This is a genomic window from Paenibacillus taihuensis (genome assembly GCF_003386535.1).
Lineage (GTDB): Bacteria > Bacillota > Bacilli > Paenibacillales > Paenibacillaceae > Paenibacillus_Z > Paenibacillus_Z taihuensis.
The window spans coordinates 1-57,671 of record NZ_QTTN01000008.1; the positions used below are offsets into that span (position 1 = coordinate 1).

The 57,671-nt window shown below is 49.2% G+C and carries 50 protein-coding genes and 1 pseudogene (1 of these 51 running past the window's edge); 15 read left to right on the forward strand and 36 right to left on the reverse strand.

Annotation, left to right across the window (positions count from 1 at the left end):
- Positions 1–356 precede the first annotated feature (356 nt).
- Genes xylF through A8990_RS08650 form a run of 4 tightly spaced genes read right to left on the reverse strand, consistent with a single transcriptional unit; the run spans position 357 to position 5,495 of the window.
- Positions 357–1,439 (reverse strand): D-xylose ABC transporter substrate-binding protein, encoded by a 1,083-nt coding sequence (gene xylF, locus A8990_RS08635; protein ID WP_425463895.1) that lies wholly within the window; start codon positions 1,437–1,439, stop codon positions 357–359.
- A 46-nt stretch (positions 1,440–1,485) separates the two neighbouring features.
- On the reverse strand, positions 1,486–3,075 hold the full coding sequence (locus tag A8990_RS08640; protein ID WP_181909475.1) for a response regulator transcription factor: 1,590 nt from the start codon (positions 3,073–3,075) through the stop codon (positions 1,486–1,488).
- On the reverse strand, positions 3,072–4,511 hold the full coding sequence (locus tag A8990_RS08645; protein ID WP_116188625.1) for a sensor histidine kinase: 1,440 nt from the start codon (positions 4,509–4,511) through the stop codon (positions 3,072–3,074). Before A8990_RS08645 ends, A8990_RS08640 begins: the two co-directional genes overlap by 4 nt.
- Before the next feature lie 3 nt (positions 4,512–4,514).
- Positions 4,515–5,495, reverse strand: a complete 981-nt coding sequence (locus A8990_RS08650) for a substrate-binding domain-containing protein (RefSeq protein WP_116188626.1) — start codon at positions 5,493–5,495, stop codon at positions 4,515–4,517.
- Between the two features lie 193 nt (positions 5,496–5,688).
- On the opposite strand from A8990_RS08650, the gene A8990_RS08655 reads away from it, so the two are divergent.
- From A8990_RS08655 to A8990_RS08665, 3 genes are all read left to right on the forward strand, one after another.
- A complete protein-coding gene (locus A8990_RS08655; RefSeq protein WP_116188627.1) occupies positions 5,689–6,198 on the forward strand; it encodes a tetratricopeptide repeat protein in 510 nt (169 codons plus the stop codon).
- A 157-nt stretch (positions 6,199–6,355) separates the two neighbouring features.
- Entirely contained in the window at positions 6,356–6,769 is a 414-nt protein-coding gene (locus tag A8990_RS08660) for a VOC family protein (protein ID WP_116188628.1), read from the forward strand.
- Positions 6,770–6,889: 120 nt separating this feature from the next.
- Positions 6,890–7,168: a hypothetical protein gene (locus A8990_RS08665; protein ID WP_116188629.1), complete on the forward strand. Its 279-nt coding sequence runs from the start codon at positions 6,890–6,892 to the stop codon at positions 7,166–7,168.
- Between the two features lie 91 nt (positions 7,169–7,259).
- On the opposite strand, the gene A8990_RS08670 is transcribed toward A8990_RS08665, so the two are convergent.
- From A8990_RS08670 to A8990_RS08775, 22 genes are all read right to left on the reverse strand, one after another.
- Complete coding sequence (locus tag A8990_RS08670; RefSeq protein ID WP_116188630.1) at positions 7,260–7,793, reverse strand: nucleoside/nucleotide kinase family protein; 534 nt, start codon at positions 7,791–7,793, stop codon at positions 7,260–7,262.
- 26 nt (positions 7,794–7,819) lie between these two features.
- On the reverse strand, positions 7,820–9,154 hold the full coding sequence (locus A8990_RS08675) for a glycoside hydrolase family 5 protein (RefSeq protein WP_220376796.1): 1,335 nt from the start codon (positions 9,152–9,154) through the stop codon (positions 7,820–7,822).
- A gap of 25 nt (positions 9,155–9,179) precedes the next feature.
- A complete protein-coding gene (locus A8990_RS08680; RefSeq protein WP_116188631.1) occupies positions 9,180–9,716 on the reverse strand; it encodes a GNAT family N-acetyltransferase in 537 nt (178 codons plus the stop codon).
- The gene (locus A8990_RS08685) at positions 9,713–10,645 is read right to left on the reverse strand and encodes a phytanoyl-CoA dioxygenase family protein (protein WP_116188632.1); all 933 of its coding nucleotides are present in this window, start codon (positions 10,643–10,645) and stop codon (positions 9,713–9,715) included. Before A8990_RS08685 ends, A8990_RS08680 begins: the two co-directional genes overlap by 4 nt.
- Before the next feature lie 54 nt (positions 10,646–10,699).
- Positions 10,700–11,683, reverse strand: a complete 984-nt coding sequence (locus A8990_RS08690) for a glycoside hydrolase family 113 (RefSeq protein ID WP_425463891.1) — start codon at positions 11,681–11,683, stop codon at positions 10,700–10,702.
- A 42-nt stretch (positions 11,684–11,725) separates the two neighbouring features.
- Complete coding sequence (locus A8990_RS08695; protein WP_116188633.1) at positions 11,726–13,441, reverse strand: DUF5060 domain-containing protein; 1,716 nt, start codon at positions 13,439–13,441, stop codon at positions 11,726–11,728.
- Between the two features lie 27 nt (positions 13,442–13,468).
- Positions 13,469–14,425, reverse strand: a complete 957-nt coding sequence (locus A8990_RS08700) for a carbohydrate ABC transporter permease (protein WP_116188795.1) — start codon at positions 14,423–14,425, stop codon at positions 13,469–13,471.
- A 63-nt stretch (positions 14,426–14,488) separates the two neighbouring features.
- A complete protein-coding gene (locus tag A8990_RS08705; RefSeq protein ID WP_181909485.1) occupies positions 14,489–15,334 on the reverse strand; it encodes a carbohydrate ABC transporter permease in 846 nt (281 codons plus the stop codon).
- Between the two features lie 56 nt (positions 15,335–15,390).
- Positions 15,391–17,967, reverse strand: a complete 2,577-nt coding sequence (locus tag A8990_RS08710) for a DUF5696 domain-containing protein (RefSeq protein ID WP_116188634.1) — start codon at positions 17,965–17,967, stop codon at positions 15,391–15,393.
- A gap of 14 nt (positions 17,968–17,981) precedes the next feature.
- Positions 17,982–18,602 (reverse strand): Yip1 family protein, encoded by a 621-nt coding sequence (locus A8990_RS08715; RefSeq protein WP_116188635.1) that lies wholly within the window; start codon positions 18,600–18,602, stop codon positions 17,982–17,984.
- Positions 18,583–20,052, reverse strand: a complete 1,470-nt coding sequence (locus A8990_RS08720; RefSeq protein WP_116188636.1) for an NHL repeat-containing protein — start codon at positions 20,050–20,052, stop codon at positions 18,583–18,585. Before A8990_RS08720 ends, A8990_RS08715 begins: the two co-directional genes overlap by 20 nt.
- Positions 20,053–20,065: 13 nt before the next feature.
- The gene (locus A8990_RS08725; RefSeq protein ID WP_116188637.1) at positions 20,066–20,932 is read right to left on the reverse strand and encodes a carbohydrate ABC transporter permease; all 867 of its coding nucleotides are present in this window, start codon (positions 20,930–20,932) and stop codon (positions 20,066–20,068) included.
- Between the two features lie 3 nt (positions 20,933–20,935).
- On the reverse strand, positions 20,936–21,823 hold the full coding sequence (locus A8990_RS08730; RefSeq protein WP_245995922.1) for a carbohydrate ABC transporter permease: 888 nt from the start codon (positions 21,821–21,823) through the stop codon (positions 20,936–20,938).
- Positions 21,824–21,919: 96 nt separating this feature from the next.
- A complete protein-coding gene (locus A8990_RS08735; protein WP_116188798.1) occupies positions 21,920–24,823 on the reverse strand; it encodes an extracellular solute-binding protein in 2,904 nt (967 codons plus the stop codon).
- 277 nt (positions 24,824–25,100) lie between these two features.
- Complete coding sequence (locus A8990_RS08740; protein WP_116188638.1) at positions 25,101–26,519, reverse strand: ABC transporter substrate-binding protein; 1,419 nt, start codon at positions 26,517–26,519, stop codon at positions 25,101–25,103.
- Positions 26,520–27,049: 530 nt separating this feature from the next.
- Positions 27,050–28,102, reverse strand: a complete 1,053-nt coding sequence (locus A8990_RS08745; protein ID WP_342772808.1) for a LacI family DNA-binding transcriptional regulator — start codon at positions 28,100–28,102, stop codon at positions 27,050–27,052.
- 32 nt (positions 28,103–28,134) lie between these two features.
- Positions 28,135–29,067 (reverse strand): ATP-binding cassette domain-containing protein, encoded by a 933-nt coding sequence (locus A8990_RS08750; protein ID WP_116188640.1) that lies wholly within the window; start codon positions 29,065–29,067, stop codon positions 28,135–28,137.
- Positions 29,068–29,070: 3 nt separating this feature from the next.
- The gene (locus A8990_RS08755) at positions 29,071–31,956 is read right to left on the reverse strand and encodes an ABC transporter permease (RefSeq protein WP_116188641.1); all 2,886 of its coding nucleotides are present in this window, start codon (positions 31,954–31,956) and stop codon (positions 29,071–29,073) included.
- 25 nt (positions 31,957–31,981) lie between these two features.
- A complete protein-coding gene (locus tag A8990_RS08760; RefSeq protein ID WP_181909476.1) occupies positions 31,982–33,016 on the reverse strand; it encodes an efflux RND transporter periplasmic adaptor subunit in 1,035 nt (344 codons plus the stop codon).
- Positions 32,988–33,728, reverse strand: a complete 741-nt coding sequence (locus tag A8990_RS08765; protein WP_116188643.1) for an ABC transporter ATP-binding protein — start codon at positions 33,726–33,728, stop codon at positions 32,988–32,990. The genes A8990_RS08760 and A8990_RS08765 overlap by 29 nt, the downstream gene beginning before the upstream one ends.
- Before the next feature lie 331 nt (positions 33,729–34,059).
- Positions 34,060–35,160: a sensor histidine kinase gene (locus A8990_RS08770; RefSeq protein ID WP_342772809.1), complete on the reverse strand. Its 1,101-nt coding sequence runs from the start codon at positions 35,158–35,160 to the stop codon at positions 34,060–34,062.
- A 25-nt stretch (positions 35,161–35,185) separates the two neighbouring features.
- Positions 35,186–35,887, reverse strand: a complete 702-nt coding sequence (locus A8990_RS08775; protein WP_116188645.1) for a response regulator transcription factor — start codon at positions 35,885–35,887, stop codon at positions 35,186–35,188.
- Between the two features lie 197 nt (positions 35,888–36,084).
- Here A8990_RS08775 and A8990_RS08780 point away from each other — a divergent pair, with 197 nt between their 5' ends.
- The 4 genes from A8990_RS08780 to A8990_RS08795 are packed head-to-tail and all read left to right on the forward strand — an operon-like array spanning position 36,085 to position 40,187.
- Positions 36,085–37,161 (forward strand): D-alanine--D-alanine ligase family protein, encoded by a 1,077-nt coding sequence (locus A8990_RS08780; RefSeq protein ID WP_116188646.1) that lies wholly within the window; start codon positions 36,085–36,087, stop codon positions 37,159–37,161.
- Positions 37,162–37,175: 14 nt separating this feature from the next.
- Positions 37,176–38,348, forward strand: a complete 1,173-nt coding sequence (gene alr, locus A8990_RS08785) for an alanine racemase (RefSeq protein ID WP_116188647.1) — start codon at positions 37,176–37,178, stop codon at positions 38,346–38,348.
- Positions 38,300–39,148 (forward strand): D-alanyl-D-alanine carboxypeptidase family protein, encoded by an 849-nt coding sequence (locus tag A8990_RS08790; protein WP_245995911.1) that lies wholly within the window; start codon positions 38,300–38,302, stop codon positions 39,146–39,148. The genes alr and A8990_RS08790 overlap by 49 nt, the downstream gene beginning before the upstream one ends.
- Complete coding sequence (locus A8990_RS08795; protein ID WP_116188648.1) at positions 39,141–40,187, forward strand: acyltransferase; 1,047 nt, start codon at positions 39,141–39,143, stop codon at positions 40,185–40,187. The genes A8990_RS08790 and A8990_RS08795 overlap by 8 nt, the downstream gene beginning before the upstream one ends.
- Before the next feature lie 115 nt (positions 40,188–40,302).
- On the opposite strand, the gene A8990_RS08800 is transcribed toward A8990_RS08795, so the two are convergent.
- Positions 40,303–40,659, reverse strand: a complete 357-nt coding sequence (locus A8990_RS08800; RefSeq protein ID WP_116188649.1) for a DUF1304 domain-containing protein — start codon at positions 40,657–40,659, stop codon at positions 40,303–40,305.
- A 216-nt stretch (positions 40,660–40,875) separates the two neighbouring features.
- On the opposite strand from A8990_RS08800, the gene A8990_RS08805 reads away from it, so the two are divergent.
- Both A8990_RS08805 and A8990_RS08810 read left to right on the forward strand, forming a co-directional pair.
- A complete protein-coding gene (locus A8990_RS08805) occupies positions 40,876–41,757 on the forward strand; it encodes an ABC transporter substrate-binding protein (RefSeq protein ID WP_181909477.1) in 882 nt (293 codons plus the stop codon).
- Positions 41,754–42,059 (forward strand): hypothetical protein, encoded by a 306-nt coding sequence (locus A8990_RS08810; RefSeq protein ID WP_147306790.1) that lies wholly within the window; start codon positions 41,754–41,756, stop codon positions 42,057–42,059. The genes A8990_RS08805 and A8990_RS08810 overlap by 4 nt, the downstream gene beginning before the upstream one ends.
- A 113-nt stretch (positions 42,060–42,172) precedes the next feature.
- Here the strand turns inward: A8990_RS08810 and A8990_RS08815 are convergent, their stop codons facing one another.
- From A8990_RS08815 to A8990_RS08825, 3 genes are read right to left on the reverse strand one after another with little or no spacing between them, the layout of a single operon-like run.
- Positions 42,173–43,273 (reverse strand): GerAB/ArcD/ProY family transporter, encoded by a 1,101-nt coding sequence (locus tag A8990_RS08815; RefSeq protein WP_116188652.1) that lies wholly within the window; start codon positions 43,271–43,273, stop codon positions 42,173–42,175.
- 39 nt (positions 43,274–43,312) lie between these two features.
- A complete protein-coding gene (locus A8990_RS08820; RefSeq protein WP_116188653.1) occupies positions 43,313–44,398 on the reverse strand; it encodes a Ger(x)C family spore germination protein in 1,086 nt (361 codons plus the stop codon).
- A 19-nt stretch (positions 44,399–44,417) separates the two neighbouring features.
- Positions 44,418–45,902, reverse strand: a complete 1,485-nt coding sequence (locus tag A8990_RS08825) for a spore germination protein (RefSeq protein ID WP_116188654.1) — start codon at positions 45,900–45,902, stop codon at positions 44,418–44,420.
- 235 nt (positions 45,903–46,137) lie between these two features.
- Between A8990_RS08825 and A8990_RS08830 the strand changes: the two genes are divergently transcribed.
- A complete protein-coding gene (locus tag A8990_RS08830) occupies positions 46,138–46,821 on the forward strand; it encodes a Crp/Fnr family transcriptional regulator (protein ID WP_181909478.1) in 684 nt (227 codons plus the stop codon).
- A 225-nt stretch (positions 46,822–47,046) separates the two neighbouring features.
- Here the strand turns inward: A8990_RS08830 and A8990_RS08835 are convergent, their stop codons facing one another.
- Positions 47,047–47,655: a thioredoxin family protein gene (locus A8990_RS08835; RefSeq protein WP_116188656.1), complete on the reverse strand. Its 609-nt coding sequence runs from the start codon at positions 47,653–47,655 to the stop codon at positions 47,047–47,049.
- Between the two features lie 260 nt (positions 47,656–47,915).
- On the opposite strand from A8990_RS08835, the gene A8990_RS08840 reads away from it, so the two are divergent.
- The 4 genes from A8990_RS08840 to A8990_RS08855 all read left to right on the forward strand — a co-directional run bounded on the left by A8990_RS08840 (position 47,916) and on the right by A8990_RS08855 (position 52,710).
- A complete protein-coding gene (locus A8990_RS08840) occupies positions 47,916–48,635 on the forward strand; it encodes a peroxiredoxin-like family protein (RefSeq protein WP_116188657.1) in 720 nt (239 codons plus the stop codon).
- Positions 48,636–48,947: 312 nt separating this feature from the next.
- Entirely contained in the window at positions 48,948–50,375 is a 1,428-nt protein-coding gene (locus tag A8990_RS08845) for a spore germination protein (protein ID WP_245995912.1), read from the forward strand.
- An 18-nt stretch (positions 50,376–50,393) separates the two neighbouring features.
- Positions 50,394–51,545, forward strand: a complete 1,152-nt coding sequence (locus A8990_RS08850) for a Ger(x)C family spore germination protein (RefSeq protein ID WP_116188659.1) — start codon at positions 50,394–50,396, stop codon at positions 51,543–51,545.
- A gap of 55 nt (positions 51,546–51,600) precedes the next feature.
- Positions 51,601–52,710 carry a GerAB/ArcD/ProY family transporter gene (locus tag A8990_RS08855; RefSeq protein ID WP_116188660.1) on the forward strand — a complete coding sequence of 370 codons (1,110 nt, stop codon included), beginning with the start codon at positions 51,601–51,603 and terminating at the stop codon, positions 52,708–52,710.
- Between the two features lie 63 nt (positions 52,711–52,773).
- Here A8990_RS08855 and A8990_RS08860 read toward each other — a convergent pair whose 3' ends face one another.
- From A8990_RS08860 to A8990_RS08870, 3 genes are all read right to left on the reverse strand, one after another.
- Positions 52,774–53,289 (reverse strand): stalk domain-containing protein, encoded by a 516-nt coding sequence (locus tag A8990_RS08860; protein WP_181909479.1) that lies wholly within the window; start codon positions 53,287–53,289, stop codon positions 52,774–52,776.
- A 99-nt stretch (positions 53,290–53,388) separates the two neighbouring features.
- A complete protein-coding gene (locus A8990_RS08865) occupies positions 53,389–54,447 on the reverse strand; it encodes a sensor histidine kinase (protein ID WP_116188662.1) in 1,059 nt (352 codons plus the stop codon).
- A complete protein-coding gene (locus A8990_RS08870) occupies positions 54,444–55,163 on the reverse strand; it encodes a response regulator transcription factor (RefSeq protein ID WP_116188663.1) in 720 nt (239 codons plus the stop codon). The genes A8990_RS08865 and A8990_RS08870 overlap by 4 nt, the downstream gene beginning before the upstream one ends.
- 505 nt (positions 55,164–55,668) lie before the next feature.
- Between A8990_RS08870 and A8990_RS08875 the strand changes: the two genes are divergently transcribed.
- Positions 55,669–56,013 carry an MmcQ/YjbR family DNA-binding protein gene (locus A8990_RS08875; RefSeq protein ID WP_116188664.1) on the forward strand — a complete coding sequence of 115 codons (345 nt, stop codon included), beginning with the start codon at positions 55,669–55,671 and terminating at the stop codon, positions 56,011–56,013.
- Positions 56,014–56,474: 461 nt separating this feature from the next.
- Here the strand turns inward: A8990_RS08875 and trxB are convergent.
- A pseudogene (trxB, locus tag A8990_RS08880) lies at positions 56,475–57,449 on the reverse strand (thioredoxin-disulfide reductase).
- A 52-nt stretch (positions 57,450–57,501) separates the two neighbouring features.
- Positions 57,502–57,671, reverse strand: partial view of an MFS transporter gene (locus tag A8990_RS08885; RefSeq protein ID WP_116188665.1) — the end only. It continues 1,072 nt past the right edge of the window; the window shows 170 of its 1,242 coding nt (coding positions 1,073–1,242); its start codon lies beyond the right edge, outside the window; its stop codon occupies positions 57,502–57,504.

Consider the following 57,671-nt stretch of genomic DNA (forward strand, 5'->3'; position numbering starts at 1 on the left):
ACGGTTTCGAACAAGGGTTACCGCTTCTTAGCGGAGACGATGAGATCTCCTTGGGTCACGTCAACCGACTTTCCCCCGAAACCAGTCCTCCTAACTTCCAGAGCCACTGGTGGTATTGGACCTCCCCTTCTTTTGCAGGGTTATCCGGCTCTGTCAGCCAACTTGGTATGCCGCCTGTTCCGGGTTTTGCCTTCGCATCCTCCGCACCTCTCCTCGCGGACAAAGCACTATGCGTCAGCTATGCACTTCCGCCACCTCGCGGTGTGCTAGAGACTTTCACTCCTTAGTCGATTGCGCTGCCAAGCGCACAAAAGACGCTCCAGCAATTAAGCTGAAGCGCCTCGGGACGCAGAAGTTTACTTCACATTCCGATAGATATCCGTTTTCTTATGAAAGCCATCGGCAATGATCGTAGCATCGATATTGCTCTTATCGACGGCGATCGGCTCGAGGAGAATCGCAGGCACGTCGATTTTCTTGTTAAACACCTTCTTATCGGTGCTCACTTCCTCGCCCCTGGCCATCTTGACCGCGAGCTCAGCAGCCGCTTCCGCCAGCTTTGGGATCGGCTTGTAGACGGTCATCGTCTGCATCCCTTCCACGACCCGCTGTGCCGCGGCAAGCTCGGCATCCATGCCCGAGACCGGAATCTTGCCGGCCAGTTGATGATCCGTAAGTGCGCCGATTACACCGCCAGCGGTTCCGTCATTGGCTGCAATGACCGCGTCAACATGGCCTTGATTCGCTTTTAACGCAACTTCCATATTGGCCATTGCATTAGCCGGAATCCATTCCTTCGTGAACTGGTCGTATACGATCTTGATGTCGCCTTTGTCGACGAGCTGCTTAATGATGTTCATCTGGCCTTGCTTGAACATATGCGCGTTATTGTCCGTATCCGCGCCTTCAATCAACACATAATTGCCCTTCGGCACCTGCTTCACAATCGCCTGCGCCTGCAGCTCCCCCACCTTCTCATTGTCGAAGGAGATGTACAAGTCGACGTCGGAATTCAAGATGAGCCGGTCATAGGAGATGACCTTAATGCCGGCTTGATGCGCCTTCGCCACGATCGCCGCGCAAGCTTCCGCATTATGCGGCACGACGACGAGCACGTCGACGCCGTTTGAGATCATATTCTCCGCTTGGGCAATTTGCTTCGCATCATCGCCGTTCGCGGCTTGCACATCGATCTTCGCGCCTAGCCGCTCCACAGCATCCTTGAACAGATCGCGGTCCTTCACCCACCGCTCCTCTTTGAGCGTATCGATCGATAACCCGATCACAAGCTGGTCATCTCCGGGCGAGCGCTGCTCCTTTGCCTGCTCCTCTTGCTTAAGCGTCTCGCCAATCTTGGCTGTACCATTGCCGGAGCCCGAGTCTAGCATGCAGGATGAGGTAAGCATCAATGCCGCGATGATCGAAGCAGCGCGTAGCATCTTATGAAGTTTCAATTTAGGCTTCACATACACAGCTAATCTCTCCTTAGCTTTGTTTCTTCACGGCCGGCCGCAGCAGCTGCTTCCGGTAATCGGTCGGCGTGCTGCCGACGATCTTCCTGAACACGCGGCTGAAGTAATTCGGATCATTGTAGCCGATCTCGAACGTAATTTCTTTCAAGCTCTTATCGGGATCTTGCATGAGCTGCTTCGCAGTCTCTACACGGCATTCCGTCAAATAATCAATATAGTTCATGCCGAAATATTCCTTGAATAGCTTGCTCACATAGAATGGATTGCGATCCACATGTGCAGCGATTCGCTCCAGCGATAGATCCTCATGCGCGTGTTCTCTTATATAACGCTTGAGCGTCAGCAGGAGATCGGACTCCATCTCGCCTTCCAGTGCCGCTGCCGCCCCAGCTAATCGGTTGAAGATGCCCCGCGTGTCCCCTTTCAGCTGCACAAAGCTAGCCGCTTGGTTCGGGTAATACGGCTTATCAACCCCGACGCCCATCTCATGCAGCATCCGCGTTACGATGATCAGCACCTCGAAAATACGCTGCTGCGCCATGCCAATCTGCTCGCCTGCGCCTTCGTAGGCATCGATCATCTGCAGCGCTTGGTCAGAAGCCGCTTCCCAGCTGCCGCGACGCACCTCTTCGAGCACGTTCTTCTCCAGCTCCAGCGTCTCAATCCGTGCAGCGGCTCCTTCATGATGAGGCAAATCCTCGTACAAGCGGAATCGTGCAGGAACGTTAAGATCCACAGAAGCAAGAAGCGCCTCATGATACGACTTGCGCATCGCGCCGCCGATATCGATGCACAGTCCGCCAATTCCGGCGAACGGTTCATAGTCGCTATTCCGATGTACTAGCTGGACCAGCTTCTGTCCGATCCCAACCGCGTTATTGCGGTAGGACAGTTCACCGGAGATGAACACGATGATCGGCACTTGCTTGCCGGACAGCTTGCCAATCCAATAATGGATGGAAGCCTCATTAAGCTGCGCGATAATCGTATCGTACAGCTTCTCGAGGTCGCCGTGACTGCCTTCACTCTTCTTCGGCTCCGAGAGGAGCAGGTTGACGACGAAGCCGCCACGTGAGCCCGGCACGCCGAGAAGCTCAATATTTTCGCTCAAATGTACAGATTGTACATCATCGAATAACAGCTGTGACACGATGTCTGCTTCAACGATCGGCAGCATCTTCCGCAGCTTTTCCGACTCCAATCGTTGACGCTCCTGCTCTTTGCGCTCTGCAAGAATATCTTCAACGACTTTGCCGATCGTCTCCAGGATGACCGCTTTCTTGCTTGGCTTAAGCAGATAATCGCTCACGCCGAGCTGCAGCGCTTGTCTCGCAAATTCAAATGTATCAAACGCCGTCACCATAATAAACTTCGTGCGAATGCCTGCTGCCTTGATGCCTTGAATTGCTTCAAGACCGCTTAATCCTGGCATCTTGATATCCATCGTAATGAGGTCCGGAAGCAGCCGTTCAGCCTGTTCGATCGCTTCTCTGCCATTCGAAGCTTGTCCAACAACTTCGACTTCCGCGAGTCCCTCTGTAATAATCTTTTGCAGCGCGATGCGCTCAATCGGCTCATCGTCTACTATTAATACGCGTATCATCGCTTGTTCCCCCTCGGAAGCTTGAGCGTAATGCATGTTCCTTCACCGATTACCGACTCAATGGCAATAATATCGTCTACGCCATAGAACAATTGTAGCCGGTGCAGAACATTGCGAATGCCGATGCCTGTGGAATGGCCTTTGTAGGCAGAGGTGTCGGCATCTGACAACAGCTTCTCGATTTGCTCCTCGCTCATCCCTTGTCCCGTATCTTCCACCTGGACGATGACATTCTCCTCGTCCTGCATGATGCGAAGCGTGAGCGTGCCGCCATCCTCAGACGGCTCAATGGCATAAATAAATACGTTCTCCGCCAGCGGCTGCAGAATCAGAATCGGCACTTCAATGTTCAGCGCCGCCTCGTCAATCTCGCGTACGACGCGCAGCCTGTCATCGAACCGAGCCTTCTGAATCGTCAAATATTCTTCCAGCACGTTCACTTCATCGCGCAGCGACACACGGCTATCCATTCTGCGCAAGTTGTAACGCAGCATGCCCGCAACAGAGCTGATCAGTTCACTCGTCTTATCGGCACCGGCGAGAAAAGCTTCCTTCGAAAGCATATTCAGCGTGTTGAACAGAAAATGCGGGTTAATCTGGCTTTGCAAGCTCTTCAATTCACTTTCCTTCAGCATCAGCTTATGCTTGTGCAGATCATACTCCAGCTGCGCTTTGCTCTGAATTTCATCGAATAGATTCCCGATATTCAGCCGCATGTTATCGAGTGTTCTCGCAAGAAACGCCATATCATCGTTATTGCTGATCTCAATCGGCTTCTGGAAGTTGCCTCGCGACAGCTCTCTTGCCGACTGCGTCAGCTTCAGAATCGGCTGCGTAACGCTGTTGACGAACCGGAACGAGAACAGCAAGAGAAGGAGCGATACAAGGGCGAGCGTCCAGAATCCCATGCGGAACAACTCGTTGCTGCGCTTGATGATTATGCGATAAAAGGTGTCGTATGTCTTCTGTTCGCCGCTGATCAGCGCCAGCGTCGTCTCTGAAATGTACTTCGATATGTTCGATGCCTCGTCGAATTTCTTCGCTACAGAATCTTCGTCGTTATCCTTCTGGAACCGAACGACGAGGTCCATCGCTTCCGATTGGCTCTCAATCATATTCTGAAAATTGTCCAGCTGCATCTCGTTGTTCGGATTGCGCAGCCAACTCAGCTCAGATTTCGTGTGATGCAGCGTAATATTCGCATCCTCATAGAGCTTAAGGTTCGATTCCGTCGGCGTAATCCGATAGTTATTCAAGGAAGTCAGCGTCTGCTGGCTTTGCTGTGAAGCCTGATTCATGAGCAAGTAGCGCTGCAGGATTTGGTTGTACTGCTCAACCGTCTTCTGATTGAACGCGCTCATGGACAGCCAGATCAGCGCCATAATGATCCAGATGAGAATGGATAGAAGCATCATTTTACTACGAATCGTCTTCATGAGCTATTCGCCGCCTCCTTCATTCGCCGAATCCACGACGCTGATTGGAGTAAAATAGCTGTTATTGAGCGGCAGGTGATCGCTGTCCAGCCAACGCTGAACGAGATCGACGCTCATTTTGCCCATTTCCTCATAGTGCTGCGACAGACCGGATTCAACGATTCGGTCCTGAATCAGCTTCATGGTCTGCGGGGAATCGTCGAACATAAACACTTCATAATCGCTTGTCCGCGAACGGGTAACCCCAGCTTGAATGATACTTCTGCCGGACTCTGTCGGGAGTCCAATGAACGCCTTCGCATCCGGATAATGATTGAGGATATCGAAGGTTTGCGTATTCGCAGGCGCGTTCTCATTGTCCTTGGAAGCAGTCACGAGCTTAATGCCCGGATAACTCTTCAGCGCTTCGTGCAGACCTTGCTGCCGCAGCTTGTCCGTATCCGACGCCTCCATATTTGTAATAACGCCGATCGTACCTTGCCCGTTAAGCTTCAGCGCGATATGACGCCCCATCATAATGCCTTCTTGATAATGATCGGAGCCGACATATGACTTGCGCAGGCTGCCCGGCGAATCCGAATTGATGGTGACGACTGGAATGCCGCTGTACGTCGCCTTATTGACAATTTGGACAAAATCCGGCCGGTCAACGCCTTCAATGATGATGCCGTCGACTTTGGAAGCGATTGCAATATCGACCTGCTTAATGAGCTCTTCCACATTCGAGCGGTAAACGCCCCAGAATTCGATCGCCATGCCGTGCTTAGCGGCCGCATCCCGCGCACCGCGCTGAATCTCGTTCATCATATAACTGCCCTGCTCCTGCGATATGATCACGATGTGAGCTTTGGACGTGGTCATTACAGGCTCCGGATTGCTGGACATGCCAAGATCATTCGAATAGAGCGTAAACATGGAATATAGTGTTACGGCCAGTGCGGCCAAGCTTACGCCAATAATAGAAAAGAAAATAGACTTCTTCATGTAGGCTCCCTTTAGCAGCAGCTGATTTTTGGTCACGTTATTCTATCATGTTTATAGTCTTTCGAAAATGGTTATAAAATATGTTCGCATTTCGTCGCGCCGCACACTGGAAACATGTTCTAGCCGATACAGTTACTGTGTTAAAATAAGGACATCTTTGTTGACCTCGTGTCAATTTCAGGAAGGTGTATCGATGAGAAGAGAAGAAATAGCGGCACTGATTGAGAAGCGTGAAGAAGGCCGGGCCAAACAGGATCAGGCGATGTTAAGTGAAGTACGAGCGCAATTATTGGCCTTATTAGCTCATTATCCGGATGATGCAGAAATCAACTATCAAACCGGCATTGCACATGATAATACCGGCCTTGGCAAGGAAGCGATTCCTTTCTATGAGAAGGCGCTTAGCCTCGGCTTATCCGGCGCAGACCGAGAACGATGCTTAATGGGGCTAGGCAGTACATATCGGTATTGGGGACAATATGATAAAGCGGTAGCGACACTTCGTACAGGTCGAGAAGAGTTTCCTGAGAACCGGGCGATACAAGTGTTCCTCGCAATGGCGCTTTACAATAGTGATAGCTACAAAGAAAGCGTGCAGCTGCTCATACAGAATTTGATGGAGACCACCAGCGATGAGAAGCTCCATTATTTCAGACGCGGTATATTGGCTTACAATGAGGATTTGGATGAGACTGCACGTTAGTTCGAGCAGTTTCATCGCAGGCGTGCGACTCCTCTCGATTGGATTCGTTATTTACTTTAATTATAAACTACAAAATTTGCATTTACGATCGGACATGTTAAAATATTGGAGGTACTTCCGTACCAAAATCTACTAACCCTTTGGAGGCGTGATCGTTATGGCAATCAGTGCATACCTCAATTTCCCAGGCAACACACGCGAAGCAGTCGAGTACTACGCTGAAGTGTTCAATGTTGAAGTTACAAACCTGGCTACTTTCGACAGCGTGCCAGCGCATCCGGACTACCCGCTTCCTCCAGGAACTGAAAAACATATTATGCATGCTCGCATCCATGCTTATGGCAGCGACCTCATGTTCTCTGATACATTCCCTGGCATGCCGCTTACAATGGGCAACAACATTACGCTTGCACTCATCATCAACGATGCTGAAGAGCTTACGCGTGTATACAACCGCATCAGCGGAGATGGCACGGCAACAATGCCGCTGCAAGAAACGTTTTGGAGCAAGCTCTATGGACAAGCGACAGATAAATTCGGCATTCTGTGGCAGTTCAACATGGAAGTTTAAGCTAAGCTTTGTAACAGGACTAGCCAATTGGCTAGTCCTTTTTTATAATGCCGGACATGCGCACAAGTCTCTTCTCTCATAGATTCATATCGTAGAGCAAAGTGTTTAGGAGGATGAGAGATGGGCAGAAAACAACGGTGTTCCTGCAAAAAAGTAGTCAACATCTACAACATTTCGATTCACTACGGCAATAAAATCAATAATCGTATCAAAATCATTCAAAAGGCCGAAAGCGGCGGCATGATCAACCGTCACGTCGGATTCGCAGCTACCCAAGGCGGACAAAACGCGGCTTACCACAGCAGAAACGAACAAATAGGTGAGCGGAATCCACAACCGACCAGCAGCGTCTGGTTCAACAAACAGCTGACAAGGCGGGTGCGGACGAAGAAGCGTTAATATTAGAAAGATTCGTGAACAGCGCCCCGATTTGGGGCGCTTTTTTATCCCATAAATACAAAAAAAAGCCGCGATTTAACGCGGCAGATATCTATCCAACGATTCCCCATTTGCGGATAATTTCTAGGGCTATCTCGTTCGGCGACTTATTCTCCGTATCTACGACTACATGCTCCAATTTCTTGACGGCGAGCTCCTCAGCGAGCTGGGTTGAGCGTTGGAGGTGCCAATTCAACGAATCGATACTCTTCTCCCTGCCGCGAATCCGAGCATGATTGACGTCAAGTGATGCAACGAGACGAACGATAAATATATCAGCTCCAGGCACTGCTCTGCGAATCTTGTTCAGATCCTCATTGCTTTCCATAACACTAGGAATGATCAGACATTTCGCTCCAAACGAGCGATAGTTGCTCCAGACGCTAGCTAGATTTTGAAATCCAAGCTCCTTGTTGAACGGATCATCCTCTGGCGGAGGGAATCCACGCCTTACATGATCAAGATCGACTACCGCATGCAGATGAGCATGGTCATATTCCAGAACTTCCGATATGGCATTTGCGGTGCTCGACTTTCCGATGCCAACCGGGCCAATGATATTTAATACAGGAACTTGCGTGTTCATAGCATCCACTCCTGAAATCATCTTATCTATCCCTTATGAGGAATAAGCGCATCCAGCAATTCCTGCCTATACTGATTCGCTATTGGGTCATATACGCCGAAGCCCGAGCAAAATTCCCAATATGCCCAGCTGAAGCCGCGCTTCTCCGCTGCCTCTCGCACAAAGGTGGTCCAACGTGCTCTCGAAGGCATATCGGCCTTGCTGTATACGCCGAATTCACCAAGATAGATCGGTCGATTGTGCTCCTTGGACCAATTGGCCACCTTATCAAATGCTTCGTCAATCGAACGGGGACCTGCAGGATTCGTTTCTGCCGGATTCGCATTATAATCGCGGAACCAATCGGCCACCCACTGCACCTGCTCGGCTTCAGGGAGCGGCTCAACCTTCTGCGCCGGCGGACCTGGCCAAACGACGCCAACCGTTCCGATCTCCGGCCCTGCCCATTCCGCTCCCTGGTGAGTGAAGGGGAAAGGATCGTAATAATGAAACGTAACGATGACGTTGCGTTCAGTATCCGGAATATCGAGCGACACAAGTTCAGCATAGTTGCTCCAGCTGACGGAACCGATAATGACTGTATGCCATTGATCCTCGCTCCGAATGGTATCAAGGGCCTTCTTCAGCAATTTATTCCATTTCGACCAAGTCAGAGAACTGTTTGGTTCATTGAGCAGCTCAAAATACACATTGCCGGGAAGCTCCTTGTAACGTGCCGAGATTTGCTTCCATAACGCCAGAAAACGAGTCTCTTGCTCATCTGGATTCTGATGGATCTCATCGTAATTGTGCATGTCAAGAACGACGTTCAGCCCCTGCTTCAGCGCTTGGTCGATGACCCAATCAATGCGCTCGAAGAACGCAGCGTCAATCGCATAAGGAGCATTCGTGTCCGCGTGTGCCGACCACTTGATCGGAACGCGAACCGATTCGAAGCCAGCGTCCTTGATCGTCTTGAAGTAGCTCTCCTGTAAAGTGACTCCCCATTCCCCTTCAGTCGGCGCCTCAAGCGCATTGCCGAGATTGACGCCCCTCCCAAGCAGTTTGGCTTGCCCAAATACGTCAAGCGGCGCCGACTGCGGGTCGCGTTTGGGCAGCTTCGGGTCCGGCGTAGTCTCGGGCAATGCCGCCGGAGTCGGGTCCGGAGTCGGCGTTTTCTCTTCCTCTTTGCTCGCGGCTGGCGCAACATTCTCTGCCTTGTTCGATTCATTGTTTGATACCTTGTTTGATACCTTGTTCGATACCTTGTTCGATACCTTGTTCGATACCTTGTCAGCTTGATTTTGTGCGTCATCCTTGCAACCCGTTGCCAAAACGAACAAGAGCAGTGAGAGAACGAGCGCAATACTCCATCTATTCAATGTCGCGTCCCCCCTTGATGTAAATTCATTCTACATGTTTTTCTAAAATGAAAATGACTTCCTTTGGGTTGTATTTACGTCTTCGTTCTTCCCTTCGTGCAATCCCGCTTTCATAGTCATCCACTCGGATTCGCTCGATTTGCTCCGAATTAGCACCGATGACGACCAATTCCGTCGGGTTAAATCCATTTTTCAAATAGAAAGCTTCTACTTTGGGATCATCCGCCGAGCCTACACCAATAATTGAATAGCCTTTATTCTTCACCGCAGATTCAAAGCTCCTCAGCATGCCCGTTCCGAGCCCAACTCTAGCATAGTTTTTGGTATGATCCAGATTTACCGCGATCCCATTCAAATTCATGATGGACTCATTTTTCTTAGACGGACTTCCATAGCAAACGCCAACCACTTCACTGCCATCCACCGTTATGAAGTACAAGTCTGGAGCACTCTTTACTCGATTGAGAAAATCCTCAAAGGTCTCTCTGTCCAAATACTCGCACTGAAATGCATGCGCTTGTGCATAATCCATTTCCTCGATTAATCGTATTTCTCTTTTCACCTGGATCCCTCCGTGTTGATATTGACGGAAGCCCGGATGCTTCGCTCGAGCGGCGAATAGCCATCGGATCCTTCTCGCTGCAGCGATATTCTCTCCTTCAGCGGCGACGTCCGGTTGCACATGAATCGGACCTTCCCGCTATGATTCGGAGACGCGGCATGCACGAGGAATGGATGACACAGGATGACGTCACCCGCTTCCCCCGTCGTCTCCAGAACCCGCAGCTGCGTACCGTCTGCTTCGATATATGTCTGCTCCATGAAATAAGCATTTCGCTCCTCTGGGCTCAGCTGTTCGCCGTCCCGTCCCGTCAGCTTGGCGAAATACGGATGCTCGGCATGCAGAGATCGAATGCCTTCCCCAATCTCAACGCCATCCGGGAACTCGGTCAAGTGACGCGCGACCGTCTTGTGCGAGCCTTCGACGACCAATGTACCGCCTCCGTGAGGCGCAATATCCGAGAAGAGGCACAGGCAGAGCAGTCCTTGATCCGGCGAATCCACATAATGGCGGAAATGAATGCCATCCCAGTGCCAGCCGTTCGTCGGCACGAACCAAGGCTCGCCCTTGCCGACGAAGAAATTGACCGGCCACCAGCCCCAGCCAGGCAGCTTGTCGTCGGCCGTCTCGCCGGCGACGAAGCGGTGGATCGTGCGATCCACGCCAGTCAAATCCTCGACGGCATCGGCGAATTTCGGCGAATTGCAGACGTCGAAAGCGGCGCTGCGGTAATTTTCGCGGATGTTGACCATCGGCTCCCGCCACGTCGAGGGATCCTCGCGCACGACGCCGGCCTTCTCCTCCAGCTTGCTCCACAGGAACGACTGCGCTTCCAAAGCCGCTTCACGCGAGAAGGCGCCTTTAATATGCACATAGCCTTTGTCGATGAACTGTTCGATTTGTTCTTCCGTCAACACTCGCAAACTCATGCTCTATCAGCTCCTATGCTAGAATTGGAATCTCAACTTTTCAGTACGTCGGTCTCAGAGCGCTCCTTGCATGGTCTTCGGTTTCGCGTACCATTCCTTCACGATCCGTTCAGCTTTCTTGCCGTAGATATCGAAGCCGACGTTCGAGCCCGCAGCCTCTCGCTCGTAGAGCTTCACGCTCCAATCCCACCAGAAGAAGCCGGCGAACCAAGTCTCCTCCCAGAACACCTTCATGACCGAGCTGTAGAAGTTCGCTTGCTCTTCCTCGCTGAAGGGCAGCTCCGTATGCGTGAAATCCCACGGCATCGTCGCGCAGCCGTGGGCACTGCGGCAGCCGATTTCCATGAAGATGATCGGCTTTTTGAACTTGGCATGGAGTGCTGCCATCTTCTCCCGAACCGGCAGCCAATTCGCGATCATCGCTTCCTCGCCATCGCCTGGCTGCTTCGCGACGGGGTAATAAGCGCTCGTGCCGATATAGTCGACGCTGTCAAACCACTTGATCCGCTCTTCCGAGCCGTGATTGGCATTATAGACGATCGGACCGCTGTAGAGCTCTCGAACGCGATCGATCAAGGCGATCCAATGATCGGCCTTGGATTCGGTCTTCACCATCTCGCAGCCAATGCAGAACATGTCACAGGCAAGCTCCTCGGCAAGCTCCGCGTAATGAGCGAGAAAATTCGTATAAGAGCGGAACCACGCGTCCCAGTATGGTTCGGCTCCCGCTTCCTCCGGAAACCCGATATGCGCCCGCCATATCCCGTCCGCGGAATTGACGACGGGCTTGAGACATACTCTCAGCCCGAGCGCTTTCGCTTCCTTCACGGCGTGCTCGATGTCTCTATCGGTCATCGTGTACCCGTAATCGAAAGGGATATCCGTCGCATACACGTTCGCTTGATGCGTGTAGAAAGATAACGCGATCCATTCGCTTCCCGTCTCCTTGAGCTTGCGGAGCGACTCGGTTGCATACGGCTGCCTGTAAGCGCCGCGCCTGCTGTTCCAGCCGTACGTCATGCCTTTAACGAACATCATTGTCGGACTCTCCTTTGCGCTGTCTTAATCTTGTCGCCATCGTTATTTCCGCGTAATCGTAAACGATAGATCCGTCTCCTTCGATGCAGGCGCTTCCACGACGAGCGAACCGCCCGACGCTTCCGCATTCCCTTCAACGAGCGTCGTACCTGTCCACGGATCGTACCAAGAGACGATATAAGAACCGTCTGCGACGTTCGTCATCTTCAGCGATCTGCCGCCTGCCCCGCCCTTCTCAGCCAAGAGCCAGCCGAACGAAGTTCGCGCTCCCTGCATGACCCAAGCTTGCGATTTCGAGGCTTGATCAACACTGACATTGACGGGAACACGGGGTTCGCGAAAATCAATTTTCGAAGTGAACGCGGCCAAATGGTTCATCTGCACAAACATATCGTCGCTGACATGATCGAAATCCCACCAGACCGGAATCGACGCAAGACCGTTCGTCAGCGACACCCAGATCGCCTGATGGTATTTCTCTGTATCGGTGATATTGCCGGTCTCGCCAATCATCAGCGGTTTCTCATAACTGTCCCAACGTTTGCGAATGTCGCGAGCGTACGCGTCGTAGCCGAAATTATAGTAGTTTTCCCGGTCGGCAATATCGAGCGTGCGATAGGCATAATCCCAGTAGTCCTGCCTGTTCCCGGCCATTGAGCCCATCGTCGGATGACCGTACGGATCATGCGCCTTAAAGTAATCGTGTACTTTCTTTATCCAGGAATCCGTCACTTCGGTCGGATTTTGCGCCCATCCGTCCGTGCCGTTGATCTCGTCGACCAGATCCCAAATGCCGAGCGCGGGGCTATACCCCCAGCGTGCGATGATGTACCGGTAAAGCTGTTCCTGATAGTGCCACATCTTGTCGCTCGCATAGAAATCCTTCGCGGATCCAAGCGCGGAATAGCCGTTCTGCGACCATGTATTCGGCCAGCCCTCCAATAGCTCGGTCAGGGAGTCGTGCGGCCAGATGACGAAGCTCATATGCAGTCCGCGCTTCTCGAACGCCGCGAGCAGATCGTCCACCCGCTGGGCTTTCAGCGGATCGATCTTGTCGACGCCGGCTTCGAACGATTGCAGTTGATTTCTCCCGCCGCCGTTGCCTTCGCCGTCGTAATTGCCGTTCCAGTAGGTAATCAGATTGCCGCCGCTTGCCGCGATTTTGTCCAGGTTCGCGTCCGTGATATTCCACGGATACGCAAGACCGATGCCGTAGAAGGTCGAACCGTCGCGGTATTCCATGTACCGCTTGTTCGTCTGAGACAGCTGAATCCAGCCCCGGCTGTCTCCTGCGGCCACTTCGAATTCGCCTTCGACCTCGATGCTTTTATCCGCGCCGCCATGACCGGCGGCACGGAACCGGTAATGCCACTTCCCCGACTCATCGGGCGTGAATCGAAACTTCCATTTTGATTCGGTCGCGTCATAGAAACCGTTAATGGTCCACGTCTTGCCTGAAGGCGAGGCGAGCGCCATCGTTAAGTCGATCTGATCGGGATCGTACGGATTGTCGTACTCGCCGTCCACGTCGAAAGCAAGCTCGAATTTCTTGTAGAGACCGACATCCGCTGAATTCGCTTTCACGTTGCGGATGAGAGGCGCTTTTCCTGACGATGTTAAAGCCTCCCCGGCCCGAGCGTCTGGCGCAGACCGCGGAGATTCGTTATGGTCGTTGAAAGCCGGAATGAACAGCAGAAGTGCCGCTCCAACCAGCAGGAGTCCTCCAATGGAGACGAAGGCAACCATTCGTTTGCTCATGCCGCACTCCCTTCTGCCGCTGCGGCCTTAGCCGACGACGCCGGAACGCTCGACGCTCTCGACGAAGAAGCGCTGCACGAAGAGGTACATCGCGATCAACGGGGTGATCGCTAGCAGAATCCCCGTATCTACGATCATAGACACTTGGTTCGGGTCCACCTTCACGTTCGTTCCGCTGCCGATGCCCATGATGCCCGGTAAATACTGGTTCACATCGGCAGGCAGCGAGGATACCTTGATCGACATCAAGTCGCTCGCGCTATTGAACAGCGAAGCGTAGAAGATATCGTTATACTGCCAGACGAAAGCAAACAAGATGACGGTAATGAGCGGCGGAACGGCGTTCGGGAGCATGATCGCGAAGAAGGTGCGAATCCCGCCGGCGCCGTCGATGAGCGCCGCCTCTTCGATTTCTCCCGGCATGCCGCGGAAGAACTGCCGGAAAATATAAATGTACAAGCCGGATTTCAAACCATTGGCGAATGCGGCTGTAATCAGCGATGGGCCGTACGTATTTAGCATGTTGATGCCGTCCTTGCCGGTGGTTAGGTGGATGATACCGAGCAAGTCGAACGAGCGGAAATGAATATACATCGGCACCATTAGCGTGCTTGAAGGAATCAAGATGGTCAGCACGACCAGCGTGAACAGGATGTTCTTCCCCTTGAAATTAAACCGGGCGAAGCCATAGCCTGCCAGCGAGCAAGAAGCAGCCTGAAGAAGCGTCGTCGATGCCGCGAAGATGAGCGTGTTCTTGAGCAGCGGCCAGTAATCCAGTACGGCCATCGCATACCGCAGGTTCTCCATCGTGAAATGCACCGGAATCATGTAGATCGTCGGATTGTAGATATCCGTCTTATCCTTAAAGGCGACCGACAGCTGCTGCAGGATCGGATAAAGAATGACGAACGAAATCCCAATGATCAGAATGTAACGGAAAATGAGCCACAGCAGTGATGCCGTCTTGTTGCGCGCCTTTTGCATCCGTATGACGATCACTTCGTCTTGCAAATCGGGAAATTTCAATGCTTTCGCCCTCCTATCCCGTCAATTGTAGTAGAACACTTTCCTAGACACGAGAATGCCGACGATAATGAGCACGACGCTGATAACCGCAGTATAAATCCAGGACATTGCGGCGCTGAGCCCGAAGTTCTGCGCCTGGAACGCCGTGTTGTAGATCGTCGTCGTCACTTGGCTGTTCGTGAACGAGTCGATGATCGTATAAATGATGTTCGTCAGAATTAATGGGCTTACCATCGGAAACGTAATTTTCCAGAACGTCTCGTACGCCGTCGCGCCTTCCATCTTGGCTACCTCGTACATGGAAACGGGAACCGATTGGAGCGCGGCCAGGAAGATCAGAATCTGCACGCCGGAGCTCTTGATGATTTCATAGATCCGCTGCACGGCGCTGATGATGTATTCGATAAACCACATCGGAAGTCCCGCATCGGATAACATGAAGGCGAGCGACAACGGATCGAAGCCGTTCTGCTGCTGCCCCAGCTCCTTCGCCATCTCCGAGCTGCCGGTCAATTGAATGAGGCCTGACGTCTGAGCTGCGGCAATGGCGCCGGATGCCAGGATGACCGGCAGGAAGAAGATCGCGCGCGCGAACGGGCGTCCGACGAACTTGGTGTTGAGCAGCGTCGCCGTAAATAAGCTGAAGAAAAGGATCATCGGCACGTTCCAAGCCATCTCGCTCAAGGACTGCGTCAGAATGCGGTTGAAATTCGGATCGATCGACAACGCGTTCTTGAAGTTATCCCATCCGATGAAGTCGAGCGTATAGCCGCCTCCCGGCGCGATCTTCATGCTGCTGAAGCTGAAATGAACGGATTGTAACAGCGGCGTTGCGAACAAAAACACGAAGCCAAGCAGCCAAGGCATGATGAACAGGATGCCGAGCAGAGAGCGTTTCTGCGTCAAGGTTAATCGTTTGATGTTCACCGTTTGTCACCACCCACGATAAAATTTTTCGCGCCGACTTGAACATCTTGAACGTTCACAGGCTGATCCGTATAGTTCACATAAATCGATGTCCCGTTGCTGTAACTTACTTTGACGACGCCAGGCTTTACCTGTGCGTGCTCCGTGATCGTTTCACCCTGCAGACCTGCAAGCACTTTGTTCAGCTTGCCATACAATTCCGCCGCGCTCCCCAGCCAATCCGAGTAATGCGTCGAGAACAACGACTCGTAAGTGGTCAACTTCAGCTTGGACGATGACTCGTACGACCAGAAGAAATGCGGTGCGGCACCGTATTCCAGCGAATGGAGAAGATGATACGACAAGTCCTGTTCATCATCCAGGTTGATCGGCGCACCGGCGTAATTCTTGTAACCGTGGACGACCATCTCGTAGAACGGAACGACCTCATCCTCAATGCTGAATGCGCTGGAACCCATCGGAACATTCACCAGCTGATCGGCATACTTCAAGGCGTACTCGTTCCCCCCGGTCAGCATCACGTTCGGATAACTCTTTTCGATTTTGCCGAGCTGATCGGTCACGATATTTTTGGCGACGTCCCTGAACACGACGCGATTGACGCGATAATCGGCCGTAAGCGTATCGCCCATGTCGCGAAGCGCGACCGAATCCATCTTGTACTTCTTATAGCTGTCGACAAAATGGTCCACGAAGTAAGGCAGCTTCGCCGGCGACAATAGATAAAAGGAACCCCATTCGGTGTTCATCGCGTTAAGCGCGCGGTCGAATGGCTGCAGCAGGGCTTGCTCTCTCGTCACGAAGCGGGCTGCGTCCGAAGCCGGTTTGAAGTCATGGTTCTCGCGCAGCACATGCTGAAACGCGACGTCGGGATACAAGTTGCCGCCCATGTCCTTCAGTTGAGCCTCAAGATTGGAGAGCTCTGATTTACTTCCCAATTCGCTGTCGAGCTTGACGGTCTCCGGAATCTTATGGTCGATTCCTTCATTAAACCAGCCGACGTAGCGCATCTGAACGTTGGACACGCCGGCGTTCTTGATATCCTTGGCGATTTGGCTCGCTTGGTCGATCGTCGTCATCGGCATGAGACCTTTGTAAGGCACGCCGAGGAATGATTTGCGTTTGTCCACTGCGCCGAGCAGATCGACATAGAATGGCAGCTGATCTTGCGCTTTCAGTGGCTGCAGCACGCCTTCCTTCACCAGATTGTTCCGGTACAGCGCTGCCATGCCCGAGTAAGACGCTTGGTCGCCTGAAAGGAAGTTGTACCGGAGCTGGATGTCGCCCGCGAAGCGATCTTCGGTCAGCAGCTGGAATTCGTCTACTTTATTGCCTTTGTACAGCTCGAGCTCGTCTTCGCCGCGAATGGCGAAGCTGGCGTAGGCACTGTTGTAGGAATTTTTGCGTCCGCTGATGTCCGCGTTAATGCTGGCGATGCCCTCGCCTTTCTCGATCGTTGCAAACCACGCCTCATCGCCGGCTTTCATGCCGAACACCGGCAGCCGCGCGGCCTCGACGATCTGCCCGCGCCGCCTCGAATTATCGTTCTGGTCGTCGCCGTACACCCGCTGGACGTAGACCTCTTCGCCGACTTTGCCATTATTCAAGTTGATTAAGCTGCCGGAACCGTCGGGAACGAGCATGTAGCCTTGTTCATCCTGGCTTGCTGCCCCGAAGAAGTCGAGCAGCTCGACGGAACGGATCTGGTAGCCTTTGCTCTCCTGGATGTCCTTCACCGGAACATGCACGAGCAGCGAATCGCCGGAGAGCTGGTATTCGATCGGTATCGTGAAGTTCGGCTTCGTTTGCGCGCTGCCGCCGGACATGCCGTTCTCGTCGTTGTCTGCTTTCAAATCGTCCGCCGTGTACCCGGCTTTGGCGAAGGCATCGAGCACCCGCTTCAGCACGAGCGCTCTCGATACTTCCGTATCCAGCCGTTCCAGTACGTTCGGATCGCTGTCAAGCGGATAATACCTATTCGATACGTAAGCGGCCAACTTATCGTCTAATTTGCTCAGCACTTTCTCTTCGAACCGTTTCTTGCTGATCCGCTTCGGCAGCGCATCGATCCCGAGCGACGTATCCCCGATCGTATACGTAATCCGAACGCCGTTCTCAATCCCTTCCGCCTTGAACTGCTTCCGCTGGATGCTGTCCGTAAAATTGGTGATTGCATTAAGCGTTCCGATTGAATCGCGATAGTTGAGCGTTACTTGTGCGGCCAAGCGGTCCTTCTCGAATGGCGATGCCTTGGCATCCGAGCCGATATCCCCCGGATTGCTATGCCACGCCTTGCCGCTTGCCCGGTTAAGGACGGCGATTTCGGTCGTTTCCGGATTCATGTAGAGCGCAAGCGCATCCGTCTGTGCAACAAGCTTCATGCCAGGTACGGCTTTGCTGCTGTCCTTCATATATTTCAGTTCGGTCGTCGCAGCAGGCTTCATGTCCGATTGTGCGAAAGCAGCTATGTCGGCGGAAGGGGCGCCTCTCGTATACAAGCTATAGGCGAAAGCCCCAATGCCCACAATCCCGATACAGGCCAGCGCCGCATACCATTTTGTTCGTCTTTTCAAGGGTGCGGCCTCCTTTAGGTCCGGAATATGATTTCACGGTAAACGTCGTAGATGAACCAGTAAAGCTGCGAACCGAGACTGAACGCCAAGGTGGCGATAAAGACGACGAACCCCATGGCGACGACGGTCAGCACCATCGTCAGCACCGTCTTGGCCGGCGTATATTGGTGGACGGTCATAATCCCCACGAATAGCAGGACGAGAAACCATATGCTTGAAATGCTATTCAACAAATAATAGAAAGCCGTCTCCTCCTGCGTCATGAACCGGCTGATGAACGTCATCGGCAGATTGATGAGCACGATTGGCAGCAGCGCGTATCCGGCCGCCATCACGATTTCTTTGAACTTGCCTTCTCCTTCCATCAGCGTCGTGATCGACCAGTTGGCGATGCAGAACAACAAGAATGGGAGAATCGTGAATTCCAAATCGTCCAGGCTGTTCAACGAGCGCGGATCGACCATGTTGACGAGAAAGCCGGCAAATTGCTTTTGCAAAATTGTCGTCAGAATGAGCGCGAGTACGATCAGCAGCGCAACTTTCAATTTGCCCTTGCTCTCGTACTTCATGTCCCAGAATCCGTCGAATGGACGCACGATAAGATGGAGCGGAAATTTAAGAAAGTCCTGCTTCATGTTTCACAGCCCTCCTTCTGATGACTAGTCTTGCAACGCGATAAGCGATAAACGCGATGATGAGGGCTAGCACGACGGTCATGAACGTGCCGAATTGTTCCTTCAGCACTTCCCGGCGATAGCGCTTGTAAGCGACGGAAAAGTTTTTGCGGCTCATGCCCAGCTTGAAATATTCCATCGCCTTCTCGTTGTTCTTCTGCATCAGAAGCGATTTGCCGATGCCGAGGTAAGCGATTTCATAGTTTGTGTTCAAGCGAAGCACATCGCTCCATATGGTGACGGCGACATCGTCGTTGCCGTTATAGTGCTCCGTCGTAGCCTGCCCAACGAGGGTTCCGAACTTCGTCGGACGGAAGATGACGATGTTCTTCTTGCCGCTGTCCAGCACCGCAAGCTTATCGCCGATCTTCTCGACAGCGACCGGTGTATTGAAAACCCCGAGCTGGTTGCCCCGGCCGCCGAAGGCGTACAGCAAATCGCCTTCATCGTTGTACGTGAACAGACGCGCGCGGTTGGAATCGAGTGCTACATACATGCCGCCGCCCAGCACCTTGATGTCGGTGAACTTGGACGGACCTGAATTGTTCCCGAACATCCGGAAGCGGATATCGCCCTTGACATCCCAGTAGCCGAGACGCTTCAGAACGTCGTCGCCGGACGGATTCAGACGCTTGATCGGCGTGCTGGATGTGATGTCAACCGCGGTCGCATACACGAAACCTTTGCTGTCGATGTCGACATTCGAGAATTCGGTCGGGATGAACAGCTGCATCTGCGCCTTCTGTGCCTTGGTGGACAACGACTTCCATAACCGATCCCATACGGTGGGCGACACATTGATCGTGCCGACATAGCCCATGAAATTGTTCTTGTCATCGAATTGCATAATGCCTTCAAATACGCCGCGAGCGATGACGAACACGCGATCTGCCGAATCGACCGTCACTTTAAGCGGCACGAACTTGAAACCCGCGGGTAAAATATCCGATTTCGGATTCGCGATAATGCGAATCAAATCGCCCTTCTCCGATAGCACCACGACGCGGCCATTGTCGGTGTCCGCCACGTACAATTCATTCTTGTCGGAGACGAACAGCCCCTGCGGTGCCGCGAATCCGTCCTCTTTGCCATTATTCGTGAACGTCTTGATGATGTGGTTAACATGCATATCTGCATCCAACACAATGATCCGTGCGTTGCCGCTGTCCAGGATATACGTGGTATTGTTCGGCGTGACATACATGTCGCTCGGTTCTTTGAAGTCGCCGACCCCCAAGCTTGCGCCCGTAATCGCGGTATCCGGCACGTACGGAGCTGGCAGCGGCGATGAATCGCCGTAATAATCGTACGTGTAAGCTTCATATGGCGTAGCTGCCGATGCAGCCGGAATGCCGATCGAAGCGACCAGCGATATGATGGCGACCAGCAGCAAAACTCTCTTCAATTGCACGCTTCCACCTCCCCTAGTCCTTCATGCCGGATGTCGTCATCGTTTCGATAATGCGACTTTGCGAGACGACGAACAAGGCAATCGGCACGCTCATCAGAATGAGCGCAACGGCCGAGCCGACACCTGCGCGCGCAATGCCGCCGAATATAATCTGGTTCGAAGCATAATGAAGCGTCTTCAGCTGCTCGCTATAGATGAAGCCATTGCCGTCCGTTCCCCAGAGCATCTGGAAGAGAAGGATGACCAAGGTCAGCCATGCAGGCTTCACGTTCGGCATGACGATTTGCCAGAAGATCCGGTATTCGTTAGCGCCGTCGATCTTGGCCGACTCCAGCAGCGCGTCTGGAATTTGCTCCATGAATTGTTTCATGAGATACAGTCCCAGAGAGAATGCGAATGCCGGAACGATAACAGCCCAGTACGTATCGATGAGCCCAATCCAGGACATCACCATGTAGTTCGGAATCGCCGTTACTTGAGGCGTGAACATCAGAGAGAGTACGACGACGGTGAAGATGAGCTTCGATCCGGGAAACTTGTGTTTCGCGAGCGGATATGCCGCTGCCGAAGCCAGCAGAACGTGACCGACCACGCCCATCCCGGTAATGAAGAAGGTGTTGAAAATATAACGGGAGAACGGAACCCACGATTGTCCGAGCAACGTCATCAGATCGATGAAATTGCTCGTCGTCGGATGCCTAACGAAGAGCGTAGGCGGGAAAAGGAAGATTTCGTCGAGCGGCTTGAACGCCGCGTTGATCGCATAGACGAGCGGCAGTGCCATGAAAGCGGCGACGGCAGCCAGAAACACGAACATCCAGAACGTTCCGGCAAACGAACGGTTCACTCGTTTCTTGCGAATGGGAATCGCTACCCTCATCGTTTATTCCCCCACCCTCCTGAGAAGTCGCTGCACGACCAGGTTCGTTCCTACCATCAAGGTGAACAACACGGTCGCGATCGCGGAAGCGTAGCCCATCTCGAATCGGATCGTTCCGAAGTCGATCAAGTGCGTTACAATGGTTTCGGCCGCGTAGTTGACGCTCGGGAAACCGGCCAAGTAGATAGACACGTCCGCGATAGCCAAGGATGAGGTGATCTGGATGACGGCGCCGAACATCAGCTGCGGCTTCATCGAAGGAAGCGTAATGTACCATAGCTCCTGCCAGCGGTTCTTGATGCCGTCGACCGCGCCTGCTTCATACAGCGTTTTGTCTACGGTTTGGAGACCTGCGATGAAGGCGAGGAAGCCTGTTCCAAGACTGAGCCAGAGCTGAACAAGGATGATGATCGGCATAATGTATTGCTCTGTCTTCAGCCACTGAATCGGGTCCAGCAGGACGCCCATCTTGATCAGGAAACCGTTCGCGATGCCGTAGCGGTCTCCCGAGAAGATCATCTGCCAGAGGAAGTAAACGTTCCCCGAGATGGAAGGCGCGTAGAAGATCAGCGTCATGACCGCGCGCAGCTTCGGACGAAGATCGTTGATGATCCAGGCGAAGACGAAGCAAGCCATATAGCTGAGCGGTCCGGTAATGACCGCGAACAGGATGGTGTTCTTGATGGCGATCAAGAACACGTCGTCTTCCAAGAAAAGCCGGGAGTAGTTCTGCCACCCGATGAAGCGCGGGAATTCAAGCATGTTGAAGTAGGTAAAGCTGATGATGACAGACATGACTACGGGCAGCACGGTGAAGACGGCAAACAGCAGCATGTAAGGCGACATGAGGATATAAGAATGCTTCTGCGCCTTGATTTCCTTCCATTTGATTTCCCACCAACTTGTCGTTTTTACGGCTGGCTTCCCGGCGGCTACCGTCACTGATGTTTGACTCGGTGTATCGATCGTTGACACGTGGATCCCTCCTTATTCCGGCAGGCCGAATTCTTTGCGCTTCGCTTTGATTTCGTCTTGAATGTACCCGGTATAATCCATAATCGATTCGCGCGCTTCCGTATTCTTCTCGACGACCACTTTCAAGAACGCATTCTGCAGATGACGTCCGGTGAAGTAGCCGCCAGGCACTTCGGGAACGCCTCTGACGTATTCGAACTGTGCTTTGAGGTTATCGTAATCGGCTACTGGCCAAGGTAAGCTGTCTAGCGCTTTGATGTTCGCCGTCGGATACCGCGCGGAAGCTCCCATCAGCGCTTCCATCTCCCGGCCGAAATTGGTTTGGGTCTTCTCGCTCGTCCACCATTTCATGAATTGCCAAGACGAATCTTTGTCCTTCGCGCTGCTCAGCATCAGTGTGCCGTTACCCGTGCTCGGCGTATCTCTGCGTATGGTGCCGTCTTGCTGCTTCGTGCCCGGAATCGGCGCGAAGCCCCACATGCCGCGAATTTCCGGCGCGAATACGGTGAGCTGATTGTACGTGGTGTAATCCACGATGCCGATCGGCATTTCGCCGGTGCGGAACCGGTTCGCGAAGTCGAATTCGCGCTCCAGCTTGTAGTCGCTGTACAGATCCGTCCACGTTTTGAACGTTTCGACGCCAATTTTCGAATCCAGATCGGACTCTTTGCCGCCATTGCGGTAAAATTGACCGCCGTTCTGCATGAGCAGCGAGCCGTAGATCGAGTTCGGCGGGATGTTCTGGCCAGGGACCGGCACCGATGTCTGCGGTACCGTAATTGGCATGCCGAATTGCATCCGGTTCTTGCTCAGGACGGTGAGCAGCTTATAAACGTCGTCCCAGGTTTGCGGGACTTCTAGCCCCAGCTCCGCCAGCACGTCCTTGCGGTAGAAGAGCATATTGAAGGTTTGCGTCTCGGGCAGCGCGTATACGCCCTTCTCGTACGTGTAGGGAACAAGCGCGCTGTCGCGGAACCGCTTCGCCACTTCTTGATAATCGGGGAACTGCGACAAGTCGGCAGCCGCACCGCGCATCGCGTAGTTGACCGGAATGTCGTTGCTGATCTGCATCGCGATGTCAGGGCCGCGGCCGGCTAATGTTGCCGGAAGCAAAGTGTTCATCTGCACAAGCTTCAAACTCACATTGATCCCCGTCTGCGGCGTGAACGTTTCGTCAATCATCGCCTTCAGCGTGTTCGCTTGGTCGCGGCCGCTGCCAATCCAGACGGTTATCGACTTCTGGTTCTTCGCATCCGAATCGTTGCCGATTTGGTTATAATCGATTACGAAGGAGTACGCGAACGTCGACAGCTCATGCTTCAGCTTGGAGAAGAAGCCTTCTCCGGACGAAGGGAATTTCTTGTCCGGCGAAGCGATGTAAATCGCATCGAGCTGAAGCGGCATCTCGATCGCCTTCTGCAGCCATGTTCCGAGTCCGCCGGTGTTGCTCTTGAATGCGGCAAGGCGACGCGGAATTGTATCGGGATTCTTGACCAATTCTTTCAGCTGCAGCGACATCGTCTTCAGCAAGGCTTCGGAATCGCTGCTTCCGCCCGACAGCCGCTTCAGTTCAATGCTGACGGCCGTAAGTCGGTCGCTCTCCGATTGGAACGTTTCCAGCATCTTCGGCACTTGTTTGTCCAAACGGTAGTCGCGGTATTTATCCGGTGATGCGCCTGTAATCATGATGATCTTGCGATACATGGCATTGAGATTGTACAGGCTCTCTTTCACTTCGCGAATTAACGGAGCGAATTCGCCGAGCGTATCTTCCACGCGAATGATATTCTTGCCCTTCTCGAGCTTGAACAGGTACGGCTCGTCGCCGCCCATAACGTCGATGCGGTAACCGTTCTTGTAGCGGAACGGTATTTGCTCGGCTTCTTTGAATGGAACCTCGCCGTTAATCAGGAGGCGGCGCGTCGAGTATAAGCCGCGTACGAATTCCTGCTTGGATTTCATGGCGATTTTATAAAGCCCCGTTTCCGGCACATCGACTTCCCACTCGATCCACTGCCCCGGCAGACGCCAGTTATAGCCGCCGATGGTATTGACCCGAATGAGCTTTGGACTGTAAGGCGTAACCGAGGAGGTGGAACGCTCCGTCTGCGGATACAGCGTCGGCGACGACTTCGCGACGGCCGCTTCGCCTTCAACGGTAACTAGCTGACTGTCCGCCTTCTTCAGTCCGGCTTTCTCGTACTGCTTGAGCGTTGCTTCATAAGGCGCAGGCTGTTGCTGCTGATACAGCTTCAGCTGATGGATGACCATCGGCTCTCGCTGCGAGACGAACGTAAGCGTGTGATGGCCGGCGCTTAGGTAGAACTTGAACGGATCGGCGTAGTAGCCGTCCGAATCTTCGAGCAGCGCTTCGCGCCATGCCGGCTTCTCGATTTGCTCCGGACGCAGGTCGTTGCCCAAATTATCCTGCTTCACATGATCCAGCTCGTTGTCCCACACGCGATCGAATTGCAGGTATGATGCTTCCGTGAACGGAACGACGCCGTCAATTTGCAGCGAACGCTCGATGCTCGAGCTCTTGCCCGCAATCGGGTAATATTGAAGCGCAATGTTGAAAAAGCCCTCTTGTGCCACGTCGACGTCCCAGGATACGCTGCCTTGCTCGCCGGTTTTGAGCGACGTGCCCGTCTTGCCTTCATAATCATTAAGCTTCTCGAAGCCATTGCCTTCCGTCTTGGTAAAGCTTGCGGCATCCAAGACAATCTCCTGATTGGCGAATCCGGTGTTCTCATGCTTCGTCAGATACTCGGCATAATCACCGCGGCCATTCTGAAGAGTTGACCAGGTGCCTTCGGCAAACGCCGATTGGCCTCCTGCGGCTGCCGTGCCGTCATTGCCGGATCGGGTCCATACGACGAGCAGTACAACCGCGATGACGACGTATGCCGCCGTCATTCCCCATTTCTTAAGCAGTTTTCTACCTTTCAATGTTAGCCCTCCTATGCGGCGGCTTGTTCTGCGGATTACGCATCCCGCTGACGAAAGCGCACTCGCGTACCATCGTCCAAATGCAACATAACGAACCTATTTATATACCAAACAGATTATCCTAATGTTTGATATTTGTTATCCGATTTATTTGCTGATTGTTATGCTTAATTTGCATAAAAAAGGAGGGTTGTACCGGCACATCCGGTCTCCCCTCCCTTCAATACCAGCAAGTGTCAATAAATTATTTCAATTTATCAAGTGCGGCTTGTGCAGGTGCTTTATACTTCTCTACCGTTGCGGTAACGGATTGGTTCTTCTTGATGATATCATCCAAGACCGAGAACCAAGGGTAGTCGGCAACGCCTTCTTCAAGCGAGATACGGCCGGTATTGTTGATGTGCTGAAGCGCCATATCGATGTCCGCTTGGTTTTTGAAGAGGGCTTCCAGACCGTTTTGGCCGAGGTACTCTTCCGTTGAAGGCACGTCTTGCAGTTCTTCATAAATTTGATAAACCGTTTGCGGATCTTTTACGCCTTTCGGAATGACCCAGCCATTCTGAGCCGTGTTCGCGTAGGTGTATTTGCCATCGCCGCTTGGACCTTGAGGATTCGGTACGACGCCGACTTCGAACGGCAGACCGCCGACGTTCCAGTCGAAGTTCGAGGACATCGCGACGTCGCCGTCTTTGAACGTGGACGTTTCGTCCCAGCTGTTTTTGTCGCCTTTTTTCACTTTCACGACGTTTTCTTTGTTGTACAGCCGGTTGATGAATTCCAAGGTTTCGATCATTTTCGGATCTGTGAAGCCGACGGTCAGGTCGTCGTTGACGAACAGCGCACCGTTCGTTGCGCCGAAGTCGCGAGCCGCGCCTGGCGCCCAGTCCGAGAAGCCCCATGTATCCGGCTTGCCATCGTTATTCGTATCCGTCGTCGCTTGCTTCGCGACTTCAAGGAATTTATCCCAGTTCCATTCTCCGTTAGCATAAAGCTCTTGCGGATCAGGCAAGCCTAGTTTCTTGAACAGATCGCGGTTGTAGAACATGCCTACTGTCGATACGCCTTTGCCGCCGAAGAAGTATTCGTCGCCAAGAAGCTGCGGAAGCTTGACGGTATGTTCTTGTTCGTTGTTGATATCGCTGGTTGCTTGTGTGTATTCGCTGAGAGGAAGGATTAAGCCTTGTTTGATTGGGGCAAGCGCGCGCTTGAACTCAAGGATGGAGATGTCGGCCATTGGGGTTCCGGAGAGTGCGGCCGTCGTGAACTTATCCATGTATTTATCGAACGGGATGTTGTCGTATTTGATTTTGACGTTGTATTTCTTCTCGACTTCGTGGAGCTTATCGAGCGATTTCTTGGAATCGGCCGTGTCGCCCTTTGGCGTTCCGTCCCACCATGCGGAGATATGAATTTCTCGCCCGCCAAGATCGACTGGAGCAGGTGCGGCATCGTTTGTCGCTGCCGCGTTATTGCCGGAAGCGTCGTTGCCGGTCGTTGCATTGTTTGCTGCCGCGTCATTGCCGGTTGTCGCATTCGTGGACGCGTTGTTGGCAGGTTGATTGCCCGCCGTGTTACCGCCTGAGTTGTTACTGCTGCTTCCACAAGCCGTTAACGTAAGCATCGTTGCCGCAAGTAAAATTGTAAGTGCTTTCATATTTTTCATTTGCAAAACAACCTCCCGCTTTTTAGTGAGCAATACTTGTTTGCTCCGGCAAGGTCCACCGGTTTCCGAGATGTTTTTATTCGCTTCTCTTCTTCGTAACCGTTTTCATTCTTTGCTTTAACGTACCCCCATCACCACCGGTTTGCGAAGTGTTAGTTGATTACATGCCAATAATAGCATCGACAGCCAAAATCAGTCAATTTATTTTTTTGCAAGTTTCACAACATTTTTGCAACTTTATTTCTCTTTTGTTTTCGTTTTGTTATTTTTTTAGGTCTATTGGAGCCTTGTCTACGCACAAAAAAAAAGAGCCCTGCATCTCATCGTTGGCATTTGCAGCTTTATCTACAAACGAAACGAGAAGGCCGAGACTCCTGGAACAATCCGTGTTTTATCCAATAGGATGGTCAAGTATGGACTGAGAGAGGGAAAAGTGAGTGTAATTCAGTCATATGATGAAGAAAACCGAAAACAAAAAGAAGCAATAACAACAAAATTTTAACAAAACTTTAGGCTGGCACCTCAAGCTATCAAGCTTCCGCATCGGCTTCCTCTCGCTCAACTTCGCCGTTCAACAGGTAGGCATAGTTCTCCCGGAGGATAACGTCCGCATAAATCAGTTTTTTCTCATGCGCGGTTTCCGGATTCTGGATGCGCCATAGCATCTGATCCACTGCACGCATGCCGAGCAGCTCCTTATTCACGTTCACTGTCGCGAGAATCGGATGGGAATGGCAGGTGTTGTCGAAGCCGGTTACCGCGACCTGAGCAGGCACTTCGATCCCCAGCCCGTACAGATGATCGATGAAGAACTGCGCATGGACGTCATGCACGCATACATAAACTTCCGGCAGGTCAACCGGTCGGTATTGCTTGAACAAGAGGAAGATATCCTGCGCTTCGGGGCCGATCAGCACTGGATCCTGCTGCAGTTCGATCTGGCAGCTCTCCAGCGTGGAACGGAACGCAAGCCAACGGTCAAAATAGCTTTGGGCATCCTTGATGTTACCGACAAACTGAAATTTGCGGTAGCCTTTGCTGATTAGCTTCATCATCATCTGCTGTATGCTGTTGAAATTATCCGTGAAGATCGTATCGCATGCAAACACGGGATCGCTATGGTCGACCATGACGACCGGAATGTCCATTTGCTTGATTTTGAGCAAAATTTGCGTCGAGACGGTTCCGATCGTAATAATGCCTTGGATCGCTTCCGGATTGAGCAGCTTGAAGACATTATCGTCGGAAGGCTCCGTTATGGTAATGATATCAAGGCCGCGCTGACGAAGGCGCGAGGATACTCCTTCGAATACTGGCCCCCAATAGATATGCTCCCGATTCTGATACCGCAAGTTCGGAAACATGACCACGATCGTGCCGTCCCACTTGATCTCTTCGATTTCTTGCAGCTCGCTCGTGAAGCGCTGCTGAGGTTGTTCGTTGTTCTTGAAGTAACCCAATTGGCCGGCGACACGCAAAATTTTCTCCCTCGTTTGGGCGCTCACGCCACTCTTCCCTGACAATGCACGAGAAACAGCGAACTTGGATACACCTGCTAAATCGGCGATTTCTTGAATTCTCACTTTTCCTCTCATGATGACCCGTCCGTTTCTCTTTATATTTTTCGTTTAGTCGTCATGCTGTTCGATCGCTCCGACTCCCCAGTTGTGCCTGCAGGCACAACTGGACGCAGAACGATATGATCCTCTTCCAGCCGCAGCAGTACCTTGTCCGCGTCTTTGGCGCCTACGGCTTCCAAGTAATGCTCGGGCACTTGAATCCGGCCGGAACGATCCATGACGGCATATTCAATATGGGTATCAAGACCTGTCTCTTCTCCTGCCTCGTCCTCTGACTCATGCTCTTCCGTTCGCCGAATCATCTCCGACGAAGTCCGGCCGTCCCTAATGAGCACGACTCGCTGCACTTGTTTGGCCAAATCCAAATCATGCGTCACGATAACGATGGTCAAGCCCATCTCGGCATTCAGTTTGCGGAGCAGCGCCATGATCTGATCCGATGTCCGCGTATCCAGCGCGCCCGTCGGCTCATCGGCGAGCAGCAGCTTCGGCCGGTTAGCCAGTGCGATTGCGATGGCCACGCGCTGCTGTTCGCCGCCCGAGAGTTGTTGAAGCTTGTGGCCGCTCCGAGAACCTAGCCCGACTGCTTCGAGCAGCTCCATCGCCCGAAGCCGTTTCTTCTTCCGGTCATGGAGCAGCATCGGAATTTCAACATTCTCTCTCGCTGTCAAGTAGGGGACGAGATTTCGAGCTTTATTTTGCCAAATAAATCCGACTGTTTCACGTTTATAGACGTTCTGCTCGTTGTCGGTCAGCTTCAGCATATCCTTGCCAGCAATCGTCAAGCGGCCAGCCGAAGGGCGGTCCAGACCCCCTAGCATGTTCAGCAAGGTTGATTTGCCGCTGCCTGAATTACCGATGACAGCGACCATTTCGCCTTGGTTTACCTGCAAGTTCAATCCTTGCAGCGCAACGACCTCGATTTCGGCAGTTTTATAGATTTTAACTAGATTCTCGCATGTAATCAATAGCTAATCCTCCCCGAGCTTGACCGCTTGGTGAATATTCATTCGCTTGAGCAGCCAGGTCAGTATGACGAGCGCGGCAGCAAGCATGAAACAGGTCGAGATGCCGAGCCTGAAGATGTCCGTATGATCCGAAATGACTTGGAACGGCGGCACAATTCGGCCAGGATCGAACGAGAGCTGGAACAACGGCACGTAAATTTGCCCAGCGGCGAATCCGGTCGCGATGCCGATGAAGAAACCGGCCCCCGTCGTCAGCAGCTGCTCCAGCGTTATCATGCCAAGAAGCTGCTTGAAGGAAATGCCCATGGCTCGGTATATGCCGAACTGCAGCATGCGTCCCTGGAGCGAGAGCAGCCAGAAGAGCATGAAACCAAGGAAACTAATCGCAAGCGAAATGATGAACCCCAGCGTCATGACGCCGTTGATCGCCATCCGGAACGGATCCATGCGGCTCTCGGAAATTTGGCCGATCGTATCCTCGAACTTCTCAAGCTTGATCTGGCGTTTGTCCATCTCGTCTAGCATTGCCTGTCTGTTCGCGCCTGGCTTCAGCTTCAACCAGACGTCGTACGGCTCCATGCCGAGCTCGTTCTGGATGGTATCCAAATGTCCGACGATCAGCATCGGATTCCGCGGCTTCCCATCATCACCTTCCTTAGCTCCGGCGACCGGATTGGGGTTGAATGCCGGAAAATAAGGAATGATGCCGTATACGACGAGACGCGTCGGCCTGATCCCTTCCCAGCCGACATCCAGCGTATCGCCTACTTTGGCGCCGTAATAATCGGCGGCGGTTTTCGAAAGCAGCACCGCATGCGTATCCGAGGCAATTAAATTCATATATTCATAGAACGGGTACGGCGTCAGACTGTCCTTCATCCACGCGGCATTGCCGAAGGCATCCGTATCGATGCCCACCAGCTTGACCTTGCCGCTCTTCGTGCCCAGCCAGGCTTCCCCTTCTTCCTTCGTAAACACCTTCGCGGCCGTATCTACGCCCGGCAGCGATTCGATCAATTCGAACGGCGGCTCCAAGTAGTGGATGATGTCCGGCGGCGGCGCTGACTGCACCGGCTGTGTCGACTGCGGAATCGGCGAGGCGGCAGGCGGCTTATCGTTCTCCCAGTGCTGGCGAAGCACGATGTCGCTGCCGGCGGCGTACCAGATTTGGTCTTCCATATTCGTGTTCAGCGTTCGTGCCGTATTTGCATTGTAGATACCCGTGCCGACAGTCAGAATCAGAAACAGCATGAGCCCGTGATAGATGCGATTCCGGCGGATAACCAGCAGCAGCGTCGTGTAATATTGCGGCGCCCACAGCTTCCTGCCAACCCGGTAGAAGAGCGCCACGAACAGTGGATACAGCCGAATCATCAGAAGGCCGAAGCCGAGTATGAACAACGTCGGGATCGTATAGAGCAGCGGATCGGCGGACAGCGATTTACCGTCGAGCCCCAGCTTGACGAGGTCCGACATTCGCTGACGGAACACATATTGTCCATACAATGCGACTGCAATCAGCACGATGTCGACACCGAAAAGCTGCCAAATTGGCCTTTTTCCTTCGCGAGCCTTCGCACGTTTCTGGTCGACGATCGAATTTTTCGTCGCGATGAAGACCGGAATCAGATTGAGCACCCAGGCGGCGATTACCGCGCCGGCTGCATATTTCCAGCTCTCCGCGTTCATTTCCACCTTCATCGATCCTCGGTCAACGAAATTCAGGAATGTGCTCGTCGATCCGAGTACTCGGGTAAAAGCGACGCCAAGCCATGGACCAATCGCGAAGGCCGCGATGGCGAGGAGCCCGAATTCGGCCGCATACATCAATACGAGATGAAATCTCGACGCTCCGCGGCTGCGAAGCACGGAGATTTCCGATTGCTGGCGCTCGACGAGCATGCTCGTAACCATGTAAAAGTAGAACGTGATGAGAATGAACAATGGCACGTTAAGCGACCAAAGCAGCGTACGCAAAGTCTTCTCACGCTCGCTGTATGCGATCATTGCCTCGCTTCCCGGCACAGAGACGGCGGAGCTGACAGAATAGTTGTACGCCCCCATCATGTCCGGCGCCAGGTTCGACTTCAGCTGCAGGACATAAGCGGCCGTATCGAGATCGAATTGCGAATAATCGCCGATCGCCGTCCCGCCTAGCTTGCCGATGATGATCGGACGCTTCGCAATGAAATCCTGTTCGAACAACCGAGCCGGCAGGAAGAGCGTGTTCTGATCGTTCTTCAAATCCTGCATGCCCCAGAACGGATCGCTCAGATCCTTCTCCACGATGACGGCGACCGGCTTGATGCGGATCGTTTGCCCTTTCACCTTCGGATCCTTGATATCGTACTCCTGCCCGAGCAGCATCCCGAGTTGTCCGAGCGCGCTGTCTGTGACCATGACCTCGTAAACGCCGCTTACCTTCGATGTCGAAGGCAGCTTGCCGTCAATTAATCGAACATGATCTTCGATGCCGGAGCGCATGGCAAGTTTGGCGCTGCGTTTTACTTTAGGATCAATGCGCGTAGGATCGGCAGGCGTAAGACCGAATCGAACCGTCTCGACTAACCTCTGATCCTGCGTGACATGGAGCAGCGGGCTGCCGGTGATATGCGAAGACCAATAAGCATCAAATCTGTTCAACACGTTTGCCTGCACCTTTGCGTTGTCGGTCTGCATGGTGAACTGCGCTGCGATCATCCCTGGGTGATCCCCTGTCTGTTCGTAGCTACGTTCCAAGTCCTGCACGAGCATATGATGCAGAACGGCATTTTTGTAGATCGGCATACTGGACGTTAGCGCGATACATAAGAGCATGCCGCTGAATAAGCAGATGACGAGCCAGTAGTTTCTGGCCATCTTTCGAAGAAGCATGATGAGAACGGACATAATCTCCTCGATTCCCCCCGGTGGCTTACGGAAGAATAATCTTCATTCCTTCCTGAACGCCTTTCACAATCTCGTATTCCGTCGCGGTTGTGAGACCGGTCTCGATATCGATCTCCTTGCGCCGCTCTCCTTCCAGCACTTGAACGAACGTACGGCCGAAATATGCGCGGATCGCGCTCTTCGGAAGCACGATGACGTTATCGCGGCGGGCGGCAATGATCCGAGCTTCCGCATGCGCGCCGAACGAGGCGCCTTCGGGTTGCTTGGCCAGCTCGATGTACACGGTTTTACTGTATTCATCGCGCAGCCGTTCGTCAGCCGTCTCCGGAGCGGAAGCTGGCGTTTGCGTCACCTTGCCCTTGTACGTTTTGTCCTTATAAATGACATCCGCATCCATTCCGATCTTTATATCGGCAAGCGCCGAATTGGCGGTTACCTCGAGAGAGAGCCGCATGCCGCTAGGCTGAGCGACTGCCACCAGCACCCGCTCTGCGTCGAAATGATCACCTGGCTGCAGATCGGTCGAATAGGAGACGACGCCATCCGTTTTGGCACGTATGACGCTGCTGTCCGCCTTCGACTTCGCCTTGTTATACAGCAGCTCTGCCAGCTCTAAATCCAGCTTCGCAATATGCGTGTTCTCCTTGTCCCCGGCTTTAATGGCATCGCCTAGCGTCTTCTTCTTGCGTTCGTAATCAATTTGACGTTCAAGCAGTTCGATGTCGGACCCGCTATTCTCAAGCGTTACGAGCACGTCGCCTTTCTTCACGGCACTCCCCGCCCTAACGTCCACGGAATGAATGACGCCGGCGTCCTGCAGTTGGTAGTATTCGATCATTGTTGGCACAAAGGTCGCTGAGCCCGCAACCTGCTTGACGATGCTGCCGTTCTTGGCGTCAATCGTCCGGACTTCAGCCTGCGCCGGCTTGACGAGCGGAGGCTTTAAGGGCGTTTGCTCATTCGGCAGCAGACTGCAGCCTGCCGAAGCGGAGCTCGCGAGGAGCAGTACTCCGAGCGCAAACGCCCGGGTTTTATGCACGCTTGATGCTTTCCGAACCAATTCGTCCATCCTCCAATGCATGAACCTGATCGACAAGATCCATGATGTGCGGGTCGTGGGTTGTGAGCACGACGCTTACGCCTAAGGTGCCAACCAGTTCACGGAATACTTCAATGATTTGTTTGCCCATGCGGGAATCCAATTCGGCTGTCGGTTCGTCCGCCAAGATCAGCTTCGGCTTGTGGGCGATAGCCCGTGCGATCGCGGTCCGCTGCTGCTCGCCGCCCGACAGTTCCTGCGGGCGATGGTGCATGCGCTGCGCCAGCCCGACAAAGGCAAGTGCCTCCTCGGCTAACTGTTTGCGTCCTGCAGCAGGCAATCCGGCAATCCGAAGTCCTAATTCGACGTTCTCAAACGCGCTCAAGTACGGCACCAAAGCAAACGATTGGAAAATCAACCCGATTTCTTTTTTTCTCATCTCGTTCTTCTGCTGTTCACTCATTCGGCTTCCGTCTCTGTCGCCGTAGAAGATCGAGCCTTCGCTCGGCGAATCCAGCGCGCCCATAATATTAAGCAAGGTCGTCTTGCCCGAGCCGGACCGCCCCTTCAATGCAATCAAAGAACCCGTGCCGACGCTCAGCGAAGCGCCTCTTAATGCGAAAACCTGCGTTTCTCCTCTTCCGAAAACGCGCGTCACATTGCGGACATCCAATATCGGAGCTCTTGAAGCATTTAATCCACTCAAAATCAATCCCCCTTCGTCAAGCGGCATTGTTTCAGTAAGCGATTACATTTCTACACCACTACTATAGCAAACAGTAAAAATTTAGTATATCTGTTTTGCAAACTTTAGTTATTTTGTTATTCATATTTTTAGGGAAACCCTAAAATTTCGTTCGGATCATTATCTGAATAACCGAGCCCGTCTTCTGCGCAGATGCAAAAAGCCCAGGAATCTCATCCTGGGCTTTCGCATTTAGGCTACATTAATTCTGAGCAAAACAAAAGGATAACCAATCATACATACCTGCAAAATCAATTCAAGATTGTATTGGTACAAGATCTTCGGTTAGATATTCTGGTATTTATGTCAACAGTAAGAACTACCTTGGCTGCAATAGGCTTCCCTCATTGGCATTATCCTCGTTACTGCTTGCGAGTGGAATCTTAACCACAAAAGAAGTTTTACCCTCATTACTCGCAGCGGAAATTGAGCCATGATGAAGCTCCACGATGTTCTTGGCGATTGCGAGACCTAGCCCAGAGCCGCCGGTATTCCGTGAACGAGACTGCTCGCCGCGATAAAACCGTTGGAACAACAATGGAATGATCGCCGCTGGCAGAGGCTCGCCATAGTTGGCTACCTCAACGACTGCCTGAACTCCTTCGCTCTTGACCTCGATATCGATCCTTCTGCCATCTTTGCCATATTGAATGGCATTGGCGATTAAATTCTCAAATACCCGTACAAGCTTGTCCCCGTCTGCATCGATTATGATGGAATGTTCCGGTAGTGCCAAGCAGCATTTCATCCCGGCCTGCTCAAATTGGAGACGGAATTGTGCCGCCAATTGGCCTACCATCTCTACAAGATTTATTGGTGATGGATGAAGTATCAATCCCCCGCTGGTCCTCGTATATTCGAACAAATCGTCGATCATCGTTTTCAGTCTGATTGATTTCTCGTAGGCGATCTGTGCGAAATGCCGAAGCTCCACTTCGTCTCGGTAACGGTCCGCTTCGATCAACCTCAAATACCCGACAATAGACGTTAAAGGTGTCCGCAAATCATGGTTAACGTTAGTAACGAGCTCGACTTTGGTCCGCTCCGCACGCCGCTCTTCCTCAATCGAGAGCTTAAGTTGAACAGTCATCCTATTAATGTTTTCTGCCAATCCCCCAAGCTCGTCATTTCCTTGTACCGGTAACCGCGTATCGAAATCCCCGCCGGCGATCTGTTCGATTCCTTGCGAAATGCGCAACAAATACCGGATTGCCGAGCGGCTGAATATGTAGAAATACATAAAAAAGAAACAAAGGCATGCAATAATAAACGTGGCCAAGAGGCCGAGCTGTCTCAGAGCCTCACTCAATATAGGAGGGAGATCGAGATATTCATTACTATACGCGCTGGCCGCAGCCAGGTATATCAAACCGACTGTCAAGACGGAGGCTAGTATGCTGATGCCGAATAAATATAACATCTTGAAACGAAGGCTCTTCCACGGACTAAGAATCAATTTTGTACCCTACTCCCCATACGGTCTGTATCAGCTTCACGCCGCCCAGCTCGCTATCCAATTTATCCCTAAGCTTGCTAATATGAACCATTACGGTGTTCGTGGAATCCAGAAACTTGTCCTTCCATACCGCTTCGAATATCGCCTCCGCACTAAACACCTGACCAGCATGGCTCGCCAGAAAATAGAGAATATCGAACTCCGTCGACGTCAAATTAATGCCGCGGTCCTCCACAGTTACGGTGTGCGATTTCTTGCTTATTTTCAGAGGATGAATCTGAATGATGTCTTGCTCCTGTGCAGCATGAAGCTGTGTATTTAAGTAATTGGACCTGCGCAGCAGAGACTTCACCCTTGCAATCAGCTCAAGCGCATTAAACGGCTTCACCATATAGTCGTCAGCGCCTGTCGTCAACCCCATAATCTTGTCCATGTCCTCCGCTTTTGCGCTCAGCATCAAGATCGGAATGCCATACTGCGCACGTACGGCCCGGACAACCTCCAAGCCGTCCATCTCCGGCATCATCACATCGAGGATCATCAACTGGACATCCTCCTTGGCGATCACCTCCATTGCCTCACGGCCGTTGCCAGCTATCAAGACTTGATAGCCTTCGTTTGTCAAATAGATTTTGATCAGCTCCGCGATCTCAATGTCGTCATCCGTAATCAAAATTTGAATGGTATTCATAAAAAACCCCCATCTATATTCCGGTTAATGAATGTGGCTATAGTCTATCAGAAATCTTCTCCATAGCGGATCACTCCGAAACACAAATAAGAAATTCTTAAGGTTTCCTTCAGGTTGTATTACGAACTGCTGCGGGCTCGTAAGTTATCCTTGGTTATAGAACAACGGACAAGAATAATACCCGGAGGCATGAACATATGAGAACAAAGCTATACGTGCTATACGGCGGAAAATCCGTCGAACATGAAATATCGCTCAAAACGGCCGTTACGGTTCTTGGTTCCATTGACGAAAGCCGCTTCGAGATTTATCCCGTTTATATTACCCGAGAAGGCTTGTGGTGCACGCCGGAACAACTTACCCAGAAAGAATTGACGGCCGAACATTTGATTGCAGAGCCCAAGTTTCACGATCCTGCCAGGTCCATCGGCGAAATCCTATCCGGCGTGATGGCAATGTCTGGTGCCAAGGTCGTATTGCCGCTATTGCATGGCCCAAACGGAGAAGATGGTACCGTACAAGGCCTGCTTGAACTGCTGAATGTCCCGTATGTCGGGAATGGAGTGCTGGCTTCCGCATTAACTTTGGATAAGGCGATGTCGAAGCATGTGCTTGCACAAGCCGGCATTCATCAGACGGAGTACCTGGCATGCCGTTACGAGGAATGGAGAACGGATGAGAACATGCTGCTGCTCAAAGCGGAAGAATCCATTGGGTATCCATGCTATGTCAAACCTGCCTCCCTCGGTTCCAGTATCGGTATTAGCAGATGCACGAACCGCGTGGAGTTGATCGCCGGTATCCATGAGGCTTTCTCCTATGATCAGAAGCTCGTTATCGAGCGCGAGGTGATCGGCCGGGAAATCCAAGTAGCTGTTATGGGCAATGGCAAGCCTGTTGCCTCATTGCCCGGCGAATTCATACATGATCACATCTTCTTTAATTACGAATCCAAGTACATGGACAAACGGCTTACCATGTCAATTCCCGCTGAGCTGCCCGAGGATCTAACCCAGGGAATCCGCACGTTGGCTATACAAGCCTATCAAGCGCATGGTTGCGAAGGTCTTGCGCGCGTCGACTTCTTCCTTGACGGAGAAGGTCGATTGTATCTCAACGAAATTAATGCGTTGCCCGGATTCACGAATTTCAGTATGTATCCCGTTATGTGGGAACGCACTGACGGAACCTCCTACTCCGAGCTGATTGAACATTTAATTGGACACGCGATCTCTAGGCACGAAGATAAACAAACCATTCAATATAAGAAATAAGCGAGGTGTACGGGATGTTACGAAACACTTGGGCTGAAATTAGTTTGAACCGTATTCGTGAGAATATGCTGAACATCCGCCGATCTCTTCCAAAAAAAGTGAAGCTGATGGCAGTCGTAAAGGCAAACGGCTATGGGCATGGCGATATAGAGTCGGCTATGGCCGCGATTAGGGGCGGTGCTGATTACTTAGCAGTTGCCTATCTCGAAGAAGGGATCAAGCTGCGCGACGCCGGGTTGAAGTGTCCTATTCTCGTGTTGACGCCTATCCAGGCTGAGCATGTGCAATTGGCGCTTGAGCACGACTTAGCCTTAACCGTTACAAGTGCCAAATGGTTTTCCGAGATGCGTGCCTTTAAGCCGTATGGCTCCGAGAGCAAGCTTCGGGTTCATGTCAAAATGGATACAGGCCTTGGGCGAATCGGCATTCGCACGAAACAAGAATGGGATGAGCTTGTTCCGTTGCTGCGGTCCGAAGATATCGAAGTAGATGGTTTTTATACGCATTTTGCAACGGCCGGCCAGGCCGATACCAGCTTCTTGAATCAGCAGGCTTCCCGCTTTATCGAGATGAAAGCTTGGGGTTCTTCATCCGGTCTGGACATCCGTCATTATCACTGCGCTGGCAGTATTGCCGCGTTAAGGTTTCCAGAACTGGCGATGGATATGGTCCGAATCGGCGCGGCGATGTACGGATTCTATCCTTTGAATCTTTCTTGTCCTGTTAAGCTCAAGCCGGCCATGAGCCTGCATAGTCAACTCATCCAGGTGAAGAAGCTGGCAAAAGGCGAAGTGCTCGGTTACGACAATTCCTACCGAGCCGAAAAGGATGAATGGATCGGAACAGTTCCGATCGGATATGCAGATGGCTGGACGCAGCGGATGCAAGGCACGGATGTATTGGTCGGTGGGCGGCGTGCTCCTATTGTGGGCAAAATCTGCATGGATCAGCTAATGATTAAGCTTCCAGGGCCTTGTGAGGAAGGGACACCTGTTACTTTAATCGGTTCTCAAGACGAGCAGTGTATTACTTTCGCGGAGCTTGCTGTCCATATCGGAAGCGTGCCGCAAGAAGTATCCACTTCGCTTGGAGTTAGAATTGCAAGAACTTACAACGATTGCGAGGAGGCGCGCGCAGGATGGGACAACCAAACTTGGCCAAGCAAAATCTATCGGGCCGTCATATAACGAGTCGTACGATTCAGGCTGCTAATTTCGGAATTCACCAAGGACATCTGGTTCTGATCAATCCCGGGAACCCTATTCAACAGACGATTTCTCCCGATCGTTTAATCCCGCTATGCTCGATTCCGGCTATCCATACAATGAAAGAAGATATACTGCTGGAGCAGACCTGTTTAGGTCATTTGACTGCCCTTCTCGAGGCATCCCAAGGAATAGACCATATTATTGCTGTAAGCGGCTATAGGTCCAAGCAAGATCAGGAGCAAATTTATAACGATTCATTGGCCGAGAACGGCGCAGATTACACCGCACGCTATGTCGCATTGCCTGATCGGAGCGAGCATCAAACAGGCCTGGCCATTGACGTTGGCATGTTGCGCGAGGATGTCGATTTCATCGCGCCAGCTTTTCCGGACTCCGGCGTATATATGTCCTTCAAGCAGCTAGCTGCACGCTTTGGTTTCATACAGCGCTATAAGCAAGGAAAAGAAGCTCTCACGCAAATCTCATGCGAGCCATGGCATTTCCGATATATCGGTTATCCGCATGCCGAGATTATGGAGCGGCAAAATTGGTGCTTAGAGGAATATATTGATGTACTCAGAAGCTACATCTACGACAACGACCATCTTCTCTATGAGGATGACCAATCCTTCGTTGAGATTTATTACTTTCCGGCTGACATTGGAGCTTATACAACAATTCCTCTTGTATTATGCGATCGATACCTCTTATCGGGGAATAATGTAGACGGGTTTATTGTGACAGCATTTCTTGATAAAAGCAGGCGCGCTTATGGCTAGATCGAATTACGGCGGGCTCGATTGGCTTAAATTCATTGCTGCTCTCCTGGTTGTTGCCAATCACACGAGCCCGCTTAAATCTTTCAGCGCTACTGCAGATTTTCTCGTGAGCAATCTGCTTACCCGCATTGCCGTTCCCATCTTCTTCATGACTGCCGGATTCTTATTGTTCCGCAGGCTGACAGGAGACCCGTCAACGGATCGGATGGCTCTGCGCAGCTACCTGTTGAAAATCTTAAAGTTATATACAATCGCAATTGTGCTCTATCTTCCGCTGAATTTGTATATGGGTTATTTTCACGATTCCTGGTCTCCGTATTCATTCTTGAAGGACATCGTATTCGACGGTACCTTCTATCATTTATGGTATTTGCCTGCATTACTTATTGGCCTCATCCTCACTTTTATGATGTACAGGATCATGTCGTTCAAAGCCATGCTTGCTTCGGCAGGCTTCTTATATATCATCGGACTGCTTGGAGACAGCTACTATGGCATCATGCACAATAGCAAAGGGCTCAACCAAATCTATGAGGGCATGTTTACGGGATTTGATTACACCCGCAATGGACTGTTCTATGCCCCAGTTTATTTGTTTCTTGGCGCTTGGGCCTCCAAGAAGAACACACCGGCGAGACCGGGAATCGTCAATGCATCCTTATTCGCTATATCGCTCGGATTGATGTTCGCAGAAGGGATGCTCCTGCATTCGGCAGACATACCTCGGCATGACAGCATGTATGTGTTCGCGCTGCCTGCAACTTATTATTTATTTCGTTGGGCTTTGCAGTGGAAGGTGCCGGCAAGCAGAAGGTTTCGGGAGTGGCGGACATGGGTGTATATTCTACATCCGTTAGCCATCGTTCTTGTTCGGGGAGCAGCTAGAGCGACGCATTTGAAACGGCTGTTTATTACGAACAGCTTGCTACATTTCATCGCTGTATGTGTATTCTCGATCGGCATTTCCGTAGTTTCAGTTTGGTTGTTATCCGTTATCCGGAAACGCCGCCTTTGGCGAATATCTAACGCTATAGGTTAGCCAGCCATGAATGGTTCTTTATAAAAAACAAGCGATTGAGCAGTTCTGCTCAATCGCTTGTTGCCATATTTAGGAATGACCGCAGATAGCGCATTACCTATTCTTCATACCTATCTTACAGAGCCAATACGATCACGAGTGCAATCAAGGCAGGCATCCCTTGAACAAACCAGATTGAACGCTTCGCTGTCGCTCCACCGTAAAGCGCTGCAACTAGAATGCAAATCAAGAAAAAGATTTCGATCGATTCCCCGGTCTGATCGTTCGGATGTACCATTCCCCACACCAAGCCAGCTGCAAGAAACCCGTTATATAAGCCTTGGTTCGCGGCAAGCGTTTTCGTGGCCACCGCCTCTTCCTTCGTCATTCCGAATGACTTCATCGCACGCGGTGTCGTCCACAGAAACATCTCCAATACAAGAATATAGAGATGCTCCAAAGCTACAAGTCCAACCAGCAGTGTTCCAACCATGTATCGTTCCTCCCCAAAGGCTTACTATTCTAGCGTAGTCTATTAATGATTCTGTTATCCAATCGCCATCATAACATCCGAATGTTATGTCAGTGTCTATAAATTGTCAATGATAACATTTTCGCTGCGTTCCTGTCACAAGTTGGCCATATCTATCCTTTATTCTGAACTTCGGACAAATACAATTTTCTGAGCGATCAGATGAAGACGGCCGTAATGAAATATGAATCCATGCATCCCAACGTACATATACAGCTCCAAGCAACACCCTCTTATGGGAAAGATTTGGACGAAGCAGCTGCTTACAGGGAGAAGTTCTTGACCACCACGAATACTGCAATTTTGGCGGATAAAGGTCCCGATCTAGTGGAATTGGACATCTTGCCTTTAGAAGCTTATGCGGATCGTCATCTGCTCGTTGATTTGCAAGACATGATCTCAGGAGATGCATCGTTTCGTTCGCAAGATTACTTCACCAACATCTTGGACAATGCGAGAATGAATAATGGTCTGTGGGGCATACCTCTGTACTTCTATCTTGACGGTTTGCTTGGCAATGCAGAGGTAATCGGCAAAACCGGGATATCGATTAACGACAGCGAATGGACGTGGGACGATTTCATAGATACAGCTGAGCAATTGCAGCAGAAAGGCGAGTATAAAACCGCGCTAATTAGCGAGCCTTCCATCCTGCTGAGCGAGATGGTCGCTGATAATTTCACTCAGCTCGTCAAGGAGGAGAGCGGAGAGCGAAAGTTTGATTCGGATTCGTTTGTCGATCTTATGCATCAAGTGAAGGCTATGATCGATGACGGCCTGCTGTTCGACATGGTCGCGGATGGCGGCGGAAGAGGCAGCGCGATCACCTTAAGCACGAAGGCTTACTTCAACGCATGGCCGATCGATTCGTTTGAAAGTTATTTAATGAACGGTTTTGCCGATCAAACGAAACTATATACGAAGCCGCATCCGCATGAATTAGGCGCTGGAGGTTACTATTCCACTAAGGGCACGATAGGCATTAACGCAAGTTCCACCCACAAGCGGGAGGGTGGACTTTCCTTAAATTTCTCATGGACGACGAAGCGGAGTCGTTGACCGATTATTCCAAAGAAAGCTACGGTTTTCCAATCAACAAGCTTGCATACGATTTGCAAGTCAAGAAATTGGAAGATGCGGGTACCTTGCAATCAGAATTGCACGCTGAGGTGACCGTTGACACCGAAATACTCGATCCGTTAAAAGAAGCTTTGACGGGAGCCGTCCATTGGGTGCGGGCACCTTCAAAAATAGAAGAAACGATTCGGAATGAATCCAAAGTGTATTTCAGCGGCCAGAAAACCGCCGAAGCCGTCGCAAAGCTTGTTCGGAGCAAAATCAATCTCATACTTAATGAATGATCGTCATGCCGTGTGATACGAAGGAAATACAAAGCTTGCATGAAGCGTTAAGGAAAAGCCGCGATATTCGCGGCTTTTTCTAATGAGATATTTGGAACCTATCAGCTGCACTATTACCCCTTATTCCAAGTTTTCCTTAACTGCGTAGCAATGAACATAAGCGGGATATATCCATAAATAAAATAAAGTCCGACGTCTGAATAAAACTCGGCCATCCATCGAAATGAGCTGCGGTCCTTCAGAAAACACTCTAATATCAAAAATCCGACCAGAAAAGCAAGCAAGCTCATTCGCGGTTTTATCTGTAAGACGACGCTTTTCATTCCACGGCATGCCGCCCATAAGCTCAAACATATGCCTGATAAATTCTTTAGCAACCACAAGGAAATCGCTAAATATTCTACTCTCTGGAAAACGGGTGTCTCAATAATCTTGAGCATATTAAGCGTTGGCCAAGAGATTTCGCGCAGCTGCCCTTCACTGAAATACATAAACGTTACGATTAATACCATCAAATACAGTAGTGTCACAAAGAACACCATCGAATGTGCCCATTTTTGAGATTTTTCCGGTGATTTAATGAATGGGTAAAAGAGCAGAAGTGCTTCAAATCCCAGGAATTGATATAGCATGCTTTTAGAGGAGAGCAATATGTCGGTTATTGAATGGTTTAAAAGAGGCATCAAATTTAACGGATGTAAATACGGCAACAGTGACAAATTCTCTGGAATAATAAAAATAAGTGTCATAAGGAATCCCAAGAAACATAGTCCGGTAACAGTCCGAAACCCGCCTGATACGGTATAGTATATAAACGACACCAAAACGACGCTTATAGGTAAAATTTTCATTGCTGGAAAGAGCCAGACTCGAATAACTTCAATATAGGCTTTATATTCAATATAAGCTCCGAAAAAAAAATAAAGAACGATTGCGAGATTGATTATGTTCCCTGCAATTTTCCCGAAACATGCATTGTTGATTACAGTTATATCTAGACCTGCTTGATTAGAACTTAAAATCTTATAAATCATCCATATGATGAAATGAAGGCTGATCCCCACTAAAATAACAGAAATATAAGCATTATATCCAGCATGCTCGGCCAATTCTCGTTGGAAATTCAGAACTCCGACCCCGACCATACTGACATACATTAGAGGTACAATTAGGAAGGGAGATATTAAGTATTTTTCGTCAACAGCATTTTTCATGTACGAAACACCTCACCAAGCTATACTTCCAGACTTCGTTCAAGCACTACCAGTACTGGCAATCTTAACCTGAACGCTTACTGTTGTTTTTATTCGTTGATAAATCTTTTCAAAATCCTGGGCATTCCATTCCCTAGACCGACCTCTTACTAAGTCGCCCAGGCCGACTGGATCAACCTTATTTTTCTTCAATAGGGAAAGAAATTTTTCAATTTCTGTTCTAAAATAAGAACTCAACGCTTTTTCAAGTTGTGTAAGCTGCTCTTCTGATCTCAAATCCACCCATTCCGGGACATTCTGAAGTTCCGTCACCAATTTCAATCGAATTGAAATTGATGGGACTGGATTAACAGTGCTCACAATATAGTTTGCCTTTGAATGCATGCTTCTCAATAAAATAAAATCTTCACTCGGTTTGTTTGATGCTTTTCCTGCAAGCGGAACCATAAGGCTTCCATTCTTCGAGTTCTGAATAAGCATTTTTAATAAGAAAGCGTCCTTCATGCTAATTTCGGTTATCTTTCGATCCCTTCTAAATAAAGCCAGACCATCGATTATTACTTCTCCGTGCTCTATTCTTAAATACGGTAAAAACATGTCTCGTCCTTCACCATAATAATTAAACAAGGATACATGAAGGTTCATCAACGGTAAATTTCCGCTTCTCATGTTTTGCTCAATCATATCCGATAAATAAAACGGTTCTTGGGTTTTTTTGGTGATTTCCAACAATTCCGAAGCATCCCGATCCGCGACTGCAAGCTGAATCCGCGATGAAAATTTAGGATCGCGGAGAAAATGATGGAGTACAGTCCCAGTCCCTTTTTCTGCACTCGTTTTTCCGAATAAAACCATGCTTATCTGTCCCCTTTCAAGGGGATCATTTGTCATCGTATTTAGTCGTGGCAGAGAAATATTAGAGTTGGAAACCGTATGTAAAATTTGCAGTTCTGTTTTTCCCTGTTCTTTAAAGTGAGAAATTAAAACAGCGGTTTTTTTGCCATTCGAAACGGTATCAAAGCTAATCGCATGGACAAGACAAATCTGATTCACAATTCTTTGATCGGAACAAGCCGATAAAACGGCGAACAAAATGATAACCGAAAAGGTTTTCCATCTGTACATAATGGCCCTCTTTCATCATTTATTCTTCATCGAGGTTATTTTTCTGTTTAACTGCTTTTTTAGGCAAATACTTAACTGAAGATTTGGGTCTTAAACGTTGAGGTCTTTTATTCAGAATTTGAAAGGATGAACGTATAAAACTGTCGCTAAATTCCATAATCCTTAAGGGGAAAATCGGAACAACGTAAGGAGAGCCTAATGATCTTAAACGAATAAGATGGACGAACAGAAAACCCACCCCGATAAATATGCCAATCCCCCCCCATAACGCTGACAGAATGATAATCGGAAAGCGTAAAAATCGTATCGTATTTGACATCTTATATATCGGTGTCGTAAATGAGGCTAAAGCCGATAGCGCGACAAGAATTAATAAAATATTACTTGTTAAAGCGGCTTGAACGGCAGCTTCACCGATAACAATTCCTCCGACAATCCCTAAGGTTTGGCCAATTTTTGTAGGTAATCTGGCCCCTGCCTCCCGAAGAAATTCAATGGTTATTTCTAAAAAGAGCACTTCAAAGAAGGGCGGAAATGGAACGTATTGTCTGGAAAAAATAAGCGGGCTAAGCAAATCTTTTGGAATGACCTCATAATGGTATGTGGTTATTGCAACATACAATGCCGAGGCAAACATCGAAAAAATGACACCGAAGATGCGAATCAATCGAAAAAAAGAACCTAATATCCAAGGCAGATAATAATCTTCTGCGGAAATGAAAAAATCATACAACGTAGCAGGGCCTGTAACAATATAAGGTGAACCATCGGAAACGACCGCGACTTGCCCACTAGTAAGTGAGTAAACCACTCGGTCCCTCCGTTCTGTGGAAACAAACAATGGAAATGGCGTGAAAGAATTGTCTGATATCATTTGGTCCAATAACGACGAATCAAACACGACGTCGTAATCAATTTCAGTAAGTCTTTTTTCAAGAGTTTGAATGTTCTGTTCATTTGTCACCCCATTGATATAAATGATTGCGACTTTTGTTTTTGAATTTGTTCCAACGATAATTTCTTTTATAATCAGGTTTGGAATATTGAGGAGTTTTCTGAGCAAACCGATGTTTGTATCCAGATCCTCTACGAAACCGATTTTAGGGCCGACGACGCTAAACTCGTTTTCCGTATCATTGTTTTCTCGCAATCCATGATTGTCGGCTAAATTAACCAATAAACACTTTTGATCGTTTTCATGAAGTTGAACGATCGCATAACCTTTCAGCAGTTTAGATTGAATAGTGGTTATCTCGTCGGTAATCTCTACATCATTAATGGGAATCCAGGCCTTAATATCTTCGATATCCTTGATTTCGGAATCCAATGACCGATTTTGCAATACAAGAATCAAATGCTGCTGCATCCACTTCGCATCGATTAAAGTACTATAATAGAAAATACTCACTTCTTGTTTACCAAGTAAAATCACAGTTGTCTTAAAGTCACTCGATTGTCTGGATAATTGTAATAATTCACCGAGGTTTTTAAATTCTGAAGTCATTGCGATATAAACCCTTCCTGGCTAAAGTCTCTAAATAGTTTTGGACTGTGTTATTTTTTGGTAAAAGCCTCCTTTTTATTCACACCACAACGTTTTTCCCTAGCCCTTGTTGAGAAGTTCAGGATGCGTTGACATCATGAGCTTTATCAAGCATGATGAATCGACAGAGACTTCTATATAAATGATTGATACCTTTTTCCTAAAATGGAGGAATTCATACATGGAGGAATACCAAATGAATAAACTATGGTATTTATCTCAAATCAGCATTTTTGAGGAAATGACCAGCGAAGAAATGAAGGAAATTGATTTACTAAATACCATTCATCATTTCAATTGGATAGCGAAAGAAGCCTTGGTTCAAACTCCCGATACGATTCGCGAAGGTCTTTCTTTCGTCAAAGAAGGCAAGCTTAAGGTATACAAACTAAACGAAAGTGGGAAGCAGTTTACTCTAAGTATATTGACTCGTGGGAATATGTTTGGTGAAATTAATGCCATCTCGTTTGGTACTAAAGATGTTTTCATTGAAGCCATGGAACCTACACTAGTTTGCTCTATATCGGAAGCAGAATTCGACCGGCTTATGCTAAGCAGACCGATTCTGGCGTTGAAACTTCTAAAAGCAGTTAGTGAACGGTTGAAGGAAAGAGAAGAACAATTAGAACAAATTGCATTCAACAGTCTCCGCGATCGGGTGATTCATATGTTGACGATGCTTAGTTCAAAATTTGGTACGATCATAGATGGTTATGCTTTAATCGATCTCCCTCTTTCGCACCAAGAGATAGCTAACATGCTTGGTGTAACTCGAGAAGCCGTCAGTGGAGTCATGAGTGGGCTTGTAAAGGATGGGGTTATCAAAACGTCTCGTAAGTCTGTTCAGGTAGATGCTGAGATACTAACCCGATCTGAATAACCTCGACCAGAGCTGCTGCAGACTGCAAACATCCCGAGAAAAGTTTTGCCAGCGATTCAGACCGAAATAAAGACGACCGGAAGCGCGTTCGCTTCCGGTCGTTTTTTTAAAGGGTTTATTGCTGTGAAGACAGGAATCAAATTCATCGTCATGCCGGCCTAGCTTGGCCACTGTCCATTCAGCAGGATATTCAATCAATTCCCCAAATCCCCATCGCATTTCAATTCACGAAGAAAAGGCCGTAAACAAATCTCTTAATTCATGAAGGATAACTTCTTGATATTCGTTGCTAACTTGATAGAGCTCTCCGATCTCCCCATATGTCTGATTCAATTTCTCCATATAATCGGCTGCCTGTTTGTCTGGATTGTTCTTTTTAAACCGATCCATCACGGCCTGAATGTAGGCTGGGCGTGCTCCCCATCTGCCTAGTACATCTCCGGACGCATTCAAGAAAACCGCGATCGGCTGATTTCGCCCGCCATTTGTAAGAAAGTGATCCATGGTTTCCAGATGCTCCTCCATGGGCAACACTTCAGTCGGAATGCCGCTCTGCTCCATCACTCGAAACAGCAAAGGAACGTTCCAGATGACGTCTGGACACCAATCTGTGCATAGTATCAAACAGTGCAGGTCGGAGCGATTGTTTAGAGCGGTAAAAAATGATTTCTGATCTTCTTGCGCCAATGTGAAGTTATCGTAGATGAAGTCAAACTTTTCTTTGGTATTCAGGATTTTGCTGTTTTCCATATTCCGATTTTTCATTCCATCCGCGAACTGCTGCGGAGAAATCCCTTGACCGATTTTGTGTTTTAGATTCAATTGTGCTTCCATTTCTTCACGCACCTTCTTCATTATTTTGGGGATACTGCAGACCGCTTTACCGCAGCTTTTACTTGATAGCATGATTATAATTCTAAGAAAATCGGAGTTCTGTAATGTAGATGACAGTTGCCGATTCTATTGGCATGTTAGCCTTTAAACTAAACTGCCAAGCCATTGAGTGATCAGTCAATCTTAATTTGTCCGGGATGGCAGGAGTAAATTCGCTCAACGAATAAACTGAGATTGCAATCGTGAGAGGAGATTTAAGGATGGAGAAACGGGAAAGAAGCTTAAAAGATGAATTGGATGCACTCCAAGCCCGTAATATGTCGCCAGAAGCCGCTGCGGCATTTGCCAAATTGATTCAGGACCTTCGAGTTCAGGGTGCAGGCGTAGGACTGAATATCGGAGATAAAGCTCCCGATTTTACTCTGGATGACGCTGCGGGCAAATCAGTCACATTATATGAAGAACTAGCCAAGGGTCCTGTCATTATCGTGTTCTATCGTGGTGAATGGTGTCCGTACTGCAATTTGCAATTGAAAGCCTATGAGCGCATCATCGATGAGATAAAAACTGCTGGTGCTCAATTGATTGCCATTAGCCCGCAAACACCGGACCATTCGCTTTCCATGCAAGAAAAACATGAACTAAGTTTCTCCGTCCTTAGCGATACGAACAACAAAACAGCAGAAAACTACAATCTTAAATACAAGCTGCCCGACTTTCAGCAAGAAATTCTGAAAAGATCTGGCATTGAGCTTAATCAATATAACGGTGATCATACATTTGAACTTCCTGTCACAGCCACATTTATTATCGATAAAAATGGAACCGTCATAGCCGGTGCCTCTGACGTAAACCATAGAACGCGGATGGAACCGTCCGAAACCTTAAAAATAGTCCGGTCATTGCAGTACTATTATTCGGAGAGTCAAATTCATTCTCGTTCGGAACCAAGAGGGTTATTTAAAGATAATATTTCTTGAAACCTGCACGTTGATATGGTTTGAAAGAGGACCGAAACGGCGAATGCCATCCGGTCCTCTTTCATTACACCAATTGGTGCATTCCATTCGCTTGCTGTGACCAAGTCGGGGAGTGTTCTTGGTATGAAGAAAATTGGTTGTTTTTCAATCTTCCAGATTCCTATGTCCATGAGACATCATCTACTACAAGAGAGTTAAAAATTTATGTGAAGAACAGGTGCTGATGAGGCAATCAAATATTGTGCTGAAGGGGTATATTTAGAAATTTTTGGGTGCTATATGAATATTACTTCTCAGAAAGAAGACAACGATATGGACATAGGCAGTAACATCATCGAGAATGAAAAAACATTTAAAACCGTATTCCAAGATTGTTCTGATGTTGTTTTCCGTGACATTACGATTCATGGAGAGACTAGAATTTTATTAATCTATGTCGATGGCATGATCAATTCCGATATTATAACTGCAAACTTACTAAAACCCTTGATTTACGATGGGCTCCTGCAAGGACTAGGGACAATCGACAGCGTCGCCCAAATGTGCGCCCAACAGCTCTTTCCAGTACTATCAACCAAGAAACTTTCCAACTTCGAACAAATAGCTGAATTCATCTTGAAGGGTAACGTTGCGATATTGGCCGATGGTGAAGAAACGGTCCTTCTAGCGGATGTCTCAAATTTTAAAACCCGATCCCCAGAAGAGCCTTTTAATGAAGCGAGCATTCGAGGTTCTAAAGAAGGATTTACGGAGTCACTGCGAATAAATACCGCCATGCTGCGAAGGATAGCTGCAACTCCGAAACTGAAGCTCGAATCGATGACGATCGGAGAACTGACTAAGACCGATATTGTTATAACTTATATTGAGGGAATTGTTTCAATGCCCGTGCTGGTTGAGGTACGTGAAAAACTGAAAGGGATACATATCGATAAAATTCTTGAATCGGGCTATATTGAAGAAAGCATTGAGGACACTCATCTATCTCCCTTCCCGCAAATGATGGTCACGGAGCGGCCTGACGTAGTAGGAGCCGGATTGCTTGAAGGTAAAGTAGCCATACTTACGGATGGCGACCCATGCGTACTTATTGTTCCAACGACGTTCTGGGAAGGCCTTTTGGCGCATGACGATTATTATGAACGATTTTTGTTCGTAAGCATGATTAGATGGGTTCGCTTTATATTTGCTTTCTTTTCCGTATTATTCCCCTCCATATATATTGTATTAACCAATTATCATATAGAAATGGTCCCATTGGAACTGATGATGACGATAGCATCGCTAAGAGAAAGGTCTCCCTTTCCGACAGTAATCGAAGTATTCATGATGGAATTCGTATTTGAGGGCCTTCGTGAAGCCGGCATCCGTTTACCAAAGCAGATAGGGCCTCTCGTAAGCATTGTTGGAGCACTGATTATAGGGGAAGCGGCAGTCCAAGCTGGAATCGTTTCCGCTCCTATTGTTATCGTCGTAGCCGCTGCGGGAATCTCATCATTTATCATTCCGAGATTTCGGTTTGGTTATGCTCTCCGGATATTAAGATTCCCCTTATTGATATTATCCGGAACATTCGGCCTATTCGGATTGGGGATTGGAATGATGGCGATATTGATTCACTTGATCCATCTAAGTCCATTCGGTACCCCCTATTTAACCCCCGTTGCTCCGCAGATCGCGCGTAAATTCACGCACCTGATCCTCCGAAGGCCTCGGAAGCGTGTAATAGAAACTTCTTAACAATGAGGCAGATCAACCATGATTAAGGTAAGCAAACTTTGTTTAGTCGTGCTTCTAACAGTATGGATCACAACCGGCTGCTGGAACTTAAAGGAACCGGATCAACTCGCATTCTCTTTAGGGGCAGGCTTGGATTTATTAGAAGACGGCCAGTTACAATTGAGCTCTCAAATCGTTATACCCTCTGGCATGGGCGGTCAAGAAGGAAGCATCGGTAAGAAAAATAAAACCTTTCGTGTGGTTAGCGCGACTGGAAGGAACGTTTACGATGCAGTCCCCAACATCCAGTTACAGCTGCCGAGAAGTCTATTTATCGGGCAACGCAGGATTATTCTCATCGGACAACGTTTGGCGGAGCATGGAATCGACGATCTGTTCGACGAGTTTATTCGTAATCCTCAATCAGAAATGCGTTCAAGGATATATGTCGTGAAAGACGCCGATGCGAAAGACATCCTTGCTGCAACGCCTATTTTCGAATCATATTCATCTACGGAACTCGTTGATAAACAAGAGGCAATAGGTTTAAAAAGCTATTATTTCCGAAATTTCTTATCAGATGCTTTGAGACCGAGCCTGCAGCCCATTCTTCCTGCTTTAAGCTTATCGGCCTCAAAACAAACCGTGTATTCCGGTTCTGCGATATTCAACAAAAATGACGGTTTGAAACTAATCGGATTTCTAAACACCCAAGAGGCGGCATATGCCAATTGGATCACAGGCAGACAAAAGCGTTTGGTCGTTACTTCCTTCGTCAAACGGGGACAAGGAACGGTTAGTTTGAAACTGCATACGTTAGATCGACGAATCCGCGTGAAAATCGTCAATCATGAAATTAAAATCGAAGTTCGACTCAAAGGAAAAGGAACACTGGTCGAGAACAATTCAAACTTGAATCCAACCAAAGAAAATGATCTGCGAATCATTCAAGTCGAACTCAGTCGAATAACTCAAAAATCCGTACAACAATTAATTGAAAAAGTACAAAAACAGTATAAGACGGACATATTCGGGTTTGGCGAAAGCGTTCATCGACATTATCCTTCCCAGTGGAAAGCATTGAAAAAAAATTGGTACGCTACTTTTCCCGGTCTTGATGTTAAGGTCAAAGTAGAACTTCAATGCAGTGACCCGGGCGAAGCCAATTCTTCAATCAAAATCATACCTTAATGAATGCCTAAATACGGTTAGGATATACATCCTCGTATAAGAGAAGGAAGGAAAGATGAGCCTTTCAGGCTGGCAGTTGATATGGATTATCATAACGGAAGTCTGCGCGATAATTGGGATTAGAATTTCACCGGCAATTGCCGCATCGAACCAAGATGCGTGGCTTTCCATACTCATTGGTGGAGTATTCGGAACTGTCTTGACACTTCTTGTCGTTCATCTCAGCATGCTTCACCCTAATCAGACTTTGACTCAATTCAGCCGCGGTATGTTGGGCAATTGGCTAGGGAGAATGATTACGCTGCCCTACCTCATAGCCTGGTGCTTATTTTGCGCGGGGCTCCTGCGTGAGTTTTCAGGGTTTCTACAGCCGATCTTAATTGATCGAACACCACTGTGGATCATGATGCTGCTCATATTAAGCCTTATGATTTTTTTGACCTATTCCTCCGGAATGAAGGGAATCGGTCGATTCTGCGAGATAATAGGACCTCTTATTATCTTTGTGTTGATTGTCAGCTTTATCTTAAATGTAAGCAACGCGGATTGGCATAATCTGCTCCCTGTCTATGTGGATTCCGGATGGATCAGCATTATTAAGGGATCAGTTGGTCCCGCATTTTGGTTTCCAGGACCGTTCACTTTATTGGTTCTTATCGCTTTTATGAAAAATCCGCAACAAGCGATTTCAAAATCTATGATTGGCCTGGGCATCACCGTTTCAATGGTTCTAGTTGCCACGCTTATGGTGTTAATGGTTTTTGGGCCGAATTTTGCCTCTAAAATAAGGTTTACTTATTTCATGTATGTAAGAACCATTGATATATTAAATTTCATTCAAAATGTGGATATCTTCTTTATGTTTATTTGGCTTTTCGGAGTGACCGCCCAATTATCCTTATATTTGTTTATCGCCAGTTACGAGATGGCGCAGTGGTTCAACGTGAAGAATTGGCGAAGAATGATTTGGTTCATCGCACCGGTTATTTTTATTTTGGCAATTTTGATCCCGAACGAGACGGCATTTACATTCTATGACAGTTTTTGGATGAATGTGATATTCCCCGTTTGCGGTATCGGTATCCCCTTTCTATTATGGATCGTTTCAATCGCCAAAAGAAATGAATCGAATAAAAAGATCGACAATAATTGCAGAAAAGGATGAAGAGGAGCCTGGTTATGACAGGCTCCTCTTCATCCTTCTTTCTGCTAACCTTCTAGTTATTAATCAAGACATGGACTTCATCATAAATGGCGCCAGCAAATACTTCATCACAACGTCTTTGCTAACATAAACTTTTCCATCCATAAGCATAGGGGCATGCTCCATCATTTTATTATCCATGCCAACCATTATGGATTTCGAATCGAACATTAATTTTATCTTGTACATAGCATTCATCGCCATTTTGTCGGATTGTGCGGTCATATCCATATCCATATCCATTCCCATAGTCATGCCGTCGCCCATAGCTCCATCCATAGTCATGTCCATGTCCATGTCCGTTCCCATGTATGTCAACGTAATAGAGCGATCCGCTTTGTTCCACATAATTGTATAACCGAGCGTTTCTGCAAACATTCTCAAGGGTACGAGATTATTCGTATTCATCATCTGACCCTGATCCATCATCGTGCTTGACTTCGATTGCATCGGCATCACGTCCTTCGCTTCTGCGATGCTTGGAACAAGTAGAGACATGGCTAGCACGGATACGGCAACTGCTTTGTTCATTTTGAACATTGAAAATTCCTCCTTAAGGTTGTTTGGCTCTCCGGTAATAAACATACCGAAATGCTCTTAAGGAAGACTAAAGCAATGATTACAAAAGAATTAACAAATTCATACGATTCTATTCGGAGGTAACGTTAACCAAAAGCGGCTCCCTTCCCCAAGGCGGCTCTCTACGCCGAGTTCACCGCCGTGACGTCGCACAATCGACTGGACGATTGCCAACCCCAGGCCCGCGCCGCCCCCTCCTTCCCTCCCACGCGATGGATCCGATCTATAAAATCGATCAAACACTCTCTCCAACTCCTGTTCGGCTATACCTGGGCCTTGGTCTTTTAACGAAAGCTCCACAAAATTGCTTGAGCGTTTACTAGCTTCAAATACAATTGTTGATGAGTGTGGCGAATACCGAATTGCATTTTGAAGCAAGTTGCCCAGAGCGCGTTTCATTTCAAAATCATCAACCCAAATACGTCCGATGTCGTCAGGCACTTGTACCTTGACCTCAATACGTTTCTCGGTCAGCAGCATAAAGTGGCTTTGCAATACTTCTAAGATTAAACTATCAACAGCAATCGATTGCTGTCTCAGTTCGATTACGCCGGAATCAAGTCTGGACAGCTGGAATAAATCTTCGATCAAAGCATCCAACCTTTGGGTTTCGAGACGAATGGTCTGGAGGTATCGTTCAAAGGTCGCTTGATCCTGAATGACATCATCTTGCAATGCTTCCACGAAAGATTGAATGGATGCCATCGGCGTACGCAAGTCATGCGACACGTTGGCGATGAGCTCTGAACGTGCTTCCTCTGAAGCTCTCAGCTTCTCAAACATATTACGCAACCTACTGGACATACGATTGAATTGCCCCGCCAATTGTTGAAATTCCCGAGGACCAATCTGCGGCACGTCGATATTGAAATCGCCTTGGGCAACTCGCTCCGTATCGTCTGATAACACTCTCAACCATTTTGCAAGAGGATGGATCAGAAGCGCATGTACGCCAAGGGATATGATTGCTGCGCCAATTGTAATACTCGTAATGATTCTGTACTCGTTCCATGAAAGCAACATATAGCGGTAGATGATGAAGACGCTCACTAAAATAATTAAAATACTGATACCGTTTAGAAGCATTAAATAGGATCTAAAGTGCAATTTTTGTTTCAAGGAGCGTCACGTCCTTCGAACTTATAGCCAATACCCCAAACAGTCTTAATAAACATAGGTTCGGACGGGTTGGTTTCAATTTTCTCCCGAAGCCGCCTGATGTGAACGGTTACCGTTGTTGTGTCTCCATAATAATCAACGTCCCATACCTTGTTCAGCAGTTGGCTTCGCGAAAAAACCTGCTCTGGATGAGTCGCAAGTATAGTGAGCAGCTCAAACTCTTTAACGGTCAATTCCATCTTAACGCCATCCACCTCAACACTTCTACTTGGAGGATGGATGACTAGCCCTGGAAATTGAATCGTATCTTTCTTAGGAACTGTAAACGATTCAGCTCGCTCGGGTGGAACGGATCGGAGTCTGCGAAGAATAGACTTCACGCGCAGTACCAATTCCCTAGGACTGAATGGCTTCGTTATATAATCGTCAGCCCCCATCGTAAGCCCTATAATCCGATCATTCTCCTCCCCTCGTGCTGTCAACAGAATAATGGGAACCTCATGTTTATTTCTTATTTCCTCACAAACTTGAAAACCGTTCTTCTTCGGCATCATGACATCGAGAATAATAAGATCGGGTCCATCTTCTGCCCAGATTTTCATCGCTTCTTCCCCATTACATGCTGCGATAACTTCATAACCTTCTCTTTCCAAATATCGTGTGCAAACATCTCTGATATTGGATTCATCATCTGCAATTAATATTTTAATGGACATCTCTCGGTCCTCCTTTATTGCTTGTTGATCGTTGCTTTATTGCGATTATAACCCATTCAGAAAAAAGCAATGCTTACAAAAGTATTAATTCAACCACGGCTACATGAGGATTCTCTTGGTAGTATCCCTGTGTAAGGCGAATAGTTCCCTATTAAGCAACCTAGCGCATAAAAAATATAGACCTGTCATTAATGACAGGCGTTACATTTATCAAAAAGATTATTCCGCCTTCGTAATCTTTCGAATGGTAGAGAAGCTCGTCCGAGCGCTGGATGCTCATTCTTCTAACACCTCCAACATCGAAGGGATAACTTGATTTTAAATCCAATTAAACCGGAGTTCTGTAGAGTAATTTACAGTTCTCCATTCTCTTTTGAAATACGAGATACAGATGACTACTGTAAAGTAGATTACTGAGACCGCTTCGGCCCGCATGTTAATCTGCATAGACAAGGCAGCCAGTCATGGACAATGGGTTATCCATTTATTAAGGAGCTGAGTCGGTATGAAAAATAAATTAATTGAATACTGTCTAAACAAAAAAGATGCGAATAAGGATTATCCCTCGGGTCCCGATCCAATCGCGATAAAACTCGCCGGTAAAATATTCGCACTTTTTTTCGAGAAAAAAGGATACTTGGTATTAAAATGTGACCCGGTGATTGCGGAAAACTTGAGAGAGCAGCATGAGGACGTTCGACCGGGGTATCATATGAATAAACAGCACTGGAATACGATTATTCTCGAGGGTTCTTTACCAGAGTCGGCTATTTTTGAAATGATTGACCACTCTTACGATTTGGTTGTTAAGAGCCTTCCTAAGAGCACACAGAAGTCTATTCGAGGATAGTTTCTTGTGTTATCGATTATCAAGCCAAACGACAATCCCGCATTCCTATTGTAAGCGGGATTGTCGTTTGGCTTGTGAAATTGTGATTGCAACTCGCGTTCGATGCGTTACCAGTCTGCGGCAATCTTGACGGCCTGTTCCATTGCTGTCCGGATGATCTCTTTCGCGCGTTCCGGTTGAAAATCATGGCCTTCCACGTACAACGCTTGTACGTCACCAATCCCGACGATGACGAATGCGTCGATGAACGCCTTGAGCCGAGGGGCTCAGTTCGGAGAATTCTAGGCTCTCTTTTCTTAATTTCTCCCATGCTCGCATATGGATTCAATTATGACTGCATTGTCACATAATTACTGATTCAAGATATTCCCTCACTTGAACAGGTTTTTTTGCATGTTTACTATGTAATGTCCCAATTTAACTCCGTCGCTCCTTAATAAGTGATTACATCTTACATATAACTAGACCATCGAGCAGCCATACATAATACTCGTCTGTTTCTTGATTAGCCTATCGGATGCTTTTTCCAGAAACCGCTCGCAATCCATCGCAGCAATTGCTCCGCTCCCAGCAGAAGTAATTGCCTGCCGGTAATGAGGATCCTGTACGTCACCGCAAGCGAATACACCTGGAATACTGGTTTCCGATGTTCTAGGCTTTACAATCAAGTATCCTTGTTTATCGGTCAGAAGTTGTCCGTCAAGAAACTCGGTATTCGGACGATGGCCAATCGCTACGAAAATACCATCCGCTTCGAAGATTTCCTCGTCGCCGGTTTGGTTATCGCGTACCCTAAGTCCAGACACTCCCTTCTCGCCCGGGATAACCTCGAGAGGTGTTCGATCTAAACTCCATTCGATTTTTTCATTATGCCGTGCTCGGTCCTGCATAATTTGAGAAGCTTTCAGCTGGTTTCTTCTGTGCACGACACGGACTTCTTTGGCAAACCTCGTCAAGAAATGCGCTTCTTCCATCGCGGAATCGCCTCCGCCTACAACGATTACCTTTTTGCCTCTAAAGAAGAAGCCGTCGCAAGTAGCGCAGGTACTCACCCCTCTTCCGACATACTCATGTTCGTTCGGTATGTGAAGTAAATTCGGCGTAGCCCCTGTCGAGAGGATAACGCTCTCGGAGATAAGCGTCTACCCGCTTTCCAAGAACAATCGATACGGACGGCTCTTTAGATCGACTCGGCTCACCCGACCGGATTTAAACTTGGCTCCGAATCGCTCTGCTTGTTTTCGCATATTATCCATGAGTTCCGTTCCCAAAATACCGTCCGGAAAGCCGGGGAAGTTTTCAACTTCTGTTGTCGTAGTCAGTTGTCCGCCAGGCTGGGTACCTTCGATGACAAGAGGCTCCAAATTCGCCCTTGCCAGGTAGATCGCCGCAGTTAATCCAGCTGGGCCGGTACCGATTACAATTGTTTTGTACATAATAAGCAACTCCTCATAATGGGGTCAAAGATGTATAAGTATGTAACGACTTTTAGGATTGCAAGACCTGCGAACCCGCCTTGGATGGAAGACCTTCCGCGAGTGCATGCGTTCGGTTTCTAGTGGCATAGTACCGCGCAAACCCTACAGAATAACCCAACATAAAGAGAACTAGAAGGGAAGCGAGAACATTCAGGACGATCAGAGACACGTACAAGTCAA

What these genes read in the sequence shown, in the direction of transcription:
- A8990_RS08735 (WP_116188798.1), bottom strand. Translation starts at nt 24,823, where the DNA reads ATGACGGCGGCATACGTCGTCATCGCGGTTGTACTGCTCGTCGTATGG.
- A8990_RS08665 (WP_116188629.1), top strand. Translation starts at nt 6,890, where the DNA reads ATGGGCAGAAAACAACGGTGTTCCTGCAAAAAAGTAGTCAACATCTAC.
- A8990_RS08780 (WP_116188646.1), top strand. Translation starts at nt 36,085, where the DNA reads ATGAGAACAAAGCTATACGTGCTATACGGCGGAAAATCCGTCGAACAT.
- A8990_RS08655 (WP_116188627.1), top strand. Translation starts at nt 5,689, where the DNA reads ATGAGAAGAGAAGAAATAGCGGCACTGATTGAGAAGCGTGAAGAAGGC.
- A8990_RS08725 (WP_116188637.1), bottom strand. Translation starts at nt 20,932, where the DNA reads ATGAGGGTAGCGATTCCCATTCGCAAGAAACGAGTGAACCGTTCGTTT.
- A8990_RS08685 (WP_116188632.1), bottom strand. Translation starts at nt 10,645, where the DNA reads ATGAGTTTGCGAGTGTTGACGGAAGAACAAATCGAACAGTTCATCGAC.
- A8990_RS08640 (WP_181909475.1), bottom strand. Translation starts at nt 3,075, where the DNA reads ATGATACGCGTATTAATAGTAGACGATGAGCCGATTGAGCGCATCGCG.
- A8990_RS08815 (WP_116188652.1), bottom strand. Translation starts at nt 43,273, where the DNA reads ATGAAAAATGCTGTTGACGAAAAATACTTAATATCTCCCTTCCTAATT.
- A8990_RS08645 (WP_116188625.1), bottom strand. Translation starts at nt 4,511, where the DNA reads ATGAAGACGATTCGTAGTAAAATGATGCTTCTATCCATTCTCATCTGG.
- A8990_RS08800 (WP_116188649.1), bottom strand. Translation starts at nt 40,659, where the DNA reads ATGGTTGGAACACTGCTGGTTGGACTTGTAGCTTTGGAGCATCTCTAT.
- A8990_RS08740 (WP_116188638.1), bottom strand. Translation starts at nt 26,519, where the DNA reads ATGAAAAATATGAAAGCACTTACAATTTTACTTGCGGCAACGATGCTT.
- A8990_RS08660 (WP_116188628.1), top strand. Translation starts at nt 6,356, where the DNA reads ATGGCAATCAGTGCATACCTCAATTTCCCAGGCAACACACGCGAAGCA.
- A8990_RS08805 (WP_181909477.1), top strand. Translation starts at nt 40,876, where the DNA reads ATGAAATATGAATCCATGCATCCCAACGTACATATACAGCTCCAAGCA.
- A8990_RS08860 (WP_181909479.1), bottom strand. Translation starts at nt 53,289, where the DNA reads ATGTTCAAAATGAACAAAGCAGTTGCCGTATCCGTGCTAGCCATGTCT.
- A8990_RS08670 (WP_116188630.1), bottom strand. Translation starts at nt 7,793, where the DNA reads ATGAACACGCAAGTTCCTGTATTAAATATCATTGGCCCGGTTGGCATC.
- A8990_RS08845 (WP_245995912.1), top strand. Translation starts at nt 48,948, where the DNA reads ATGGACATAGGCAGTAACATCATCGAGAATGAAAAAACATTTAAAACC.
- alr (WP_116188647.1), top strand. Translation starts at nt 37,176, where the DNA reads ATGTTACGAAACACTTGGGCTGAAATTAGTTTGAACCGTATTCGTGAG.
- A8990_RS08830 (WP_181909478.1), top strand. Translation starts at nt 46,138, where the DNA reads ATGAATAAACTATGGTATTTATCTCAAATCAGCATTTTTGAGGAAATG.
- A8990_RS08875 (WP_116188664.1), top strand. Translation starts at nt 55,669, where the DNA reads ATGAAAAATAAATTAATTGAATACTGTCTAAACAAAAAAGATGCGAAT.
- A8990_RS08820 (WP_116188653.1), bottom strand. Translation starts at nt 44,398, where the DNA reads ATGTACAGATGGAAAACCTTTTCGGTTATCATTTTGTTCGCCGTTTTA.
- A8990_RS08775 (WP_116188645.1), bottom strand. Translation starts at nt 35,887, where the DNA reads ATGAATACCATTCAAATTTTGATTACGGATGACGACATTGAGATCGCG.
- A8990_RS08870 (WP_116188663.1), bottom strand. Translation starts at nt 55,163, where the DNA reads ATGTCCATTAAAATATTAATTGCAGATGATGAATCCAATATCAGAGAT.
- A8990_RS08840 (WP_116188657.1), top strand. Translation starts at nt 47,916, where the DNA reads ATGGAGAAACGGGAAAGAAGCTTAAAAGATGAATTGGATGCACTCCAA.
- A8990_RS08855 (WP_116188660.1), top strand. Translation starts at nt 51,601, where the DNA reads ATGAGCCTTTCAGGCTGGCAGTTGATATGGATTATCATAACGGAAGTC.
- A8990_RS08770 (WP_342772809.1), bottom strand. Translation starts at nt 35,160, where the DNA reads ATGTTATATTTATTCGGCATCAGCATACTAGCCTCCGTCTTGACAGTC.
- A8990_RS08690 (WP_425463891.1), bottom strand. Translation starts at nt 11,683, where the DNA reads ATGATGTTCGTTAAAGGCATGACGTACGGCTGGAACAGCAGGCGCGGC.
- A8990_RS08790 (WP_245995911.1), top strand. Translation starts at nt 38,300, where the DNA reads ATGGGACAACCAAACTTGGCCAAGCAAAATCTATCGGGCCGTCATATA.
- xylF (WP_425463895.1), bottom strand. Translation starts at nt 1,439, where the DNA reads ATGCTACGCGCTGCTTCGATCATCGCGGCATTGATGCTTACCTCATCC.
- A8990_RS08850 (WP_116188659.1), top strand. Translation starts at nt 50,394, where the DNA reads ATGATTAAGGTAAGCAAACTTTGTTTAGTCGTGCTTCTAACAGTATGG.
- A8990_RS08705 (WP_181909485.1), bottom strand. Translation starts at nt 15,334, where the DNA reads ATGCCTTGGCTGCTTGGCTTCGTGTTTTTGTTCGCAACGCCGCTGTTA.
- A8990_RS08765 (WP_116188643.1), bottom strand. Translation starts at nt 33,728, where the DNA reads ATGCCGCTTGACGAAGGGGGATTGATTTTGAGTGGATTAAATGCTTCA.
- A8990_RS08650 (WP_116188626.1), bottom strand. Translation starts at nt 5,495, where the DNA reads ATGAAGAAGTCTATTTTCTTTTCTATTATTGGCGTAAGCTTGGCCGCA.
- A8990_RS08795 (WP_116188648.1), top strand. Translation starts at nt 39,141, where the DNA reads ATGGCTAGATCGAATTACGGCGGGCTCGATTGGCTTAAATTCATTGCT.
- A8990_RS08715 (WP_116188635.1), bottom strand. Translation starts at nt 18,602, where the DNA reads ATGAAGCAGGACTTTCTTAAATTTCCGCTCCATCTTATCGTGCGTCCA.
- A8990_RS08755 (WP_116188641.1), bottom strand. Translation starts at nt 31,956, where the DNA reads ATGTCCGTTCTCATCATGCTTCTTCGAAAGATGGCCAGAAACTACTGG.
- A8990_RS08835 (WP_116188656.1), bottom strand. Translation starts at nt 47,655, where the DNA reads ATGGAAGCACAATTGAATCTAAAACACAAAATCGGTCAAGGGATTTCT.
- A8990_RS08700 (WP_116188795.1), bottom strand. Translation starts at nt 14,425, where the DNA reads ATGCAAAAGGCGCGCAACAAGACGGCATCACTGCTGTGGCTCATTTTC.
- A8990_RS08695 (WP_116188633.1), bottom strand. Translation starts at nt 13,441, where the DNA reads ATGAGCAAACGAATGGTTGCCTTCGTCTCCATTGGAGGACTCCTGCTG.
- A8990_RS08825 (WP_116188654.1), bottom strand. Translation starts at nt 45,902, where the DNA reads ATGACTTCAGAATTTAAAAACCTCGGTGAATTATTACAATTATCCAGA.